This window comes from SAR86 cluster bacterium (assembly GCA_023703575.1).
Classification (GTDB): domain Bacteria; phylum Pseudomonadota; class Gammaproteobacteria; order Magnimaribacterales; family Magnimaribacteraceae; genus Magnimaribacter.
Genome location: CP097969.1, coordinates 692,057 through 749,727 on the forward strand (window position 1 = coordinate 692,057; position 57,671 = coordinate 749,727).

Here is a 57,671-nt window from a genome sequence, read left to right on the forward strand (position 1 = left end):
AATTCAGCTTCATAATCAACATGATCACTTCTCATTTCAATCTCTGCATGTGGCCCAACTAGGCAACTAGTATGCTTTGTAAATATCATGGGCACACTAGGTATTTCCATCCCAGCCTCTTCGGCATGATTTCTATAATTTAAACCTACTGCATAACAATTTTTTGGTGAAGAAATAGGAGCATCTATCTTAGCTTCTTCTAATAAACCAGTAGGCGTTTTTTCATCTAAAGTACCATTCAATTCATGCAGTTCGTCCAAACGATTCAAGGCATTAAGTGTATCTTCATCGAAAGTATTATTTGATATTACTTTCAGATCATAATAATGTTCACCTTTTACAAGGGCTGCTTTGCCAGATATGTTGGCTAATTTAAATGCCATGAGATCTCCTATCTTTTAATAAATTGATTATAGGCATTTCTTAATATTTTATAAGCTTTATATACCGATAAAAATTGATGGAAAGGAAAACTTTTACAAATAAAGAAGGTGAAGACTTCTCTTACTTGGTTCATCAATCTGAGAGCAATAGTAAGAATTTTGTTTTCTTTCACGCAACAGGTTTTAACTCGGAAACTTATAAGATTCTTTTCGACAAACTGTTATCTCATTATGACAACGAAATAAATATTTATGCTTTAGACCAGAGAGGGCATGGATTATCTGCTGCAAAATCGAATCCCGATGAGTTAAAGACCTGGGATGTTTTTGTCCGTGATGGCGAGGAATTTATTGAGAATATAAGCGGATCTGTGATCCTATCGGGACATTCTATGGGATCTATCATTGCCGCAAAGATAGCTTCTTTAAACCCAAGCAAAGTCTCACATTTATTTATGATAGAGCCAGTTTTATATGGGCCAATGGAGTCTTTAAAATTTAGATTAAAGACACTGCTTCGTATCAATCGAGAGTTGGCTATAGCTGGTGGTGCTGCAAAAAGAAGAAGAAACTTTTCTTCGATTGATGAGGCAGTCACTTCTTATACTGGAAGAGGCGCTTTTACCACTTGGTTACAAGAATGGATAGAAAATTATTTAAAGGGCGGAACTCAAAAAACTGATTCAGGTATTGAATTATCATGCTCTCCTAGTTGGGAAGCAGCAACCTTTAGATCATCCTCTATGGATAGTTGGAGATACCTCAAAAAAATAAAAATGAATGTTAAGGTAGTCTATGGAAATATTGGATCGACTTTTTCATCTCAAGCAAGAAACGCATTATTTAAAATCGGTCCAAATTGGGAATCTAATTATTATAAAGAAGCTACCCATTTTCTCCCCATGGAATATACCGACTCAATTATCAAAGATTTGGAATCTTACTTGGAAAATAATTAAAGACTCTCTACGAAATTTCTCAAAGCAGCGCCTATTTCTTCCGAAGAATCTTCCTGTATGAAGTGATTTCCTTTCACAGTAATCTCTGTCTGATTGTTCCAACTTCTAGCGAATTCTCTCTGATCACCAATTAGAATTGATCCCGGATCAGCATTGATAAACAATTTAGGTATATCCGATTCTTTATGAAATTCAGCATTAAGTCTCACTTCTTCAACAACCTCGCTAGGTTCCCCATCCAAAGGAATTTGTCGTGGCCAGGTAAGAGTAGGGCGTCTGTCTTCTCCTGGATTAATAAAAGGCTTTATGTACTCAGATTTTTCTTCTTCTGTGTAGCCAGTCGAAGAATCTGCTAGTAGTATTCTTTCAACAAAAAAGTTCTTTTCAAGCACAAGTTCTTCTCCAGCCTCTGACCTAAATAATCCGAAAATTTTAGTAGCAGGATCGGGCCATTGATCCCAAGTTAGTGGCATAACGATAGCTTCCATATATGTTATGGACTTAATTCTATCTTTGTTTTCTCTAGCAAATTGGAAACCCATTGCCGAACCCCAATCATGAATAATTAGATGGATATTATTTCCTAAATCTAGCTCATCCATGAGAGCTGTTAAATAACTATACTGACCATGATACTTATAGCCAGGATTATCTACTCCTTCAAGTTTATCTGAATCACCCATACCAATTAAATCTGGGATGACTATTCTTCCAATGTCTTCTACATGGGGTGCAATATTTCTCCAAAGAAAAGATGATGTTGGATTGCCGTGTAGAAATAAAAAAGTATCTCCACTGCCTTCATCAATGAAAGCCATTTTACTGTTCTTTATATCTTTATATTTTTTTGTATATTTCATATTTGTTAATCTAAATTAGGAACCACAAAGGTCTTGAATTCTTCTTCGTAGAGTTCCGCAAATTTAATTGTTGTCTTGTCTTCGTAAGCTCCACCAATGACCTGTAGTCCAATTGGCATACCATCACTTGATAGACCTGTTGGAAAGACTGTACTTGGTAAATGAGCATTTACCGCAAGACCCGGCCAGAAGATCTGTTGAAAATATCTTTGTTCTTGATTATCTACCATGACAGTTCTCTCCGAAATCTTTTTGTGATCATGCTCAATAGCAGTTGTGGCAAGCTGGGGACAAATCAAAACATCCCATTCTTCAAAAAACTTTGACCAAGATATTTTAATTTGTTCTCTAGCATAGTTCTGTCTTAACCAATTTCTATGAGATAACACAGTTCCTTTGGCTAAGATTGCGTCTACTGACAGATCATTTTTATCTAAACTAGAAGCCAATTCTTCTATTTTTTGATATTCATCTTCAGGTAAACCACTTTGCATGACGGATTGTAAAAGTAATTGATAATTGATTTCTGCTTTCATGAAGTCATGTTCAGGTTTTGCTGCAAAAGATACTGTTGTTCCAACAGAATTCAATTTATTGCCAACTTCCTCACACCTTTGTGCTATTTCCTTTGAAACTGGAGCCAATTCATCATTACTCCAAATAGCCACTTTAAAATCTTTAAGAGAAGTTTTTTTACTTTCTGCTAGATTGAGCTGCCATCCTTTAGATCTTCTTTCCATAGGACCTGCCATTACATCTAAAGCTATTTCTAAGTCTTTTGCACTTCTAGCTAAAGGACCACAGACCGATAGATCAGGTTCAGGAACATTAGGAATTAATTCATGACCTGATGAAGGTATGATACCGTGACTCGGCTTATGTCCAAAAACTCCGCAATAGTGCGCAGGATTTCTTATAGAACCTCCGATATCGGATCCAGCCTCCAAAGAACAAAACCCAGCTGCAATTGCTGCAGCACTTCCTCCTGATGAACCTCCTGGAGTCCTTTTCAGATCCCAAGGATTCCCTGTAATTCCATAAATATCGTTATAGCTTTGAAAGTCAGCCAAATTCATAGGAACATTTGTTTTTCCTAAGAAATGAGCTCCAGCTTTTTTTAATCTTTTAACGGTCAATCCATCTTCTTTGGCTATATTTCCTTTGTAGTCTGGTATTCCCCAAGTAGTGCATTGACCTTGTATATTGTAAGACTCTTTTATGGTCATCGGTATGCCATGTAGTGGACCCAAAGAATTTTTCTTCGAAATTGTATCATCTGCTTTTTTAGCAGCTTCTAGAGCATCTTCAAAAGTTCTTACTACAACGGCGTTTATCTTGCCATCGTATTTCTCTATTCTGTCTATGAAATGTTGGGTGAGCTCTAGTGAACTTATCTCTTTATTTTTTATTTTGTCAGCCAATTCATAGGCAGGTAAGTGATGAATATCCAAAACTAACTGTCTCCTGGTTTCCAGTCTTCAAATCTTTCTTGAAGTCTTTGCATGCCAGTTATCCAGCGATCTCTATCATTTCCTTTTCTAGATACATATTCCAAAACCTCTGCATGAGGAGTCACAAGAAATCTTTCATTTTCAATGGCATCAAGTACATCGGCAGCTGCCTCATCTGCTTCAATCATCCCATCAACTCCTGCTACGCCAGCACCTTGAGCTGTCATAGCTGTTCTTACAGCTTGAGGACAAAGACATGAGACACCAATTCCTTTACTTCCATAAGTAATTTTTATCCACTCAGCAAAACTTACCGCAGCTGCTTTAGTTACAGAATATCCTGCAGAACCTATCTGAGTGAGTAAACCTGCAGCCGATGAAGTATTCATTAAATAACCTTCGCCTCTCTCTAACATTTGAGGCAGAACATGCTTGGCTGCAAAGATATGAGATTGTACATTTACTTCCCAGATATTTTGCCAATCGCTAGTCTCTACTTCAAAAAATCCATGTACTCCACCAATGCCTGCATTAGAACAAAAAATATCTATTCCACCTGAATATTCATTTGCTTTATCTATTACATTGATAATGTCTGCTTCTTTTCCAACATTAGCTTGGACCGCTAAGCCATTGATATCATTGGCAGTTTCAGTAGCACCCTCCATATTCATATCAACACAAACAATTGATTTTGCGCCAGCTTTATTAAATGCTTCACATAAGGCTTTACCTATTCCACTAGCAGCCCCTGTGACTACAATTCTTTTATCTTGTATTTGCATTAATCTAGCCCCAATTCTTTAATAGCATCTTCTCGCATTTGTTTTTTTGCAATTTTTCCAGCTGCTACTTTTGGTAATTCTTCAGCTTGAAACCACGTGTATTCAGGAATTTTAAATTTAGCTATTTTTGCTGCTAAAAACGAAGAAAGATCTTCCTCTGAAAGTTCAGCTCCAGGATTTAGAGATATTCTCGTGGCAAGTTTTTCACCTAATCTTTCATCTGGAACACCAAAGACTGATGCTTCTCTAACAGAGGGATGTTCATAAATTGCTGCTTCTATCTCTAAACAAGCTATGTTTTCTCCACCTCTGATGACGATGTCTTTGATTCTATCTTTGATGTACAGGAATCCATCTTCATCAATAATACCCACATCACCACTTCTGAACCAACCTTCACTATCTAACACTTCATTAGTTGCATCTTCGTTCTTAAGATAACATCTGAAATTACATGTCGATTTAATTGCAACTTCTCCAAGCTCATTGGGTCCCAACTCATTACCTTCTTCATCCATGATTTTTATGAGATTTAAGAAAGGAGTAGGGTAACCAGCAGTACTTGGTCGTTCATACAAAGTTGTTCCACTTGCATTCGTCGCATGTGCATTAGTCTCTGTAAGGCCATAGCCTACGGTTGCAATTTTATCAGGATGTTCTTTTTCTTGAGCTTTAATTTGCTCAGGAGGTCTTGCTGCACCGCCAGAACCTAATCCTTTTAGACTGGAGATGTCTATCTCTGGATTGTCTTTATGTGCTTGTAGAACCTCAGCGGACATCGTAGGTACGCCAGTCATATCAGTTACTTTATGTTTTTCAATGAGACGTAAAGCTTCTACTGCATCCCATTTATACATAAAAACGATTTTTCTTGCCGTAACTAAAGACAATAAAAAGACAGCGTGAGAACCTGTTACATGGAATAAGGGTACCGCAGCAATTGTGCAAGGATTTTCGCCTGAAATTGGAGAAGGCAAAGGTTCTCCATCAACTTCAATTTGCGTGGCTAGTTGACCCATGAGTGCCCAGGTAATTGGGGCAGAAACTACTGCTCTATGAGTAGAAACAACCCCTTTTGGATATCCTGTACTACCGGACGTATACATAATGCTTGCATCATCCTCAGGATCAATTTCAACCTCTGGAAAAGCTTCCATTGATGTTACAACTTCATCGAAAGCAGCTGTATTGGTAAATTTACTCGCATCACATCGCACGGCTATACGGGGCATTTCTTCTACATAACCTTCTAATCTCTGAAGTCTTTCTTCATCAGCTATGAATATTGATGATTCACTATGAGTTAAACCATAATCAAGTTCCTCACCTTGCCACCATGAGTTTAAGGGAACCGCTATAGCTCCGATTGAAGTAACAGCGATATAGCTGTATATCCATTCCGGATAATTTCTCATTGAAAAAGCAACCTTATCTCCTTTTTGTATACCGTACTTGTCCATAAGGGTGTGAGCGAGTCCGGCAGAAGTATTAAGAACCTCTTGATAACTATATGTTTCATCTTCATATGCCAAAAAATCCCACTCCCCGTGTATAAGAGGAAATTGAAAATAGTCTCTTAATGTTTGAGGTAAATTGGCAAAAACATGGTATTTATTACCTCTTATGGTCTCTTCTTTAAGTTCGAACAATCCTTCCTTTGTAAATTCTTTGGTTAAACTTTCTCGACCTTCTTTTTTTAAAAATTCCTTAATATCCATAATTTTATTTCCCCGTAAATTTTGCCTCTCTTTTTTCTACAAAATGTGAAACGCCTTCTTTGAAATCTTCAGATTTAAAACTATCAAGCATTGCTTGCATTGAACTGTCTAGATTCTCTTTAATTGTTTCTCCTTGAGCGTTATAAATTTGTTGCTTCATAATTCGAAGGGATCGAGGTGAAACATTTTTGGCTAGATCAGCCGCATAATTGAAAACTTCGCTATCGAATTGGTCCTCCGAAAAGGTTTTATTCACTATGCCCATTTGTTCAGCCTCTTCAGCAGTAAACTTTCTTGATGAAAACAAAATATCATTTGCTCTAGCAATACCCACTAATCTAGGAAGAATCCATCCAACACCCCATTCGGCTATAAGTCCTCTCTTAGAGAATGCACTGGAAAAAACGGCACCTTCTTTAGCAAATCTAATGTCTGCATATAGAGCCATAATGAAACCTACTCCCGCAGCAGGTCCATTAATGGCCGCGATAATTGGCTTTGGAACTGTTGGAAAATAACTAAATCCTCCATCAAAGCCCTTTACTTCATTGGCAGCATATTCTCTCTCTTCAGCTTCGACCTGAGAGGCTTGTGTCTCACCTTGACTTGTTGCTGCAAGTCCATCCATATCTGCTCCTGCACAAAAACCTCTTCCTGCACCGGTGACAATAATCACTTTTACATCAGAATCTTTTGCAGCGTCATCTAATTTCTCTCTTAATCCTGCTCTAATCTCATCATTCACAGCATTGAGTCTTTCAGGTCTGTTTAAAGTAACTGTCGCTACACCATCTTTAACTTCATAAAGAACTGCATTATTCATATTATTCTCCTTTTAGGCTGTCGATCCGCCATCTATAACAAGGGTGTGACCATTAACAAATGTTCCAGCATCTGATGCTAGAAAAACAGCTGCTCCTCCTATTTCATCTGGTTCACCAATCCTTCTGAGAGGGCAAGTTGCAGTTGATTGCTTTAGAATTTCTGGATTTTCCCAGAGTGCTCTAGCAAAGTCTGTTTTAAATAATCCTGGAGCTATGGCATTAGTTCTGACATTTTGTGGACCAAATTCAGCAGCAAGATTTTTAACTAACATGATGTCTGCTGCTTTTGAAATATTGTAAGTTCCTATGACTGTACTAGATTTTAGTCCACCGATAGAAGATACAATTATTATGCTTCCATCCTTTCTCTCAGTCATCTCGGGTATGACCATCTGACATAGCAAATGATTACTTTTAATATTGTTGTTCATTACTTTATCAAAAGCATCTTCTGGAATATCCATCATCGAACCAAAAAAAGGATTAGAGGCTGCGTTACAAACTAAGATATCAATCTTCCCAAGTTGCAGTCTCGTTTCATCAACAAGCATCTGTAATGCGGCTTTGTCTGATATGTTACAAGGTATAACTATTGCTCCACCTTCAGAATCTGAACAAGCTTCATTAATTTCGTCAGCAACAGCCTGACAGGCATCTGCTTTTCTACTTGATACGACAACTTTGGCACCGTGCAGTGCCATCTGCATAGCAATTGATTTACCTATTCCTTTAGATGAACCAGTAATAATTGCTGTTTTTCCTGTTAAATCAAACATAACTCTCCCTATTTAAGAAGGGAATACTTTAGAATTAATTGGTAAAAATTACTATAGATAAATTAATCATTTCGTTTGATAGAATACTTCAATGATAAGAAAAGCTATTTACTTCGTTTTATTTCTCTTTCTTATATTTGCATTTTTTGTATACCTAATTTCAGAAGGTCTTCTTGGCACCTATGAAACGAATAGACCAATTAACACTACTCCTCAATCACCAGAATTCCTAATTGAAAAGACTCAAAATCAATTGGAAGCCAAAGGTGATCTAAATATTAGTAATGGAAAGGTTATCTTGTTTGGTGATTTACATGTTCATACAACCTATTCGTCTGATGCTTTTCTTTTAAGTCTTCCCATGCTGTCGGGTGAGGGCTCTATGCCTCCATCTGACGCATGCGATTTTGCAAGGTTTTGCTCTAGCTTAGATTTCTATGCGAATACAGATCATGCTGAAGATTTAACTCATATAGACTGGCAGGAAACTAAAGATGCAGTTCGGCAATGTAATTTAATTTCTGGCGACAATGAATCTCCAGACACCATAGCTTTTTTAGGATGGGAATGGTCACAAAATGAAGGCTTTGGTATACCACATTATGGACATCGAAATGTTATTTTGAAGAGTCTTTTTGATGATGAGATTCCTGCTAGACCAATAGCATCAACCTCTGGTGGTTTTATGGATATGCCCCAGTCGGTAAGATTGGGACTATCAGGCATGCGGTCCTTAGATACCAGAATACATGACCTAATGAGATTTATAAAAGATGGTCAAACGATACCATGTCCCAGTGATGTTCCAGTCAGAGACTTACCTCTGAATTGTAAGGAATATGCAGAAGATCCTGGCATCCTATTTGATAAGCTAAATGATTGGGGACATGAAGTCATCGTCATTCCCCATGGCACATCTTGGGGAACGTATACACCTGATGAATCGGATTGGAAAGATCAATTAAATGACGACTTTCATGACCCAAATTTACAAAATCTTATTGAAATTTATTCTGGTCATGGAAATACAGAAGAGTATAGGTCATGGAGAAGCGTAATTTTTGATAATGATGGAAATGTTTCTTGCCCAGATCCAACAAAGAGTTTTACTCCAGGTTGCTGGCAAGCTGGACAAATAATAAAAGAGAGATGTGAGGCAGAAGGGGAATCCACTCGAATATGTAAAAAACGTTCGGAAGAAGCGAAGTTAAATTATGCTCTGGAGAGCTTTGCAGGTCAGTCTGTCATAGTAGGAGAAGATCCTTCTGAATGGTTGGATTCAAATCAATGCCAAGATTGTTTTCTGCCACCTTTTAGTCATAAACCTAAAGGTTCAGTTCAATACTTGTTGGCATTACAAAATTTTAATAAAGACGACCGAGTAAGTAAGTTTAGGTTTGGTTTGGTTGCCTCTGGAGATAATCATAATGCTAGACCTGGAACTGGATACAAAGAAATAAATCGACGAGAAATGACGGAAGCCGCTGGTCCTGCTGATCCAACTGGTTACCTTTTAGGTTTCAGAGAAGGTGATGGTCCCTATGGAGAGTCAGTTAGAAGAAATTGGACTAGACAAACTCTTCCACCTGGACCAATAGAGATGGAGAGAACTTCATCTTTTTTTTATACCGGTGGCTTAGTTGCAACCCACTCTCAAGACAAATCTAGAGAATCAATATGGAACTCACTTAAAACAAAAGAAGTTTATGCGACGAGCGGAACACGAATTTTACTGTGGTTTGATTTATTGAATTCTAGTGAGGGTATCATTCCTATGGGCTCCGAAACAAAAATGAAAACTAATCCAAGATTTATCGTTAGAGCAGCTGGATCATTCAAACAAAAACCAGGTTGTCCAGAATATGCAATTAGTTCGCTCGGCAAAGAGAGGATCAATGATCTGTGTAGAAACGAATGCTACAACCCTTCAGATCAAAGAAAGAAGATAGATCGAATAGAAGTTGTAAGGATTCTTTCTCAATTAAATGAAAATGAAGAGGTATCAGACCTTATTCAAGATCCATGGAAAGTTCACAAATGTAATGATAGCGAAGCTTGCGAATTTACATTTGTCGATAATGAGTTTGATCGGTCAGAAAGAGATGCTGTTTATTATGTAAAAGCTATTGAAGAAACTTCTAAAATTATCAATGCCGGTAATCTTAGATGCGAATACGATGAGTTTGGCAACTGCAAATCTGTGAATATTTGCAGTGGTAGTTCAATGCTTACCCCATATGAGGATGACTGTCTCTTTGAAGAACAAGAGAGAGCTTGGTCCTCACCGATATTCGTTGATTATAAAAAATATTGATGAGGATTAAACTTACTTACCTTTCCAGTTGGGAGCACGTTTTTCAGCAAATGCTACCGGACCCTCGATAAAATCTTCGCTCGTGAATAAATCGTGTACAGCAGTATATTGTCCTTTCATCGAGTTCTCCAAATTTGCTTCATTTAAGCTTTCATAAGCAACTTGTTTTGTGGCTCTAATAGACATTGGTGAACAGGCTTCTATTTGTTTTGCCCAGTCTCTGGCTCTATCCATCAAATCAGCCTGAGACTCAACAACTTCATTTACGATACCAAGCTCCTTTGCTTCCGCAGCTTCTACATGTCTACCGGTAAGCATCATTCCCATAGCATTTTTCATTCCTATCTGTCTGGGTAATCTTTGCATGCCACCAGCTAGAGCAGCTAATCCAACTTTTGGTTCCGGTAGAGCAAACCTTGCATTAGAAGAAGCAATAATGAGATCACATGCAAGAGCAATTTCCATTCCTCCTCCCATAGCGACACCATTTACTGCTGCAATAATTGGTTTGTTCAAATTAAAACGACTGGTTAGACCGGCAAAACCAGTTTCTGGCATTCCAGACCTATCTCCACCAGAGGCTTGATACTTCAAGTCATTACCTGCAGAAAATGCTCTATCACCGGCACCTGTAATAATACCCACCCAAAGATCTTCATCGTTTGTAAATTCACTCCAAACCTCATCGAACTCTCTATGAGAAGGAGGATGTAATGAATTCATTACATCAGGTCTATTTATAGTGACTTCTAGAATATGTCCGTTTACTTCCGTTGTAAGAAATTCGTAATCAGTTTTCATAATATCTCCCTTAAGTTTTTGATAAAGAATATCAGGCATTGAATGATCAGTCATGTTTTATAAGTTAAGATTCACACTAGTGAGTGAATTAACAATAGGTATACTTTTGACAGATCATGTTTTAGAGGATCTTCAAGTTAAACATGGAGATCAAAATGACTTTTATAACAAAATCTTCACTGAAGCAGACCCAAATATAAGACTTAAGATTTATGACGTAACTGAAGATGTATATCCTCAGGATATGCATGAGTGCGATGGATATTTGATAACGGGCTCTAAGTTGAGCGTTTATGATGATGTTAAATGGATTAGAGACCTAGAAAGTTTTATTTGTCTCCTCAATGATAAGAAGAAACCTTTACTGGGCGTTTGCTTTGGTCATCAACTCATAGCAAAAGCTCTCGGTGGAGAAGTTAAGAAGGCTGAAGTAGGGTGGGTACTAGGACTTCAAGAATATACATTTCATAATCATTTTCCTTGGCTTGAAAATCCCAATAAAGATATAAAGCTTATCCACTCGCATCAAGATCAAGTTATAAATCTTCCTATGGGAACGACTTTAGTAGCCTCTAATGACTCTGTTCCTTATGCGATGTATTTTATAGGCGATCATATAATGTCTATACAAGGACATCCTGAATTCACAAATGAGTATGCTTATGATGTCGTTTGTAAAAGAAGAGAAATTCTAGGAGAAAAAAGTTTTCAATCTGCTGAAAAGAGTTTATTGAATGAACAATCCAATTATCTTGAAGTGACTCATTGGTGGATCGATTTCTTTAGATATCAGTTCAAGACTCAATAGTAATTCTCTCCATTCTTCTGAGTTGAGGCCAATAATCATTAACGGGTTTATGTAGTACAGATCTGTTGTCCCAAAAAGCTATAGAGTTATTTTCCCATGAAAATCTACATTGATACTTCTCTTGATGAATGTGATCAAACAAGAAATTTAAAATTGAACCATCAGCATCATCTCCTTCTATGTGCGAAGTGAAGAGTCTATTAACGTAAATTACCTTTCGTCCAGTAACAGGATGTTGTTTGATTACAGGATGGGAAACGGGTGGATTTTCTTTAAGTGCATCAGCTAATCTTTCACGGCCACCTTCTTCTTCAAGACTTTCTTTAAAACCAAATTCAAAGCTATGAATAGCATTCATCTCTTCAAGCCTTTCCTTCCATTCTTGCGAAAGATCATCATAGGCTTTTGATAAGCTTGAGAACATAGTATCACCTCCAGATTCAGGAATAATTCTTCCAATCAAGATACTTCCCAAAGGAGGATTTTTTTTAAACGTCATATCAGTATGCCATTCCTCAATTTTGGAAGGATTTTCTTCATCATTTTCAAGGATGGTAATTTCTGGAAAACCTTCTACTGTTGGGTATGCTGGATGCGTCTGTAAGTTTCCAAAAAAAGAAGCAAATCTCTTATGATCTCTTGGACTTATGTTTTGATTTCTGAAGAAAAGAACTTCATTTTCAGCTAAACAAGAAAGTAATCCAATTGATGTTTTTTCAGAAATATTAGATAGATTAATATCTTCTATGTAAGCACCCAGTGCCTCGTCTTTTTTAATTACATTTAACATAATTTAGGTTAGGTTATCAGAAACAGGCAATAATTTATAAATATGAACCTTGTTTTAACAAGACACGCTAAATCTAGTTGGGATAATTTGAATCTTACTGATCATGACCGCCCTTTGAGTAGAAGGGGAAGGGAAGATGCAAAGCTTATAGCTAAATATCTGGCTACTTATGAATATACTTATAAAACTATATTGTGTAGCACATCAAAAAGAACCTCTGAGACGCTAGAGATTTTCTTAAACTATATCCATAAAGTAGATCAAATTAATTACCTATCTAACTTATATCATGCTTCAGCAGAGACTATAAGAAAGGAAATTACTACTTTAGACACAGATGGAACATATATGCTTTTAGGGCATAACCCTGGTATAGAAGACTTCTTAAGTAATCTCCATAAAGATATTTCTTTGAAAGTCCCAACGTGCTCAGTAGCTTTATTGTCTAACCAAAATAATTCCCTACAGTTAAATAAATTAATTACTCCAAAGGAATTAAAGTCACAATAAGACCCTTTACATCGTCACACAAATGTCATATAAAAGACACATATGTGACATTTATGTGACATAAAAGGAGTAAACATGAAATTAATCATCAAAATAATTAGTTTAAGTCTAATAATGATTTCTTCTTATACATATTCGGAGTCCAATCACGGATCTCTTTTCGCATTTGCAGAAAATATGCTAGAAATCGAAGGAACTGCTCCTAATATAATATTTTCAAGCAATGATGAGATAGGAGAATTATGCTCAAATGAAATGATTGCTTGCTTTAGGTCTGATAAACCTTCAAACATATATATTCAAGCAGGACTTCAAGTAGACTTAATTAATGCTACATTAGTTGGTCTTATGTCTGATTATTTACAATTTAATGCAAATAAAAATATAGATTATTTAAAGAGTTGTAATGCTCAAGTAAACTATCTTTTAAGCTCATTTAAGGTAAATAAAGCCAAGATCTATAAAGCTACTGCTTGCGGAAGGAAAACTATTTCACATAAAGAGATGGAAATTCTTTTAGCATCAAAATAAATTTCTTGGGGAGAAAAAAGAGGGACTTAGTCCCTCTTTTTTTTCAAATTAGAAACTTAACTTTCACATGTTTGTAAACGTGTAAGTTTAAGATTTACACAATATATTGTTTTAAAAGTTCTTAAAACCACAATATGTTGTAGATTTATGAAAATTTTAGATAAACAAGCTACTCATTATAAAACCATTTGGCTCAGCGATATACACCTAGGAACAAAAGGTTGCCAAGCTGAAAAACTATTAGATTTCCTGTACGAATATTCTTGCGATAAACTTTATTTGGTAGGGGACATAATTGATGGATGGAGATTAAGCCAAAATTTTTACTGGCCTCAATCTCACTCCAATATTGTAAGAAGATTGCTTTCCTTTTCAAAACAAGGAACAGAGATCTTTTTTATTACTGGAAATCATGATGAATTTCTTAGATCCTTCTCTCCTCTAAATTTAGGAAACATAAAAATACTTGATGAAGATGTGCATAGTACTGAAGACGGTCGAGAAATCCTCATTATTCACGGTGATGAATATGATGTCGTAACAAAATATAGCAGATGGCTTGCGGTTTTAGGATCTATTGGTTATGAACTTCTCATGACTTTCAATCGCTTGTGGAATGCACTTAGAAAAATATTAGGCTATAAAAATTATTGGTCCCTCTCTGCCTTTGTTAAACACAAAGTCAAATCAGCGGTTAATTTTATAAGCGATTTTGAAGAGACACTTGCAATAGCTTGCAAGAAGAAAGGATACCAGGGGGTGATCGCAGGTCACATTCACCATGCAGAAATAAGAAAAATTCAAGGAATAGATTATATGAATTGTGGTGATTGGGTCGAGTCCTGCACAGCACTAGTTGAAAACGAGAATGGTATCATTGAAATAATTCAATATGGAGAATCAACAAATAAAAATATTCTTGATATAGCTAATAAGGTTGCATGAAGATTGTAATTGTTACAGATGCATGGTTTCCACAAGTAAATGGCGTTGTAACAACACTAGATTGTCTTAAAAAGGAATTGGAAAAGAAAAGTTACCGAGTAGATATTATCCATCCAAGTCTATTTAAAACTTCTTCATTTTCTGTTTATCCTGAAATTTCATTAGCAATGAACCCTTGGAAAGTAAAAAACTACCTATCCGAAGATATGGACTATTTACATATTGCAACGGAAGGTCCTTTAGGTTTATTTGCAAGAAATTTTGCAATTCAAAATAATATTCAATTTACTACGGCTATACATACCAAATTTCCTGAATACCTAAAGAAAATTCTTTTAATTCCATTGTCCTTAACTTATGGATATTTGAGATGGTTTCACGGAGAAGCACACAAAACACTAGTAAACACTAATTCTCAGATTGAAGAACTTTCTTCAATAGGATTTAAAAATTTAGCTAAGTGGAGTAGGGCGATTGATAGAAATATTTTTTATCCTAGAAAAAAGTCGTCTAACAATGGTTATTTACTATATGTTGGTAGAATCTCGAAAGAAAAAAATCTTGAAGATTTTTTAAATCTAGACACAAGTAATCAAAAAATCGTGGTTGGATCTGGCCCTATGCTAAATGAATATAAAAAGAAATATAGAACTGTAGAATTTGTTGGCCCTAAATTTGGAAACGAACTTGCGCAATATTATTCTGACGCCTCTGTTTTTGTTTTTCCATCCAAAACAGATACATATGGAATAGTTATGATTGAGGCATTGGCTTGTGGAACACCTGTAGCTGCCTATCCTGTAACAGGACCCAAGGATATCGTCATTAATGAGATTAATGGATACCTTCATCACGATCTGCTTACGGCTGTTTCATTTGCTGAGAATATAAATTCTAAATTTTGCGAAGAGTCAATCGAATCCTTGTCCTGGGGCAAAGTAGCAAACACTTTTTTAAGCACTTTGATTCCGATAAGGCGTAAGTTTATAACTACTTAAATTTTTTCATTTCATGCAAAGGGAAAGATTCGTTAAAATAGACATTAATTATGAATTCAAAGAAGGGGATAACTTTTGGTGCATTTGATTTATTTCATGCAGGTCACATTCTCATGCTTCAAGAAGCTAGAACCGTATGTGACTATTTGATTGTTTGTATACAAACCGATCCAAGCATTGACAGAAAATCTAAAAATGCTCCAGTTCAGTCAATAGTAGAAAGACAAATTCAGGTTACAGCTTGTAAATATGTTGATGAAGTTCTTATTTATGACACTGAATCAGATTTGCTAGAAATTCTAGACACTGTTGAATGGGATGTCAGAATCTTAGGTGATGAATACCAGGATAAAGACTTTACAGGTCGAGAAAAGTACCTTGAAAAATGCTATTTCAATAAGCGACCTCATACCTTTTCCAGTTCTGAATTGAGAAAAAGGGTAGCTGACAAGCAATCTAGTTCAGACTAAGTCACAAAGCTTTCATTTATAATTAACAGACCTGACACTTTGTGACATTATAATAGGTCTATGGCAAAACACATTTTAGTTGTAGAAGACGAACCTGATCTAAGAACAACCCTTGAATTTAATTTAAAATCTGAAGGATATAAAGTTAAATCTGCTGCGGATGGCGAAGCCGCAATTAAAGAAATTGGAAAAAAAGTACCTGATCTTGTGCTTCTTGATTTAATGCTACCTGATATGTCGGGACTTGAAATTTGTAAAAAAATTAGAAATGAGTCTTTTAGTGACCAAGTATCTATCATCATGTTGACTGCAAAGGGAGAAGAAGTAGATAGAGTTGTGGGATTTGAACTAGGTGCTGATGACTACGTAGTTAAACCTTTCAGTGTTAGAGAGCTTATGTTGCGAATTTCATCTATCCTAAAAAGAGGATCAGAGACAAATACTAATAAAGAACAAATTTCTATTGGTGATGTTGAAATTAATTTAGCGTCACATAGGGTTTTTATAAGTGGTCTCGAAATTGAACTTACTGCAAAAGAATTTGAATTACTTAAATATCTGGCGGAACGCAATGGAAGAATTCAAACAAGAGAAGTATTACTGGAACAAGTGTGGGATTATAACAATTCAGTAACTACCAGAACTGTGGATACTCATATCAAAAGACTTAGATCTAAAATCGGTGATGTGGGATCAAAAATAGAAACCGTCAGAGGTGTAGGTTACCGCTTTAATTACGTCGTATAATCTATGAATGGATATTAGATGGAGGATCTTCTGGTCTACTTTTTTGCTTACATCGATGACTGTTCTCAGTCTAGGATATTTACTCTTAGAAAGAACAGGTGATTATTTATTAGAACAATTAGACTCGGAGCTAACTTCTGAAGCAAAAGGTGCGATTTTTATACTCTCTAATCCAGATTATAAAATTTCCAGTTACCAAACACTTTCACGACAACTCTCAGATTCATATGGTTTTAGAGTTTCTCTCATTAAATCAAATGGAGAAGTGGTAGGCGATTCAGATGTCGAAGATGAAGACCTTAGGAAACTGGACAATCATTACAATAGACCTGAAATTCAGGCAGCTATTATTAATAATATTGGTAAAGCGACTCGTTACAGTAATACCTTAAAAACAGATATGAGGTATCTTGCTTTAGCATCAAATAAAGCAGGAGACATAAACTTTGTTAGATTCGCCGTTCCTTTATCAGAAATAGATGCCACATTACTTGTCCTGCAAAATTCTATATACGGTTTTTTATTTGTATCCCTATTAATTGCTGTGCTTTTAAGTTATTTATTGTCTAGATTTCTAACGCTTGAGTATATTGAATTGATATCAAGTGCTAGAAAATTAGCAAAAACAAGTGGCATGAAGGGGTCGAAAAGAGCTGCAGTAGAGCAAATAAGTTCTAATTTGATTGAAATCCAGGGAGCACTTAAGAACGAGTTTACTGCTATTGCCAATGAAAGAAACCAGTTTGGAAATGCACTTGAAGAAATGGGACAGGGTGTAATTTCGATTAATAAAAATGGAATAATAGAATTAACCAACCCAGCTGCCAGTAAACTGTTAGGTCTAGATAAGCTATCTATAGGAGATTCCTTTATGGAAAAGGTCTCAATATCTGGGTTACAAGACCTAATAAAGGAAACTACTTCTTCAGAACCCGGATTAGATGAGATAGAAATACACCATCCCTTTTATAGAGCTTTTATTGCAAGTGCCAGTTTCAATCCAGAAACGGAAGAGTCTTTACTCGTATTTTCAGATATTACTAGAATAAAAAAACTTGAATCTGCCAGAAGTGACTTTATAGGTAATGTCTCTCATGAACTTAGAACACCCATTTCGGTACTTTTAGCTTCTTCAGAGACTATTCTTAATACCGACATAAAAAAAGAAAAAGATCTAAAACAGTTTATTAAAGCTATACACCGAAATTCCGAAAGACTTAAAAATTTAGTTGATGATCTTCTGCACTTATCGCGTATAGAGGGTGGCAGTCTTAATATGACTATCGAGAAGATAAATCTTGATCACATAGTTGAATCAACTATATTAAATTTAGAACAAGAAGCACTAAAGAAAAGTATAAAAATTGAATCTCTGGTCGATAAAAGGATTGAAGTACTATCGGACTTTATTTCCTTGGATATTATCATCTCTAACTATTTAAATAATGCACTTGCTTATTCTCCAAATAATTCAAAAATCTTAATTACTGCAGAAGAGGTAGATAAAAAGATAAAGTTATCTGTTAAGGATGAGGGAGAGGGAATACCTGAAAATTATAAAGATAGAGTTTTTGAAAGATTTTTTAGAGTTGATAAAGGGAGGTCTCTGAACCAGGGTGGTACTGGGCTTGGGTTATCCATAGTCAAAAATTTAGCTTCAACTCTTTCTTGTACAGTTGGGGTAGAAAATCTTGAGCCAAAAGGAGCAAGTTTTTGGATAGAGTTAAATAAATCAACTTAAGTTTTCGTTAAGATATTCAAAGGCCAAGGCATCACAAATTCCCCAATCTATAGCGAAAAGCTTATTTATATTTGAGTGCTCTAAAATATAAGAAAAAATATCTGAAGCGGGTACAATTACATCTGCTCTATCTTCCGCAAGACTATATTTATTTATTCGATCAACAATTGGCATTTTAGATAAATTTTTTCTGATTTCTTCAAATTCCTTAAGTTCTAAAGGACTATATTTTTGTATTTCAAGAATCTTAAAAATTCTCCTTATATTGCCACCGATACCCACTAAAGCGTCTGCATTATTTTCTTTAACTACATTCAAAAAGGATTTTAACTTTTCCCATTCTTTTATGCTGTCTTTACCCTTCATAATTCTCACAGCACCAAGATCAAATGATTCATAAAACTCTTCGGAGCTATTGCGCATATAAATTTCTGTACTGCCTCCTCCAACATCAACATAGATAGGGTGATTCAGGTTTTCAATTTTTCTTGTATTGGCACCTTTAAGGTAATAGGCCTCTTGTTTACCGCTTAATATATTAACAGGTGTCTGACAGGCTTCTTCAATCTTGCTACATACTTCATTTCCATTTACCGCATTCCTAGTAGCCGATGTTGCGCATATTCCAGCCCACTCTATTTTCCTTTTTCGAACTTTATTAGTAAGATTTTTAAGTTCTTGAATAAGTCTTTCTTCTGATTCTTCTGAGATCCTATTTGTTTCAAATACATCTTGTCCAAGCCTAAGATCAATTCTTTTAAAGGTATCTAACTCTAATGGGAAGAGATTCTTCGAGGTCCTAATCCTAAATTGCTTGAACTTAATTGCATTTGATCCAATATCAACGGCAGCAATTCGTTGGAAAATTTTCTTTGATTTCAACTGGATTGATTTTGTATAAGTTTTTGTAACATTTTAAACTGCTGATATGTGAGCCCAGAAAACTCAACACCTTTATATTCTAGTTTGTGGTTATTTATGCCTGCATCCCATGTTTTGGGTTTGCTAAGTTTTTTTCCTTCGTAGTCAATCTCATTTAAGAGATACCTTAAGGCTGTTAAGCGAGCGACCATTTTATTATTTGCATTAATCACTATCCAAGGACTTTGCTCATAAGATGTGTTTGAGAACATTTGTTCTTTAAAAAAAGAAAAAATCTCCCATTTATCTGCCATTCTTAAATCATTAGTACTTAGTTTCCAGAGTTTCAAAGGGTCAGTTTGTCTTTCGTTGAACCGTTTGCTTTGTTGTCTTTTTTCAATGGACAAATAGAACTTGATCAAAATAAGGTTGTCTTCAATATATGATTTTTCCCATCTTATGACTTTGTTCATAAAATGAGTGTATTGCCTTTTAGAGCAATAACCCATAGTTATCTCGACCGTGGCTCTTGTGTACCAAGATCTATCAAAAAAAACTATTTCGCCTTTTTTAGGCATATGTTTTTCATAACGTTTAAACCATTTTTTTGATTCATTTTCAGTTGGTATTCCTAAATGCACATACCTAAAATGATCAGGAATCAGATGTTTGGCTAATAGATTGATTGTGTCAGTTTTCCCAGCGGCGTCCCTACCTTCAAAAACAACGGCTATTTTTTTCCCTTCTTTAATTGCCCAATTTTGAAGCTTAAGAAACTCAATTTGTAGACTTCTTTTTTCTTTTCTATAAAGGTCGGGATTGAGTCTGTTGTATTCGGAAACGTCGTAGTTGATCATAATAAAATTGTGTGAATATTAAAGTAGGGTATGTAATAAATAAAGGTGATAAGTTATATTTCACATAATATAATTTGACACTAATAAATTTCTGGAGTGTGATGCCATAAAATGATCATTGAATTCGCTCTTCCAATTTTAATTCTTACAGCGCTAGCCGGCTTGATAATGGCCTGGGGAATTGGTGCAAATGATGTTGCCAACGCCATGGGAACATCGGTAGGATCCGGCGCTATTACCCTTTCGACCGCTATCTTAATAGCGTGTATATTTGAATTCTCGGGAGCCTTTTTAGCTGGTGGAGAAGTAACCTCTACAGTTAGAAAAGGTATTCTAGATCCCTTACTATTTCAAGATAATCCTGACCTGTTTGTATTTGGAATGATATCAGCACTGCTAGCTGCTGGAACATGGCTTGTGGTTGCTACCTATTTTGGATGGCCTGTTTCAACTACCCACACCATAGTAGGAGGTATAGTTGGTTTTGGAATATTGGGATTATCATTTTCAGCAATAGATTGGGACACGATGTCAGATATAGCTTTAAGCTGGCTGCTCTCTCCCCTCATATCAGGGACTATATCTTTCTTCATATATCTATCTATAGACAAATTAATTTTAGGAAATAACAACCCAATTCAAATGGCACAAAGATATGGCCCAATATATCTTTTCTTTGTTGCCTTTATTGTCAGTATGGTGACTTTTACCAAAGGTCTTAAGCATATTGGTCTAGGTTTAGATTACGTAGATAGCATAATCTATTCATTTATCTTTGGTTTATTTATAACTTTCTTAGGTTTTGTATTTTTATCAAGACTAAGAAATAGTTCTATAGATCAAATTTTCGGAATACTAATGGTATTCACAGCTTGCGTTATGGCGTTCGCCCACGGTTCTAATGATACAGCTAATGCGGTTGGGCCCGTAGCGGCAGTATTTTCAACTGTTATGAATGAAGGCGTATCTAAAGAAGCGGCAGTATCAGTTTGGCTTCTGCTTGGAGGCGGAATAGGGATAGTTCTTGGTTTGGCAATGTGGGGCTATAGAGTTATTCAAACTATAGGAAAAGAAATTACTAAACTAACCCCAACGAGCGGTTTTGCTGCAGAACTGGCAGCTGCTACTACGGTTGTTATCGCATCTGGTAATGCCATGCCCATTTCAACGACGCATACTTTAGTCGGAGCGGTGTTTGGTGTCGGCTTAGCGATGTCTGTTAAAGACCTAGATTTCAAAGTAGTTGGCAAGATAGTAGCCTCTTGGTTGACTACCGTTCCAGCAGGAGCAATTCTCTCAATGATTTTTCTAACACTATTTAGGTACTTATTCCAGATCTAATCGTAACCAAATTGTCACAAAGTGACAGCATAATTGTCACCAAGATTTCAGAAAATATATATTAATATTATGGAGTAGTTTATGAGAAGTCTGAGTTTTTTGTCGATTTTTTCTTTATCTCTTTCCCTTTTTGTACCCAACTTTGCATTTGCAGACGAAGATTCATCGCAAGCCGATGAAGAAGTTGTAGTTGTAGGCTCCCTTGCTAGCTTAAGAAGTGCTCTCAATAAAAAAAGAGATTCTGATAAAAATGTTGGTGTCATTGATTCTGATGCCTTAGGTAATTTTGCTGATATAAATGTAGCAGAATCCTTGAGGAGAATTTCTGGTATTTCGGTTGAAAATGATCAAGGTGAAGGAAGATACGTAACTGTAAGAGGTATGAACACTGATTTAAACGCAATGACTATCAATGGAGTCAGTACAGCTTCTCCTGAAGATAGAAGAGGTGTGATATTAGACGGTGTCCCTACAGATCTTTTAGACTCTATGACAGTTTATAAGACTCTTACTCCAAACTTAGATGCAGATACAATTGGAGGAGCTATAGATTTAGAAACAATTTCAGCATTTTCTTACGGATCTAATTTTGTAAAATTTAAAGCAGAAACTTCTAGAAATGATCTTACCAAAGACAGCAGTAATCCTAAATTATCTGGTACATACACCACAGTTATTCCACAAGAGAGCGGTGATCTTGGAATCGCATTTGTCATCAGCTCCCAAGAAAGACGCATCAAGGCAGAAAATAATGAAACTGGTGGTTGGGGATCTACTTATGTAGATGATGACTATGAAATGCGTTACTACGATCTCACAAGAGAAAGAGACGGAATAGTCCTTAATCTAGATTATGTATCAAATTCGGGAAGTAAAACTTATTTACATCTTTTCCATAACGAATATGAAGATGTTGAATATAGGGCAAAGTGGGAAGTTAGAGATGTAATGGAAGAGTACACACCAACTATATCTGGAACTGTAGCGACATATGGAGCTTCTAGAATGGATACTGAAGGGAAAAATAGAACTGAAATTCGATCTATCGATAATTTAGCTATTGGTCATGAGACACAACTTTCAAATGGAAGCTTTTTAGAAGTTCAAGTGTTTAGATCTGAAGCAGAACAGGATGATACGGATAGATATAATTTAATATTTAGAAGTAAAGAGAAAGACGGTGTTACTACTTTGGATACTGCCAATCCTCAGAAACCAGTTTTGGGACTTCCTTCTGAATTCTATGATGCCTCTACTTTCCCAGGAAAGGCTGCAGAACAAGAATATGCTCTTACTGAGGATGAAGAACAGGGCTTCAAAATTGATTACACGTATATGATCGGTGAAACAGTTGTGCAGACTGGACTAAAGTATAGACAAAGAGAAAAGATAAATAATTATCAATTCTGTGAGTACGATATGCCAAAAGGTACTACATTGGCAGATTATGATTATCAGACAATAGGAAAGTATTTGGCAAATACACACGGACCTGCTCCAACTTTTGAACAAGTCAAATCAATAGTAACCAATAATACTTCTGGAACAGTTACATTCTCAGACGGTACTACCTGTCCTGGACCGGGTACTTTCTTTAGAGGTATGGGTGGTGATGAAGAAGAAGAATCTATCCCAGCAGACTGGACAACAGAAGAAGACATCCTAGCCTTATATTTTATGGGTACGACTTTGTATGAAAACTCCACTTGGGTTTATGGCATAAGATTTGAAGATACTGAAACTACCTACAAAGGTAAAAACTGGAATGATACTTATCTTGGAGATAATGAATTTGAAAATAACTACACCTTTGCAGCACCCTCTTTAAATATTAAATATGATATCTCAGATGATATGGTTCTTAGATTTGGTGCATTTAGATCACTTGTAAGACCTGGGTTTAAAGAATCAAGAGCTGGTGCAATTATCAATGTTGACGATAATGAAATAGAGGGTGGAAATCCTAATTTAGATCCTACCAAAGCCACTAATATCGATATTTCTTTTGAATACTATATTGATGAGAATACTTTCTTAGGAATGGGTGCTTTCTATAAAAATATAGAGGATGCGATTGTAGAGGTTGAATCTCGTAGTTTTGCAATGCGAGGATCAATATGGGATAAAGCGGAAACTTATATCAATGCCGATGATAGCAGCATCAATGGCTTAGAGTTTTCATATCAAACAGCTTTTGATAATGGCTTCATTTTAGTTGCAAATTATACATATGCAGACGGTGAAACTGACTTACCTGCTGATGCTGCCGCAGGACAAAGGACTATTCCATATTTTAAACAAGTAGAAAATACATGGAATCTTTCTCTAGGCTACGACGATGGTCCATGGGATATTAGATTGGCCGCAACATACAGAGACAATTACCTTGATGAAGTAGGATCTAAGCCTCTTAATGATCGTTATACAGATGATCATATGCAAGTTGATTTAACTGCAAAATATAAAGTTAATGATTCTTTAAGAATAACGTTTGAAGCTATTAATTTAAATGATGAACCTGAGTATTATTACTTTGGTAATCCTTCAAGACTCTCGCAATATGACGAGTATGGAGCTACTTATGGAGTTGGATTTAGGTATATCTTGAATCAATAGGCAACTTTCTTTAACATGAAACTCCTCTCTTTGAGGAGTTTCTTTTTTAAAGCTCAAAAAAAACCTTAATATGAAAAATATAATTTTTTTCCTTTTCTTCGTATCATTTACTATGAGTGCTGCCATAGAAGATCATAAAATTTATCCTATTTATGAAACTGAAGCAGTAAAAACATCGGGTGATGCTGCCGATGACCCGGCATTTTGGTTTAACAAAACAAATCCTGAAAAAAGTATTGTTTTTGGAACAGATAAGAAATCAGGTATTTACACTTACGACTTGTCCGGTAAAACATTAAATTATTTTCCCATGGGAAGGATAAATAATATTGATTTAAGATCTGATTATATAATTCAAGACAGAACAGTCTCGTTATTGGCCGGTACAAATCGAGATCTTAATAGAGTTGATTTTCTGTTGATTGGATCAAATGGCAGTGTTGTTGAGTATTATGATAACTCTTATCAGACTGAACTAACCTCTGTTTATGGTCTCTGTATGTTTAAAGATACAGATAACTCTAAAACTTTCATATTTGTTACTGATGAGAAAAGTCTTGCAATATACCAGTATGAGATTCAATCCTATGCTCCTATGTCTGCAAAATTAGTCAGAACAATACCTACTCAATCTGTATCTGAGGGTTGTGTAGTAGATGATGAGTTAAAAATTCTTTATTTTTCCCAAGAAGACGAAAAATCTGGAATCTTCAAGACAACAGCAATGTCAGAAGGTGGAAATATTGAAACAGTAGATTTAATTAAACCATCTGGGAATATAACCGGTGATTCCGAAGGGTTAGCTTTAGTTAAATTACCTGATCAAACATTATTAATTTCATCATCTCAAGATTCTAATGAGTATCTAATTTATACAACCGGCATGGAAAATCAGTACCTTGGTAAATTTACTATTGCAACTTCAACTATAGATGGAACAAGCGAAACAGATGGTATAGAGGCCTTTTACGGGCCATTAAGTCCTCAATTTCCTTTAGGAATTTTTATTGCTCAAGATGATGTAAACCTTGATCAATACGGTGAACCAATAAATCAAAATTTCAAATTTTCTTCTCTGAAAGATGCTATAGATCCTTTTATTAAATAGATAATAAAAGTCATGATATTAACTCAAAGATAAGGCTAAAAATAGTGTAAAATTTGAACAGGAAAAATGTGCGGAAGATTCACACTTAGAAACTTAGATGATCTCAAGACCAGGTATGGAGAAACGGATTTTAGACCTAGTTATAATGTTGCTCCTGGTCAAAAAATATTAGCTCTTACCGATAAATTCCAAACAATGGAATGGGGCTTCTCGCCTTATTGGGCTGAAAAGCCATTCAATTTGATAAATGCAAGAATAGAAACTCTATTTGAGAAACCATCTTTTACTAATTCCAATAGATGTCTTATCCCCTCAGATGGTTGGTATGAGTGGAAGCTAGAAGACGAAGTCAAAACACCATATTTTCATCATCTAAATGGAGATATCTTTTTCTTTGGTGGAGTCTTTGGAGGATACAGAGGGAAGGTGGGATGCGCTATAGTCACTAAAGATGCAGTTGAGTCTTTAAAAAATATTCATCAGAGAATGCCTTTGATTATTTCAAGACAACACTTTCAAGATTGGTTAAACGGAGACAATATTGACTGTTCAGATATTTTTTCTTCAAAAGCAATCAAAACTCATCCTGTTTCGACACATGTAAATAATCCATTCAGTGATGATCCCAAGTGTGTATTTCCCGTAAGCTAGTTATATTTAATATTTTGCCTTATTGAATTTTCATAAATTTTAAATAAAAGTTTCTTAATATTTATATTTTAGAAACCTGTTTGTAACTTAATACACAGAACCGACAATAAAAATATTTAACATCGTTTTCTTTTAAAGGAGACGTAATGAAAAGGAATTCACTATTAGTTTTTTTAACATCCTTCCAACTTATTTTTTTTAATTACCTCAATGCAGAGGATTCAGAAGAGATACTAGAAGAAATTGTAATTGTTGGAAAGCCAATAAAAACCAGTCAGATGGAGTCAATACAAGCTAAAAAAATCTCAGATAATATAGTGGAAGTAATCTCCTCAGATGATATCGGTCGTTTTCCAGATCAAAACATCGCAGATGCTCTTGGGCGAGTACCTGGAGTCTCTATTGAGCGAGATCAAGGCAGATCAAGATTTCTTAATTTTAGAGGAGCACCTCCTCGTTATACAGCCATAGCTTTTGATGGTATTGACATTCCAGGTACAGAAAATGGAAGAATTCCTAGATTTGATGCTTATCCTGCAGTTGTAACATCGCAAATTTTTGCTAACAAAGCAATTACTCCGGATATGACTGGAGAAGCTGTCTCTGGTTATATTGATATTAAAACTTTTTCACCTTCTGACATAGAAGGTTTTTCAGCTGCATTCGATTATGGTCGGGGAGAACAAGATTTAGGAGATGGAGATACTGAAAGAGAAAATTTACGTATTTCTTTCTCCAATGAAAAGTTTGGAATATTGCTATACAACTCTAGTGCCTATAACGAGCAAATCACAACGAACCTTGACGATATGGATTTTACGCTTACTGATTCTGGATACATTCCTACATCAAGCGGTAGTCTTGGAATTAGATTTAATAACTATTTGGTAGATTATGAAAATAAGGCAAATGGCGGCTCACTTGAGTATTATTTCGATGATGGAAACAAACTATTCCTTAGATCAATCAGAACAGAATTCGAGGAAAGCCAACAGAGAAATTCTTGGTATTTAAATTTCGGAAGAGGCGCTGATGCAGCTGGTACAGAGCTTACGCCAGGTACAGGCACTAGTTTAGCTTTAGTGTTTCGATTAGTAGAGGATGGTACTTATGATAATTCTACTGAGATTGACACTTTAGGATTGGACTGGTCTATAGGGGATTGGATGTTGGACGCAAGATATAGCCAAATTTCAATGCAATCAAAATACTGGCTACCAATCCCTTACGGAGCTGGATCAACAGTTGCATCTTACGATGTTACTAATCCTTTTGACCCTAGATTTACCTTGACTGAACCATTGAGTTCACTTGAGATTGATGCAATTTTCATTTTCAACATCTATGGTGAAAGAGAGACTGACAATGATCAATTTAAATTTGATTTAGAGAGAGTCAATAATGCGGGGGTATTTAAAACAGGTTATAAATATGATGTTAGAGATGCTTTGGGAGGGAATGCAAATGATTTAGATTTCGCATCTGCAGCAGCAGTAGATACATCTTCATATGACCAACCTACAAATCTCTGGATGCATGGTGATCAAAGAAATGATATCGGAGGTTTTTATACAGACAATAAAGGGCTAAAAAAAGCTCTGATTGATGCAGGCCTCAAACGACCTGGCATAGCTGATTTACCTTCCAATCTTCTAGAAACCATAGAGGAAACCATGCACAGTGTTTATGCAATGCAAACCATAGATACAGATTATGGAAATATTATTTTTGGCGCTAGATATGAAGATACTGAGTTTGAAACTTCTGGATCAAGATTAGATGCTGAAGGGAATATGGTCCCTCAAATTCTTACTAAATCTTATTCAAATTTTTTACCTAGTTTTCATTTAAACTACAACTTAGATGACGACAGAAAATTACGCCTTTCGGCTACTACTGGTGTCAGCAGACCAACTTATACGGAAGCAAGGGCTTCAGCTACTATTGATCCAACAACTAGATCTATAAGTGGAGGTAATCCTGGTTTAGATCCTGAAGAGTCTTGGGGGCTTGATACTGCTTATGAGTGGTATTTCTCAGAAGCAAGTATTTTTGCAGTAAACGTTTTTTATAGAGAAATAGATAATGTCATCGTAGATTCTAATTCAACCGTTGATGGCTCATTGTATTCCGATGTGGCTCCACAAGGAGAATCATGGACTTTGAGCGGAAGCGATAACGGAAGCGATGGAGAATTGAAGGGATTTGAAATAAATCTCATTGATCGTTTTGATAGATTCTTAGAAGGTTTTTTCTCAGGTTTTGGTTATGAATTGAATTTAGCCTCTGTCGATTCAAGTTTTACTGCTCCAAATGGTGTGAGTTACGATTTACCGGGTACATCAGATTTTACTTACAACGCATCTTTTTTCTATGAAGATTATGGTTTATCTGCAAGATTAGCTTTCAGATATCGAGATGGGTGGTTAGATTCCACAGAGTCTGATGTTATTGGTAGTGCTTATTATTGGGAAGAGCAAGAAAGACTGGAATTATCATTGAGGTATGACCTTGAAGAAATTTTAGGTTACAAGGCAATTGTCTATGCTGACTTTAATAATTTAACTGACTTTGTTGATATTAGAAATTTAGGCGATCTGCCAAATCAAGTTGAAAGTTATGGCTCAAGATATGTCCTAGGCTTTAAGGTAAACCTCTAATCAAATAACCTTTACTAATGTTATAAATCAAGTAACTATATAGCCTGCGTAAAGTGCGGGAATGAATAAAACATTAATCAAGAAACTTTTGGCCGAATTTGTAGGAACATGCTTCCTAGTAATGATTGTCGTTGGTTCTGGGATAATGGCTCAGGGCTTATCAACTGATCAGTTAAGTATTCTTCTGGCAAATACCATAGCAACTGGAGCAGGATTGACTGCATTAATTTGGATATTCATCTCAATTTCAGGAGCTCACTTCAATCCTGCGGTTAGTTTAATAATGCTTTTAAACAAAGAGTTAACATTAAAGGAGTTTTCTTGTTTCAGTTGCGCCCAGTTTGTCGGAGGATTTTTAGGTGTAATTTTAAGCAATATTATGTTCGGAATGGATCCATTGCAGATTTCAGAAAACTCAAGAAGTGGATTAAATATATATTTTAGTGAATTGGTAGCTACATTTGGCCTCATCATTACTATTCTCGGTGTAAGAAAATTAAGTACTCTTGCTATTGCACCAGCAGTAGGATTATATATCTCAGCAGGTTATTGGTTTACATCTTCAACTTCTTTTGCAAATCCTGCAGTAACCTTTGCCAGAGGATTCAGCGATACCTTTACTGGTATCCATCCAGAGTTTATTTTATTTTTCATAATCTTTCAGATTATTGGTGCTTGTTTAGCAATGCTTTTTATGAGTTTTGTACATCATGACGAAGTTAAATAAACCTAGTAAAGCACTTTAAAACACTGAATAGAATTGAATTTGGGAATCTAAATTTAGATACCTTAAAGAAAAGGATCTAGCTTCATGATACGTTGTCCTGTAATTAAAAAATTTTTTTTCATAAGACACATTTATTTCACACTCTAGAAAAGTGATTGTCAAATCGCTCAGGCCTAATATCCGGACTTATTTAGGAGGAGTTCATAATGCTATTACGCTTTTTATCTATATTTGGTTTGTTTTTAATTGTTTCTTGTGGAGGAGGTGGTGATACCTCAATAGATTCTCCAGGAGAACTTGGTCAGGTTTCAGCACCAACAGCTGCTGACCAACAAGTTGTAGTTGGTGGTTCTGTACTGACAGGAACTTGTCCTAGCTCATCAAACATAGATGTTGACGACAGTATTGGTGGTAACACAGTCTGTGCAATATCAGGGACCATAACAGGTGATCTTACGTTAACTGATGATGTAATTTATAGATTAAGCGGCACAGTTAATGTAGGTGCTGATATGGGAGGAGATGGAACAAAAGCTGGGGGTTCAGCTGGTGTTTTAAACATTCCTGCAGGAGTAACCATTGTTTCAAAAACTTCTGCTGATTATCTTGTTGTTCAGAGAGGTTCAAAGATTGAAGCTAAAGGAACAGCATCAAAACCAATTGTCTTCACTCACTCTTCTGTTTTAGATGGTTCACTTTCAAATCCAGATACAGCTAGTGGTCTCTGGGGTGGATTGGTTATCTTAGGTAAAGCACCTATTAATAAATGTTCTAATGATGTTCGAGGTACAGCAAGCTGTGAAAAACTCGTCGAAGGAGCAACAGATGCTCTCATGGGTGGAGCAACTCCAAATGATAATTCAGGAACATTAAGATTTGTTAGAGTCGAATATGCAGGTTATGAAATATTTCCAGGTAACGAATTAAATGGAATCACTTTTGGTGGTGTAGGTTCAGGGACTACTGTTGATTATGTTCAAGTTCATAATAATCAGGATGATTGTGTAGAGTTTTTTGGCGGCACTGTAAACGTTACTCATTTGGTTTGTACAGGAGCTGGAGATGATAACCTTGATATTGATTGGGGTTATACAGGCAAGATGCAGTACGTTGTAGTTAAACAATCTAGAGGAGCTGGAGACCACATTGTTGAATCAGATAATACGAATGCTGATGCATCAGTCGGATATTTAACTACTCCAAGATCTCAACCAAAAATTGCAAACTTTACTTTCCTTTCAACTGGTAGAGACGAAGCTCTTAAATATAAAGAAGGTGTATCCGGTATGTATATGAATGGTGTGGTTGTCAGTTCTGGAGATAAAGGTTGTATTGAACATACCAAGGCAGAAACACTCCAAGACGCACCTGGTTATGACAAAATTGCTCATCATTCTGTCTTCATGGATTGTGGAACTGGTGGTGTTTATAATGCTGGAGACGATTCTGCTACAGTTGCAGAATTACAAGCTTCCATTGAATCTAGAGCTACTAACCTAGTTACTGATCAAACTAATACATTAGTTGGTCAAATGTTCCTAGGCACTAATGAATCTGGTGTTGTTTCGGCATTTACCAATCAAACAGCTGTTTGTGCAGTTGGATCTCATGCAAGTGGAACTTCTACCTTGTGTCCAAGTGATGCAACTCAAATTGATGGTTTCTTCGCTAAAACAAACTATATTGGTGCTTTCGCTCCAGGATCTGATGAAGACAACAACTGGGCAGCAGGATGGACTAAAGGTCTTTTTACTGCACCAGAATGTCCAGCCGGAACTTTTGAATCCGAGCAGCTAGAAGGTAAAAAAGTCTGCAGTGTTCAGGGAACCATAACAAGTGATGTCACCTTAACAAGAGGCAACTTTTACAAGCTTGTAGGAAAAGTACAAGTTGGTGAAGACATGGGTGGTGATGGAACAAAAGATGGTGGAGTCAGTGCTACTTTAACTATAGAGCCGGGAGTTACTGTTTTTGGTGAATCAGGATCTGATTACTTAATCGTAATGAGAGGTTCTCAATTAATGGCTAACGGTACAAAATCTGCACCAATTATCATGACTGGTAGAGATGATGTTACAGGCCAAGCTACTCAGTTTTCAAGAGGTTTATGGGGTGGGTTAGTTTTACTTGGCCAAGCTCCAATAAACAAATGCTCTAATGATGTCCGAGGAACCGCTGCTTGTGAAAAAGTAGTTGAAGGTTCATCCGATGCACTTATGGGCGGAAATACTTCTGACGACTCAAGTGGATCACTAAAATACTTAAGAGTTCAGTATGCTGGATATGAAATATTTCCAGGTAACGAATTAAATGGAATCACTTTTGGTGGTGTAGGTTCAGGAACTACTGTTGAATACGTCCAGGTTCATAATAATCAAGATGATTGTGTAGAATTCTTCGGAGGTACGGTTAATGTCAAATACTTGATTTGCACAGGTGCTGGAGACGATAACCTTGATATTGATTGGGGTTACCAAGGGAAGCTACAATTTGTAATTGTTAAACAATCATCTGATGCGGGTGATCACATTGTAGAATCTGATAACACCAATGCCGATGCATCTGTTGGTTATTTAACAGAGCCTAGATCTCAACCAATTATTTCAAACTTTACTTTTATCAGTAATGGTAAAGATGATGTTATCAAGCTCAAAGAAGGTGTTTCAGGGATTTATACAAATGGTATTGTAATAGATGCATCTAATAGTAAGGCTTGTATAGAAACCACTAAAGCTGAAACTTTCCAAGATGCCGCAACAACGCCAAAGGTTACATTTAACTCTGTAGCGTTTGATTGTAAGGCGCTTGCAGCACTGGGTGATGACGCAGGAACACTTGCTCAGGCTGAAGCTTTAATAACCGTAGGAAGCAATAACCTTTACTCTGCAGATTCTGGTGGGGGCTCATATGTCCCAACAGTTTCAGGGGTAATTAATGGTACAGCTGAAAATGCAATGACGGTTGCTGATAAATCAGCCGATTCATTCTTTACAACTACTGATTACGTAGGGGCTGTTAAAGACTCTACTGATACTTGGTATAAAGATTGGACTGTTGCTGGAAGCTTAAATTAATCAAGGGTAAAAATAGGAGTTACTAATGAAAATATTTTCAAGTAAAAAGTTTGGCTTAACGACTCTATTGCCCTTGTTACTACTAACCTCTTCAATTTCTTCAGATGAAGTTGATGAGGTGGTAGTCAGCGGATACTTCATTCCAGACGAAAAAAGAGATACTTCAGAAATAAATGTAGTTTTAGATAGTACTGCAATAGAAAGGACTGGCGATGACAATATAGCTGTTGCATTAACTAGACTCACTGGTTTGAGCTTAGTAAGAGGTAAATATGTCTACGTTAGAGGTCTAGGGGAAAGATATTCTGCTGCTACACTCAATGGCGGTATTCTACCAAGTCCTGAACCCCTTAAAAGGGTTGTTCCATTAGATCTTTTTCCAACTGAGGCAATTGAATCCGCTATTGTTCAAAAAACATACTCTGCAGAATTGAATGGTGAATTTGGTGGCGGTATGATTGCAATTAAAACAAAAGCAGTTCCTAACGAAAGAATTGCATCTCTATCTTTATCCACAGGTTACAACACAAATCATAGAGAAGATGGTCTTCTTTATGATGGAGGTGGAGATGATGACTGGGGCTATGATGATGGTATCAGAGATTATCCAGCTTCAGTTGCAAGTGCAATTGCTGCTGGTACCAAAATTGACCGATCTAACTTTGAACCATACCAACTAGCTAATATAGCTAGAGAATTTGAAAACTCTAAACTATGGGTGATTCAAAAGGGCAATGTTCCTGCCAATGGTTCATTCAATGTTACCTATGGCAATGAACTTGATTGGGATCTCGGTAATGATCTATCATCTGGATTTCTATTAACAGCTGGAGTTAAATCTTCTTGGCAAACTCAAGAAGGTCTGAGGCAAACTGGAGACTTGCAAGCTAATTCAGACGGAACCGTATCTGTAATCAAGGCCGAAGATAAGACATTTATGTCTACGTCTAATGATGCTACTACTTATGGAATGGGTGTTTTTGGAGTTGAATCGGATTCTACAGAGGTAAAATTGACCTCCTTATACATTCATAAAGGTACTAAAGAAGCAAGATCCATAACTGGATATGATCCAAGTGATGCTGCTGATGTACGAGAAGATTACACTGAATTTTTTGAAAGAACTTTACGTAATAATCAACTAAGTTTTGATAAGATTTTTCAAAATGAAATTACTTTGAACGGAAGAGTATCTTTCGGAACGGCAACTCGTAATGCACCTTATGAAAGATCAGTTTTTTATGAAGATAGTGATAATGACGGTATATTTTTATACGATGTTAATACAGGAAGAAACCAAACTCAGTTCAGTACCGTAGATGATGATGTTTTTAATATAGGATTAGATCTTACGTTTCCCATCGAAACTGATACCGCTGATTTAATCTTTAAAATTGGATTAGATCAGAAAGTCAATGATAGGGAAGCCGAAGTTAGAAGCTACAGATTTTTAGCTGCTGGTGGACCTCTCCCCGATGATTTACTTGGAAAAAGAGTTGATTATATATTTGCTGACCAGAACCTTGATCCAAACAGACTTTATGTGATTGAAAATACTGGTTCTTCATCACCTGCTGGATACGAGGGTGAGCTTGAAATTGATGCCTATTATGCATCCGTGGAAGCGTTGATCTCTGATCAATTTAGGATTTCTGCTGGTGCTAGATACGAAGACGGAACACAGGAAATTAATACCTATGATCTTTTTACTGGTAAAGATAACTCAATTGATAAAACAATTGATGAGGATTATATTCTTCCTAGCCTTACACTTACATATCTACCAGAGAGTTACGAAAATCTTCAAATCAGATTTGGTTACTCTGAAACTATTGCTAGGCCAACATTCAGGGAATTGTCACCTACATTATTTGTCGATGTAGATACTGATAGGGTGATAGCTGGATCTTTATATCTTGAAAATTCAGAGATAGAAAATTTTGACCTCAGATTTGAATATTATTTTGATCAAAATCAATTTTTAACGCTTGGTGCTTTTTATAAAGAGATTGACAAACCAATTGAAGAATCAGTTACAGAGATTGGAGACCTGGTAATTACTTCATACCAAAACGTACCGTTAGCTGAAATAAGCGGTTTCGAATTTGAATTTGAGAGAATTTTTGACGGTTTTGAATCATCCTGGCTTGCAAGTAAAGAACTCTTAATGAAAGTAAACTACACTTTCACTGACTCTGAAATTGTTATCGGAGAAGGTGATACGTTTGTTAATTTGGTAGGTGTGACCGAATTAGCTTCAAGCTTGTTAGCCAACGGCAGGGACTCTAGATTACAGGGTCAATCTGATAATATTCTTAACTTTCAAATTGGTTTCAATGATTTCATTGCAAATTCTCAAGGTACCCTAATTTTTAATTATGTTGATGATAGGGTTAGGGCAAGAGGAATTGATGTTTTACCAGATATCATAGAGGAAGTACCAACAACTCTTGATTTTGTTTACTCACGAAATTTTGACCGTGATGACTTAGAGAACCCTTTAAAACTATCATTGGAGATTCGAAATATTTTAGATGAGTCCTATGAGGCTACTGTTGCTGATAATATTTTCTATGATCAGTATGATTTAGGTAGATCCTTCTCATTGGGATTAAAATATCAGTTCTAATTCTATTTTTACTTTAGAATGGGCTCTACGGAGCTCATTTTATTATTATGGAAAATTTAAACATAGCTAAGAAAATAATTTTTTATGGTTTAATTTGCTCTGTTTTAGTTGCATTGATTTATCAACTTTTTTTAATATTTAATGCACCAAACTTTAAAGAAACATCTCCCATAAATATTTCAGCTACAGTTAATACTAATTTAACCTCAAATTATAGTAATCAAACTGCAACTCAGCTAACCAATGATGAATTTTCCTATAAAGTAGTTGGTTATAGGGCGGGAGAGAAAAATAGTTCAGTTGTACTTAGAAAAGCTGATGTCGATTATGTTGTTCAACAAGGTGACTTGATTGATAACACCTACAGACTAATTTCTGTTAGTAAAGAAGAGATAGTATTTGATAGAGCAGGAAAACAGTTGTATATCAAAATAGATTAAGAATACCCTTTTTTATTTTCCAGCTATTTACTCCTGATATAGTAAAAACACAAATTTGTAACATAAATTTCACAAAGTGACAGCACGATTGTCACTAGTTCATCTCAGAATGTCGTTTATTCAAAAATGACTAAAAAATTAATAATCTTTATTTTACTGATCCCATTTTTTATTGGTGCAGAAGACACTTATATTCTTAATTATGATGACGTTGATATAAAAAAAGTTACACAAGATGTAGCAAGTTTTTCAAATAAGACATTAATTCTTGATCCAAAAGTGAAGGGGAGAGTTTCTATCTTTTCAGATACTATTCTTACATCTCAACAAGTTTGGGAGGTGTATTTAAGAACTATTCAGGTTAGTGGTTTTTCTGCAGTCTCCGACGGTAATATTGTCCGAATTGTGTCTGAAAATGACGCTACTCGTGATGAAACTGATATATCTAACGATGGCGACTTTTCTACAAAAATTATTCCATTAGTTAATCGATCTGCAGGGGGTATTTTGCCAATGCTCAAACCAATTACTGGTAGGCAATCATATTTATCCAGTATTCCCTCTGTCAATTCCATATTGATTGTTGATAAATTATCGAATGTGCAGAGAATTGAAACCTTGGTAAATCAATTAGATAAAGATAATTCTGCTCAAATCTCTATTATTAAACTTGATAATTTATCTTCAATTGAAGCAGTAAGAATTTTAGAGCGCCTAAAATTACAAGAAAATCCAACCATTAATAATTTTATCGCTGTGCCATTTCCGACTTCCAATTCAGTGATTCTTTCAGCAAATAACTTTGTAACAACTAATATAACTAAAACTTTACAGGCACTAGATAAAGATGCTTTGAACGATAGTTCTGTTGCAGTTATCTATTTAAAATTTGCTAAAGCTGACGAAGTTTCTGCAATACTAAATACTGTTTCATCACGTTTTACTAACTCAGAATCTTCTGAAAAACCTGTAGTTACTTTCCACGAGAAAACTAATTCCATTATTGTATCAACCGAGCAAGCTAATTTAGATGTAATACGTAATCTCATATCTAAACTTGATATTAGAAGAGCACAGGTATTGGTTGAGGCGATTATTGTAGAATTATCTGAGACCGCTGCAAAATCATTAGGAGTAGAAACTGTTTTTGCAGGAGGTGAGGACGGTGATGTACCCTTGGGCATCACTCGGTTTCAAGATTCAAATTCACCTGACTTATTAGCTTTAGCTGGTTCAGCTGCTGAGTCGGGAGATGATGTAACTCTTAGAAATATTGGTGCTTCATCGTTACTTAATACCCAAGGACTCATTGCAGGCTTAGGAAGCATTGAATCAAATGGTGATAGCTTTGCAGCAATTATCAGTGCAATTGTAAGCGATCAAGATTCGAACATATTATCTACACCATCGGTCATTGCAATGGACAATGAGGAAGCCAATCTTGTAATAGGTCAAGAAATACCCATCACCACAGGCGAAAGTCTCGGAGCAAATAATGCTAATCCATTCAGAACAACCTCAAGGCAAGAAGTAGGCATCAAGCTCTCTATCGTTCCCCAGATCAATGAAGGAAACAGTGTAATTCTAAATATCAATCAAGAAGTTTCTGGAGTTGTAGGCCCATTAACGGGAACCGCCGATCTTATTACAAATAAAAGAAGTATTGAAACAACAGTGTTAGTTGATAATAACCAAGTAATAGTACTTGGTGGATTAATTGATGATGATGTTCAAAGTTCTGAATCAAGAGTTCCTATCTTAGGAGCCATACCTGTTGTTGGTAATCTCTTTAAGTCATCATCTCAATCAAGAGTTAAGCGAAATTTATTAGTTTTCATTAGGCCAACAATTCTTTTTGATCCCAATGACGTAATGGAGCTTTCAAATGAGAAATATAATTATATAGAGGCGCTAAGAATGCTGGATGGTGAAAAGTCTGACATTATTGATTTAACTAGAAAACCATAATGGAACAGATAATAACAAAAGAGCATAAACCATTATTTCCTTACGAATATTCTAAATCTCAAAGAATTTTAGGAGTTGAAATTAATGGTGAAATATTTATTTTTTCTGAAAATGCACTGAGCTCATTGTCCATACAGGAATTATACTCAACATATCCAACAAAGAAATTTATCACCACATTATGCAGTCCTAATGAATTTGAAAAGGGATTAACTAAACTTTATTCTCAAGATAAGTTTCAAGAAACAATAGGAGATGAGCTATCGGAATCATTTGATCTTGAATCCTATGCAAAGACCATAACTCCTTCGGAGGATCTATTGCAGGGCAACAATGATGCTCCTATTATCAAGCTGATTAATGGCATTCTAAGTCAAGCTATTAAAGCTAAAGCATCAGATATTCACTTTGAACCTTTTGAGGATACTTTTATTGTAAGACTACGAATAGATGGAGTAATGCGAGAACTCATTTCACAAGATTCAAGACTATCACCTCCAATTGTTTCAAGATTAAAGATAATGTCCAAGTTAGACATCGCAGAAAGAAGAAAACCTCAAGATGGAAGGGTGTCGCTCTCACTTGGACCTCAATCCATTGATGTAAGAGTATCAACTTTACCGTCCTCATATGGTGAAAGAGTAGTTCTTAGGTTACTTGATAAAGATTCTGCAGAGATAGATCTAAATTATCTTGGATTTTCTGACTACGTTAACTCTAAATATCAAAAGGCACTGAAATCTAATGAAGGAATTATTCTTGTTACTGGTCCTACTGGATCTGGAAAAACTACAACTCTATATGCAGGCTTACGAGAGATTAATGATAATTCGCAAAACATTTTAACTGTAGAAGATCCCATTGAATATACACTCCCGGGAATTGGGCAGACCCAAGTGAATTCAAAGGCAGGCTACACTTTTGCAAGTGGACTAAGATCAATTCTTCGACAAGATCCCGACATTGTAATGGTTGGTGAAATACGAGATTCTGAAACTGCCAGTATTGCCATTCAAGCTAGCTTAACCGGGCATTTAGTTTTATCTACAATTCATACTAACAGCGCAATAGGAGCAATAGCCAGACTAAGAGATATGGGGGTTGAGTCCTACTTATTAGCTTCTAGTATTAAGATAGTGTTAGCACAAAGACTTGTAAGAAGGCTCTGTAATCACTGTAAAAAACCTTCTAGTGAAAATGTAAATTTATTAAAGAAATTTAATTTATGTTCTGAAAGCATATATTACGAACCAAGCGGATGTCAGCACTGTTCATTTACAGGCTACTCTGGAAGACTTGCGATTGCTGAGTTAGTCGAGATAGATGAAAATCTCAAGCAAATGATCCATGACGAAGCATCAGAAAAAGTGATGAATGATTATGCTTTCCAAAATAATCAATCCATACAAGAATCAATTAAATTAAATCTAGAAAACGGAATAACTAGCATTAGTGAAATAGTGAGATTGCAAAACATATCAGATGCCTAACTTTCAATATATTGCTCAAAATGAAGAAGGTAAATCCTTAAAGGGAATTTTGCTCTCTGATAGCGAGAGATCTGCTAGGCAAGAAATAAAATCAAAAAACTTACTTCTTCTTAGTATCAAAGAAACATCAAAACAAACTAAAGGTAAAAAAATAGCACGTAGAGACATAGCTGTTGCGACCAGACAAATATCTTCATTAATAAGCTCAGGTATACCGCTTGACAGGGCCTTGCAGTCAATTGGAAAAAACTCTAACTCAAAAGTTGGCGATTTATTTAATGACATAGGTAACGAGCTACAACAAGGTAGGCAGCTACATTTAATTTTGTCTGATTACCCTGGCAGCTTCGATCAGACTTATATTTCGCTTGTATCTGCTGGAGAAATTTCAGGTAACTTGATTGAAGCCTATAAAAATCTATCTGAATATTTAGAAGATGAAATTTCAATAAAACAAAAAATTTTTTCGGCTCTTGCTTACCCGGTACTTGTCATTAGTTTTTCTATATTAGTAGTAATTGCTCTTCTAATCTTTGTTTTACCCCAAGTAACAGAACAGTTTGTTAAGTCAAACATTGAACTCCCTTTTTTAACTTCTTTGATGATTTTTATCTCAAATAATATTTTGGTATTCATTGGGATAAATCTTCTAACAATCACAGCGTTTTACGTTCATTACAAGAAAAATATTTTGGGAACTTCTAGTGAATCAAATATCCATAGACTATTATTAAAAATCCCTTTTGTTGGAAGGTTTCTGTTAACTAGGGACTTAGAAAAGTTCAGTCGAATTATGTTTTTAATGCTTAAATCAGGTATCAACCTTGATCAATCTTTAAATCATGCAAATAAATTAATTGGTAATAGATATATAAGAAAAATCGTTGAAGATGCTACAGAAGATATTATCGAAGGCAAAGATTTTCTATATGAAATTAAGCAATCAAAAATTTTTCCGGAAATATTTATACAATTACTTTCAAGTGGTTTCCAATCTGGATCATTATCAGAAATGTTTGAAAAGTTAGCATTTTATTTTAAAGACGAAATAGATAACTCTAGATCATCATTACTATCCATTATTGAGCCATTAATATTAATAGTCATGGGCGGTATAATTACATTGATAATTCTGGCTATCCTCTTACCAATCATGCAAATGAATAACTCTATTTTATCCTAATGAAAAAAGGCTTTACTTTAATTGAACTCTTAGCAGTAATTGTCATCCTGGGTATTCTTGCAACCGTTGTAGCTATAAATGTATCTCCGATTCTTCAAAGAGCAAACTTTGAAAAAATTAGAGCTGATATTTCTCAAATAGAGAAAGGTCTCGAGTTGTACAAATTTAATGAACTTAGATACCCGTCTACTGATCAGGGTCTCGTTTCTTTAAAACAACCTCCTAAAGACCTTAATCGACCTTTTTTATACCCTGCAGAAGGATATATAAGTGATATTCCCAAAGACCCTTGGGGGAATGATTATTTATATATGTCTCCCGGCATCAATAAAATTTATTATGATATTTACACTCTAGGTGCTGATGGACTTGAAGGTGGCGTGGGTGAAGATGCTGACATTGGCAACTGGAATGTCAACTCGAAATAACGGTTTTACATTGATGGAGCTTCTGTTAGTTCTGCTAATAATAGGAATTATTTCTCTGATCCCTATTATCAATTCATCTTTCTTGAGCTCATACCAAGAAGGAGAAGTAACTCAAATCAACCAGCTCTTAAATTCTTTAAAGAAAGAAAGTCAGCTTATAAGAAAGCCTATAGCAATTAAAAAAAATAATGAGAATTACTATTTAGTGTCCTATGAAGACAACTCATGGAAAAATTATGATATTTTAGATTTTGATTTAAATCTGATCTTAAAAAATTATATTTTCAATGATCTAAACAATGAGTTTTTAGAAAATAGAGATAGGTCATTTTTAATCATTTTTTATCCCAACGGAAGAAACTCTGGTCTTGAGTTTAGAGTTTTAGATCAAAATCAAAAAATTTATTACGATATATTTGGTGAATTAAATGCGACTTGATAAAGGCTTTAGTCTTTTAGAAGTAGGTGTATCAATTTTAATCTTAAGTATTGCGCTGCTTACCATCTTTCAATCAATTTCATTTAATAACTCCAATCTTGACTCAATTAAAAAAAAGGCTTTTGCAAGACAAATAATTATCAATCGAATTTCTTCGTATGAATTTATAGATCCAATACGAATTAATTCATCTCGATCTTTTGATTATGTATTTGGTCCTTACAATTTTTTAGTTTTTGAAGAAATGAGTGTCACTGGAATAAATAAAAAGCAATTCTCTATTCGTGTCAGTCTTGATGATGAGGTAATCTCCGAATATATAACTCTTGCTGGAAATGAATAAACTTCAAAAAGGATTTACTTTAATTGAACTGGTAATTTCAATAACGCTGTTATCTTTTATAACCATCATAACAACTTCTATTTTACAAAATTCAATTATCCAGAGAAATCTCTACATAGAAAATTCAAACAATTTGGAAAACTATAATAGTTTTTTTGGAATTTTTAGGGATGATTTTAGATTTATCCAAAACGTCGACATGTTAAATGCTGATGGTGCAAGTTCATTCAAAACACTTCTTCTGAATGATGATGAGAAACAACTTAGCTTCATTACTAAAAGTTTTTCAAACACTGATCTTGAGTTAAAAAATATAAGAGTCTTGTATTTTATTGAAAATGGGCAACTCTATCGTAGGCAATATAAAAGCATAAATCCTGCAGATTTTAGTGATTATCTTGATACGTTAATCCTTGAGGAGGTTACTGATATTCAACTTAAAGCACATAATAAGCAGCGCTGGCTAAATATATGGCCTTACGACGAAGTTTCTAAAAGAAGATTGCCACACGCAGTTTCTTTAAGCATTTCTCAGCGTCAAAAGGATGTCTTTGAAATAATCTTAGCAACTGATAATGATAATGTTTTTTAGAAAAAGAAAAGGATTTGTTCTCATATCTACAATGCTTATTGTTTTGATGCTTTCTATAATTGCATCTGAAATGAGTAAAGCTTTCTTTTTAGATTTACGAAAGGAAGGATATCTCTCATTTGATGCAATTGCTTTTAGCAAAAGAATAGAATCTGAAAAGTTTTTATTAAATTTTATTAAGCGCGAATTAAATAAAAATCCAAACGTTAATAAACAAAATCCAATTTTCAATGAGAGTCTAGTTTTCCAATTTGATGATTTCTCACTTGAGGGCTCACTATCTGACCATTCAAATTGCTTCAATATTAATCATCTAATTACATTCAAGGGAGGGCAATCAAAAGATAACTTAAAAGCTATAAAATATTTTGAAGATTTGCTTTCACAATATGAAGTCAGTTATGTAGATGCTGACCAAATTATAGACCAAATTCTTGATTGGATGGATGATGATGATATTCCTAGGAACAACGGGGCAGAAAACTATTATTATTCAAGCCCATTGCACTATCCCAGAGAATATACCTCTAAAAGGTTATTTATTAATAAGTCTGAATTGCTGGCTATACCAAGTATCAATAAGATAAAAAATACAGCTATATGGCGAGACCTTTGCATCATCCCCATGAGTTCTATTTTCTATATCAATATCAATAGCCTACAAGACGAGGATAAACATTTACTTTCTAGCGCAATTAGTCAACCTAATTTGAATGAAATAGCTTTGATAATTAAAGAAACACCTTCTGAAGGCTTTTCTACCATTGAAGAATTCTTACAGAAATTTAATTTACAAGAAACAGATTTGATAATTCCTCTTGATACTTCTTCAGATATGTTTCTCTTTAATGGCACATTAAAATACCAAGGTTTTTCGTATAATTTTAAAACTCTTATTAAACAAGAAAACGAATTTAATTATAGAATTCTTGATAGGTTATAAATGAAAACAAGATATATATTTACTGATTCCAATCTTGAGACAATTTATGACTCTTTTGTAGTGGAAGGTGATCAAGTACATCAAACAATGATTTCTGATCTTCAAGAGATAAACACAGACAAATCCATAAGAAAGAATATTATTTTTTTTAATTCAGAGTTTTTAAATTCATGTTCACTGAATGAATTTGATAAATCTGATGACGACAAATTATTAAAAGCAAAGTTTTTTTCGTCTAATGTTGATCAATTACTTCTAAATCCATCTGAACTAACTTTTTTTCCTTCATCCATTGATAACATTGGAATTTGGGGAGAATCTTGCTACCTAGATAAGCTTAAAAGTAAAACTTTTAACTTAAGAAAAAGTTTTTTTATACCCGATTACTTACTATTCTTTGAACAAAAAAATGTTGTAGCAAACCTAGGATCTCATTATCTCTTAAGGCTAGAAGATGGTAGGGGATACAGCGGCCACCAACAAAAGATTAATGCACTCTTAGAATCAAATATTCAAATTTTAAATGATTTAGATGTTTTGGATGTATCGCCTAAGGAATTGGAGTGCCTGCAAAATTTAGAGCATTCGTTAAATAAGTTTGATTTAAGTTCCCAAGTTTATAACTTTCATACAAATCATTCATCACAGTTAAATATTCTTAAAACCCCTTTAAATATCAACAGATTATTATATTTAGATGTAATTGGTGTGGGTGAATTCAGAAATTTTGCCATCCCTCTTTTAATTGCCCTTTTTTTATCCATTTCTATAAACGTCACAATTGAATCTCAAAATGAATTAGTTTCCAAAGAAACTAAACAGCTCTTTTCAAACCTAGGAAATCAATCGGTAAGATTAATTAATCCAAAAGCACAAATAGATAAACTAGTTAGCGAATTACAAATAACAGACAACAAAAGTCAATTTGATATTAAATTTTTAGATTTTCTATATAACTATCCAGTAGATGAACTAGAAAGTATTGAAGTAAATCTTGATGAGCAATTTACTACTCTATACCTAGATGGACTTAGCTCAGAAAAATTGTTAATCCTCGTAAATCTACTCAATTCTTCTGGCCTGTCAACTGAAGAAAATTTTGTGGAGGCTCAAAATAAGTTAAAAGGTTCAATTAAGGTTTTTTTATATGAATAGTTACATTAATGGTATTCTGAAGTTTATTAGGAATAATGATAAATATCATCAGATAGCTATGATTTTATCTTTACTAATTTTACTTATTCTCTTGCTATTTCAACTTTCTAAAATTCAAGACAATAGAAAGCTTCTAATAAATGCAAAAAGCGACTTTGCTTATGTAGAAGAAAGATTCAACCTTATTGCAAATAAGATTAGTCTTAATCAGCTTATCAATAATTCAGAAAATACAAATTCTTTGTTGACTAATATCGCAAAGAAGTACGATTTATTAAATTTTCAAATCTATGAAGAGAATATGCAAAATGTAATACAGTTTGATATTGATGATCTGCAAAAGCTTGAAATCCTAATTAATATTTTTTCCAATGAAAGTTTTATTCAAGTCAAAAATATTTATATCAATCCCGATAGTAAGGATTATCAAATTAAAATTAATTATGTGTACGGTGATGCACAGAGACTTGATTTAAAAGAATAATTGATTATTACTGAGTTAATTGTTTGTATTTCCATTGGAATGTGCCTTGGAAGCTTCGCTTCAGTTCTGATCTACAGAATTCCTAGAAATATAAATTTGCTACTACCTAGATCCCATTGTCCCTATTGCAATAACACGCTCAAAACTATGCATCTAGTACCAATTTTTAGCTATGTCCTCTTAAGAGGAAAATGTGCTTTTTGCAGTTCAAAAATTAGTAGACTCTATCCTGTAAATGAAATTTTTATTACCGCAATGGTCGTAATAACTACATATCATGCTGGACCATATTCTATAGATGGATGGTTAACAATTACATTAATTTTGTGTCTATACGTTCAAGCAGTAATTGACTTTAAAATATTATCTTTATCAACTTATCTTAGCGTAATTATTGGTTTATTAGGATTTGCCTTTAATTATTTACACTTCTTCACATCAATTATTGATAGTTTGGCTGGATTGATTTTAGGTTATTGTAGCTTGTGGTTAATAAATTATATTTATAAAAAAATAAAAGGTACTGATGGAATCGGTTCGGGTGATTATTTATTACTTGGAGCAGTAGGAGGTGTTTTCGGTTCAAGTTCTTTAGGAATTATCTTATTATCAAGTTCAATCATTTCTATAGGATTACATTTCTTTACCAGAACAATTCACGGTGAGAGGATACCTCTTGGTACAGGTATTGCTTTATCAAGCATTATTTTCTTAGTTCTAATAATTTTGAACAAATAAAGACAAAATCTATATGTTTATATAAAAAGTAAACATGATACTTTCTTGGGGAAGCGGCATCATAAGACTAAGTTTTATTTCTATTTAGATTTAAATCAATATCATTTAACACAATAGATACGTCATAGAAGTACAAAAGTCACAATATTTTTTTAATATTCTGACCCGTTAGTTCTCCCCAAATTAACAATAAGATATTTTTCCCAAATATCCTTGAGTCTAGAAACCTAGTTTTTAATTAGGTTTCTTACTCATCTTTAATTAACCAAATAATGCAGACAAGCTTTTTTTGTTTCTGCAATTTGTTGTGGAGAAAGATTTCCGCCTTCCATGAAAGCGTCCTCCAAACAAGATATTAATATACTTAAACTATATGTGATCTTGAGTTCATTGTAGTTTGACACAGAATTCAACTGTTCAAAGAGCTCATCTTTTATAAGCTTTTTTGAATGATCAGTAAAAATTAAATTTGATAAAGGGGAGTTATTGGTGAGATATATGGCTATAACATCTATTAATATTTTTATGAGCTCAGAGGTATTTTTATAGTTTACTGATTTGAAGTTTTTTTTAATTAAAAGCAATAATTTATTTGTGTGCTTCACTGAAATAGCTTCCAGAAGGGATTCATTGCTAGGAAAGAATTTATAGATCGAAGGTCTCTTTAATCCAGATATTTTAGCTACAGCTTGAACTGTTAGATCGTAATCATCGCTCATATAGATAAATTCAGCAGTTTTGATAACCTCATCGAACCTCTTCTGACTGCGCTCTTGTTTTGGCTTAATGAAACTTGGATTTTTGGTAATTGGCACAATTAGTTTTCTTTATGTATACACTGAGCTTATATATTAAGCTTTATATAAAAAAGATAAATGCAATACAGAACTTATTTTCACCTATTGGCCGGCATGGCTATGTTGGAACTGGGAAATCTTGCTTCTTCTTTGGCACCATTTAACGTTAGTGCTGTCTCTGTAGGTCTGAATGCTAATTCACAAGAAGCTGGATTGGTTGTTACGCTTGAACTTTTCTTTGCTGCCATTAGCTCCTTATATTTTGGTAACGTAGCTTATAAGGGAAGGGTGCTTGGCTTAACTGGCAGTCTTATCGTTATGGTTTGTTATTACTTATGCTCTGTATCCAGTGATGTTAATCAAATTACTTTAATAAAAGCTTTTTCGGGAATTGGTTGCGGCATGCTTATTGCCTCAGGTCATTCAATATTGGCCTCATCACAAGATCCCAATAGATCCTATGCACTGTTTACTCTTTTCGCATCACTAACTGCTGCTTTTCTTATATACATCTCTAGTACATGGATAGAGGACGGAGGACATAGTTATTATTTCTTTAATTTTATTTATGTCTACATAGCGTTAACCTTGCTCTTTTTCTTTGCTAAAACATCCAACACAAATGATACTAATTTAGTTAGAGAACCCATTGCCCAGAAGTGGCTTTATTTCTTACTTATTACAGCTGTGCTGTTTTATGAAATTCCTTCCAGCGGTATGTGGGCGTTTATGGAAAGATTTGGAGTGGAATATATAGATATGGGAGTCTCTGAAGTTGGGAGTGTTATATCTCTAGCCATTATTCTGAGTCTTCTTGGACCGGTATTTATAGGTATATTTGGAAATAAAATAAGAAGAAAAGAAACAATTTTATTGTGTCTATTGGTTTCCTCAATTTGCGTTTATGCAATCTTTGGAATCCCTTCTTATGACACTTTTTATTATGGCAACATCACTTGGAATATAGTCTTTGTCATTATGGTCATTCTCATCTTGGCGGCTGCAGCTGATATTGATCCTACAGGTAGACTTGGAGCTTGGTTAAATGCTTGCATTCTACTTAGCGCATCTTTAGCACCCGCAGTTTTTGGTTGGATCATGCTGGAGAATGAAATGACTGTTATATATCCTTACTTAATCTTATTCCTTATTGTTGCAATGACCTGTATATTCAGTACAAAAGAAGACCTCGAACCCATTGATAAAGTATAATTATAGACATGAGATCACAAGAGAATCTAAATTTAGATAATTATTGGCTTCCTTTTACGCCCAATAAAAAGTTTAAGGCTAATCCTCGACTTTTAACCTCTGCTAAAGGGATGTTTTATAAGAGTGATGATGGTAGGGAAGTTTTAGATGGCATAGCAGGCTTGTGGTGCACAAATGCTGGCCATTGCCATCCAAAGATAGTCGCAGCTGTACAAAATCAAGCAGCTGAACTGGATTATGCGACAGCTTTTAATATGTCTCATCCAAAAGCATTTGAATTAGCTGAGAAAGTTTCTTCTCTAACTCCTAAAGGTCTCGATAGAATTTTTTATGGAAATTCTGGATCTGAAGCGGTTGAAACAGCTATGAAAGTTGCTCTTGCTTATCATGCATCAAAAGGCGATGGTCAAAAAACTAAGTTCGTTGGAAGAGAAAAAGGTTACCACGGTGTAAATTTTGGAGGAGTTTCAGTTGGTGGACTCACTCCAAACAGAAAATCTTTCGGACCTTTATTGCCTGGTATTGATCATATGCCTCATACGTGGGATACAGAACATATGGCCTTCTCTAAAGGCCAGCCGGAATGGGGACTTCATTTAGCTGATGAACTTGAAAAAATTCTTATTCTTCAAGATCCCTCTACAGTAGCCGCGGTAATTATTGAGCCAGTCACAGGATCAGGTGGCGTTATAGTCCCACCAGTTGGTTACTTGGAACGAATTAGAGAAATATGCACAAAACATAACGTGCTTTTAATTTTCGATGAAGTGATAACTGGTTTTGGAAGATTAGGCTGTTGTTTTGCTGCTAATAGATTCGACGTCAGGCCTGACATGATTACTATGGCAAAAGGTTTAACTAGCGCAATGATACCTATGAGTGCTGTTGCTTTCGATAATTCCATCTATGACCAACTTATGGAAGGTCCAGAAGCAATGATTGAACTATTTCACGGCTATACATATTCAGGTCATCCAGTAGCATGTGCAGCAGGTATAGCTGCCTTGGATGTATACGAAGAAGAAGGTTTGTTTAATAGAGCAAAAGAAATGGAACCTCACTTTCAAGAAGCCATTCACTCTCTTAAGGGTTTGAATCAAGTCATTGATATTAGAAATATTGGTTTAATGGGTGCAATTCATTTTGGTTCTGATGGACTTCCAGCAACAGAATTTGCAGCAAAAGTTTTTCAACATTGCTATGACAACAATGTTTTAGTTAGGTATTCAGGTGAATTCTTGGTGTTATCCCCATCACTCATAGTTGAGAAGGAACACTTAGATACGATTGCTGATGCTCTTAAAGCTGCTATAACCTCAGTCAGCTAGATCCATGTCTAATTTAGACTGGTTCAATGAATCACTTCTAGTTGAACCTGTTTCTAAATACGTTCAAGTTGAAGATAAGAATATTCATTACTTGGTATGGGGTGATGAAAATAAGCCAGGGATATTTTTCATCCATGGTTATAGCGCTCATGCCCACTGGTGGGATTTCGTAGCTCCTGCATTTTTAGATAATTTTTGTGCAGTTGCAATTGATCTATCAGGATCCGGAGATAGCGATCATCGAGAATTGTATAGCCAAGAAATTTTTGCAGATGAAATAAAAGCTGTATGCGATGATATGAACTGGAGTGAGGCAGACTTCATAGCACATAGCATGGGTGGCTCCATTTCTCTTAATGCAACATCTATCTATCCTGAAATATTCAAATCATTAACGCTATTAGATTCAATAGTTGTACTTCCACCAGATAAAGCTAGAGGATTTTCTTCCAGCAAATCCATGATTAGGGCTGATTTTATTTATGATGATAAAGAAGCTGCAATGGATAGTTTTAGATTAATCCCACCTCAGCCATGCAGAAATGATTATCTGCTCAATCACATCGCTTCCAATTCCTTCAAGGAAAGAGATGATGGATGGGTCTTAAAATCTGACGGAAAGATCATGAAAACCTATAAATCAAAAGATCTAACCGATATTCTTATGGCCATAAAATGCCCAATTAATATTGTTTATGGTTTAATGAGCCAAATTTTTACACAAGATATATTGGATTACACCCTTTATGTAGGGAATATTCCAAATGAGAGAGTAATAGGAGTTCCAGGGACTATGCACCACCTATTCGTCGATGATCCACTGAGTGTTATCGATGCTCTAAAAAAAGTGATAGGAGAAGATCGATGACAGATGGACCTAAAAAAATCATAAAAGATATTACCAAGGGATTTGCGAAGCATGGATATATTTGTAGCGAGCAAATTGCTACTGCTGTATATCTAGCATCTGAATTAGAAAAACCTATTCTCATCGAAGGGCCTCCAGGAGTTGGAAAGACTGAACTAGCTAACACTGCCGCTTTGTATTTTAAGAAAGAAATGATCAGATTGCAGTGCTATGAAGGTTTGGATGAATCAAAAGCGCTTTATGAGTGGAGATATGGAAAACAGCTTCTATATACCCAAATTTTAAAAGAACAGATGCAAGAAGTTTTAGAAGGTGCTAAAGGCTTAAAAGAATCGCTTGATAGGTTAATGAAGTTTGAGGATATTTTCTTCTCAGAGGATTTTTTGGAAACACGTCCTCTATTAGAAGCTCTAACTTCTGAAAAGGGCTCTGTATTACTTATTGATGAGGTAGATAAATCCGATGAGGAATTCGAAGCTTTACTCTTAGAGATCCTATCGGAGTTTCAAATTTCTATACCAGAATTGGGTGTCAGGAAAGCAGATGTTAAACCACTTGTAGTTTTAACAAGTAATAATAGTAGAGAAATAGGTGATGCCCTTAAAAGAAGATGCCTTCATTTATACATTCCTTTTCCTGATGCCAAACTGGAAAGACAAATTGTTCAAGCAAGAGTTCCTGAAATATCAGAGTCTATGCAAATACAGTTAGTAAACTTTGTGCAGGGAATACGAGAATTAGACTTAAAGAAATTACCAGCAATTAGCGAAACAATAGACTGGGCGAAGACAGTCATTCTTCTTAACTCTGAAGAATTAGATGCCAAATTAGCAGAAGACACACTCAATGTGCTTCTCAAACATCAACAAGATATAGAAGTGGTGAAAAAAGAGATTCCTGCTTTGGTGTCATCAGCTACTGAAACATCAGATGGAAAAAGTCTTAACTGATTTTGTAAAAGCACTTAGAAACTCTAATGTTAGAGTATCTCCAGCTGAGACCATAGATGCTGTATCAGTAATTGATTCTGTAGGTTACGAAGATAAAGAGTTGCTTAAAAGAACCTTATCAATAGTTCTATCTAAAACACCGGACGAAAAAGATAAGTTCAATGCTTGTTTCGATGATTTCTTTTCCGATGAAATAAAACAACAAGCTTCTGTTGATATGGATCAATTATCCGATATAAAAGATATAGATTCAGATTTGGCAAAAAAACTCTTAGAGGGATCTCAAGGAGAATTGATGTTGTCCATTGCTGATGCTGCTGAGGAAGCAGAAATTAGAGAGATAAGATATTTCACTCAAAGGTCTGTCTTTACCAGACGTATCTTAGAGAAAATGGGGGTAGGGAAGCTAGAAGATGAATTGATGCAATTAGGTTCGTCTAGAGAAGATGAATTACCTTCAGATCTTGAGCAAGAACTCAGAAATCAACTTACGAATTTACGAGAAAGAGTATCTGATTATGTTCAACAGCAATTTCTTCTACATGGAGATGTATCGGGGGAACAGTTGAGAGAGCAAATATTTAAATCCATGAATATGGCTCAAATAGATAGATCTTATTTAAATGAAGTTCATTCGTTGGTCAGAAAGATGGCAAAAAAATTAGCTAACCTTCATTCTCGAAGAAAGAAAAACTTTAAAAAAGGTAAGTTGGATATCAGAAAGACAATTAGAGATAACTGGGTCAATCAAGGAATACTATTCAATCTAATCTGGGCTTATAAAAAAGTTGATAGACCTAAGATCTATGTAATTTGCGATGTAAGCGGATCTGTAGGTGCTTACGCAAGATTTATGTTGATGTTCCTTTTTAGTCTTACAGAAGTTGTATCAAAGCTAAGAGCATTCGTTTTCTCATCTAATCTTGGAGAAGTTACTAACGACTTTAAAGACGCAAAACTAGATGAGGCTATCGAAAAAGCATTGCAAAAGCATGGTGGGGGCTCAACTGATTATGGGCAAGCTTTGACTGATTTTGTGAGTTTATGTGTGGACGAAATTGATAATAAAACAACGGTCGTAATACTAGGTGATGCAAGAAATAATTTTGGTCCAGAAAAAGCCCATCTATTGAAAACTATTAAAGAGAGATCAAAACAAGTTTTCTGGTTAAATCCCGAAGGTAAATATAGATGGGATACAGGAGACTCAGTGATGACAAAATATTCAGCATATTGCACAAAAGTCTTTCAATGCGGGAACATAGATCAACTTGAAAGAGTAGTATCAACACTTCTCAAAACCGCCATTTAGATATATTATTTTTTTATGAAATACATTAATAAAATCTCCTTAATTCTAGTTCTAACCCTATCTCTTATTCCTTTATCTGCTCATGATTTGAAGGGAGCAGTTGCGAGTGATGATCGTACCCCAAAAAATATGCTTCGAGATAAGTTTAGAAATCCTGTTGAGACTCTATCTTTTTTTGGTATTGAATCCGATATGACTGTTGTCGAATTGTCACCCGGAGGAGGCTGGTATACAGAAATATTAGCAAATTATATTCATTACCCTGGTACTTTGATTGCAGCACATTGGAGCAAAGATTCAGAAGTTGCGTATTTCAGAAGAGGGAGAGCAAATTTTGAAAAGAAAATCTCTGAGAACCCGATGTATGGCAGAGTAGAGATAGTAGATTTATATTCTCCTTTAGCTGATGAAAATTCTGTAGATGCTGTGCTCACATTCAGGAATTTACATAATTGGTTAGGACCAAACATGGATAGAATTTTCGAAAACACTTTCAAAGCTTTAAAACCAGGTGGAATTTTTGGCATTGTTGAACATAGAGCTAAGCCCGGCACACCAATGGACATGATGAAAAAGAGCGGTTATGTAACTGAAGAACATGCCTTAGAAGTAGCAAAAAAACATGGTTTTGAGTTGGTTGCGACATCAGAAGTCAATGCAAACCCAAAAGATACTGCCAATCATCCAAAGGGCGTCTGGACTCTTCCTCCTAATTACAGATTAAAAGATCAAGATAGAGACAAATATACTGAAATAGGGGAGAGTGACCGTATGACACTCTTACTTAAAAAGCCTACTCAATCTTAAAAAAATTGACTATGTTGTTCTTATGTTCGCTGGTGCCGAGTATTTTAAATTTGTGATCAAGACCAAATAATTCTACATCCTGAAAAGACATTTCTTTGGAGGTGAGAATTTCTGGGATGGTTAATAGAACTATATAGTCATTTTTTAAGATACTTTTATCTTTAAGAAATAAGAGATCCTTTTCAAGGATATCGCAAATTTCCAATGAATCCTCTTTAAGCAGTTGTTTATGTACTTCAAAACCATTAAGGCTTTGAATAACAAAGTGTACTCTTTTATGAACAGATAATTTTTTTAATTGATCAACGATGGAGTTTAGGCTCATGATGGATAAGTATAATGTTTTTATAAATGACTTATTAAAAATTACCGCACAAAAAAAAGGAGGGTTAAACCCTCCTTTTCTCTATTAACCTAAAAGTTTACTTTTGGAAGTAAAATCAATTTTTCTTGGTTTCTTTTCATCAGGTATGACTCTTTCAATTCCTATGTAGAGCATACCATTACTCAAAGCTGCTCCTTTGATGATCATATCATCAGAGAGTACAAAGGTTTTTGTAAAATCCCTGGCTGCTAGCCCTTGATGAACTAGTCCTTCAGAAGCATCTTTCGCTTTAGATCCTTTGATTGTTAGATTTTCACCTGCTGCCTCTATATCGATTTCTTTTTCTTCGAAACCGGCAAGAGCAAGTTCAATGGTGTATTTATCTTCGCTCACCTTCCTTATGTTGTAGGGTGGATAGTTTGAAGATTGTTGTTTGGAATTTGCTAGAAGCGATAAAGTATCGAAAGTTCTATCAAATCCTATTGTGAATGGAGATATATCTCTCCATAGTAGGTCAAATGTATTATTTATCATTTTTTTCTCCTTTATTAAGCAAGTTATTAAATAATTTACGTAAGCCCCTAAGGCACTTACACTACTTATATGGGGTTTATTTTTAATTAATCAAGGAGAAGTATGAAAAATTTATTTTCTATAGAAGGCAAAGTAGCTCTTGTAACTGGTGGCTCAAGAGGAATAGGTGAAATGATAGCAGCTGGTTTTTTGGCTAATGGAGCTAAAGTCTATATCAGCTCTAGAAAAGCGGAAGTGTGTGACGCTACAGCTAAAAGGCTTCAAGATGAATATGGCGGAGAATGTATTTCTCTCCCGGGAGATTTATCAAATTTAGAAGGGATCAGTGCACTTAGAGATATGCTACCAACAGATGAGGCACTAGATATTTTAGTTAATAATGCTGGTGCATCATGGGGAGAACCGATTGATGAATATTCTGAAAAGGGATGGGATAAAGTGATGGATACTAATGTGAAAGGTGTTTTCTTCTTAACTCAACAATTATTGCCTAAGCTAAGAGAATCAGGCAACGCAGAAGATCCTGCCAGAGTTATAAATATTGGAAGTATAGATGGAATCAAAACAGGTACTTTTGATGCATTCTCTTATGGACCCTCCAAAGCAGCATTGCACCATTTAACACGAGTTTTAGCAGCATCTCTTATTAAAGAAAATATTATTGTAAATGCTATTGCACCAGGACCTTTCCCGACATGGATGTTGAGTACTGGAGTTGGTGGAGGTGGTGACCTTGATATTAATTGGTCTGAAGTTGGAAATGCCAATCCTAGAGGTAGAGTTGGAACCCCAGAAGACATTGCAGGTTTAGCTATATTTCTATGTTCAAGAGCAGGTGCATATACAGTAGGCGAAACAATTACTTGTGATGGAGGTGCTGTAGCTAGTTCTTAAAGTTCTACCACACAATTTAAACTAGTGTTGATTTATGACCCTGTATTTTATGCAGTTTCAATACCTGCGGTTCTTTTATATGGAATTGCCAAAGGTGGCTTCGCAGGTCCATTGGCTATTTTGGGCGTACCCTTAATGTCATTAGTTATTTCGCCTTTACAAGCAGCTGCAATATTACTACCAATACTATGTGTTCAAGATATGATCAGCATTTATAGTTATCGTAAAAGTTTTCATTTAAAGAACTTATTTATTTTATTACCAGCAGCTATTGTAGGGATAGTGTTTGGTTATTTATGGTTCAGCTTACTATCAGAAGACAATATCAGAATATTTTTAGGTCTTCTCGCAATTATTTTTTCGCTTAATTATTTCTTTTTTTCTAAAGATTCAAAAATGACTAACGTGTCAGTCACAAAAGGATCTTTTTGGGGAACAATTTCTGGATTTACGAGCTTTGGTATTCATGCTGGAGGATTGCCATTTAACATTTATATGCTTCCGCAGAAACTAGATCATAGAGTTTATGTAGGTACTGCGGCTATTTTTTTCGGCTTAGTCAATTTGATAAAACTTTATCCATACTATTTGTTAGACCAATTAAGGATTGAAAATATAACGACTGCATTATTTTTATTACCTTTTGCTCCCATAGGGTTCTATATAGGCTTCAAATTAACTCATAAATTGGATGGAGATAAATTTTATGGAATTACTTATTTTTGTTTATTGATAATAGGCTTAAAATTATTGAGTGACGGAATATAAATGTACGCAATAACTTTACGAGAATATGGAGATGAAACTAAGTTAAAGTTAGAAGATGACTTAACAGTGTCTGAACCAAAACCAAACCAGATCTTAGTTAAAGTTTCTGCGTCTTCTGTTAATCCCCTAGATCTAATGAAGAGAGAAGGTTATGGAAGATCTATATTTGAGAAGCAAAGAAAACATATTTTTCCTTGGATAATAGGATCAGATTTCTCAGGCATAGTTGCTGAAATTGGATCAAATATTTCTCAATTTAAAATAGGAGATGAGGTTTGGGGTTGCAGCTCTAATGCAAACTCTGGCACTCATGCTGAATTTGTGTGTATTGATGTAGATGAAATAACTCATAAACCAAGCAGTTTAGACCACTTGCAAGCAGCATCTTTACCTTATGTAGCACAAACTACTTGGTCGGCAATTATTAGATGGGCAGGACTTCGACCTCAGGATTTAGCAGGAAAGAAAGTCTTCATACAAGGTGGTGCAGGGGGTGTGGGGTGTTTCTCCATACAGTTATTTAAAAGTATGGGTTGCGAGATAGCTACAACCTGTAGTGAAAAAAATGTGGAACTGGTGAAATCTTTAGGTGCAGATCATGTGGTTGATTACAACACATCAGATTTTGAAGAGATGTTGAATGATTATGATATTGCCTATGATCTTCTGGGAGATCATGTATCAGATCATGCAGTAGAAAAATGCTGTTCTATCCTAAAGAAAACTTCAGACTCACATTACATAACACTAACCCATCCATTGGTAAGTACTATGGATGCTAAAGGCATTCTTCTCGGTGCTCCTCATGCTTTGTATTTAAGACAAATGCAGAAAAGAAAATTTCGCCCAATTAATATTCATTGGTCTATATATAGACCAAGTTTATCTGGTTTAGAGCAACTGACAGAATTAGTTCAGGATGGAACAATAAAGCCCATTATAGATTCAGTTTTTAGAATAGAGGATATAGGACAAGCCCATAGAAAAGCAGCAACTGGACACGTTAGCGGCAAAATAATTATTGAACATAAAAGATGACAAATTTAAGTGTTAATGTAAATAAAATTGCATGGTTAAGAAATGCTAGAGGCGAAGGCAGACCTGATATCATTGAATTATCAAAAATCTTAATTAATTGCGGAATTCAAGGGTTAACTGTTCATCCAAGACCTGATTTGAGGCATATAACTCCAGATGATGTTTATGATATTTCTTCACTTTGTAAAGAATCAAATGTTGAATTTAACATTGAGGGAAATCCATATTCAGAGCCTACAGAAATTTATCCTGGTTTTGTTAATTTAGTCAAAGAAATTGAACCTGATCAATGTACATTAGTGCCAGATTCTCCTGAACAGATTACTTCTGATCATGGATGGCAAATTAAAGATAATGATCTTGAAAATATTAAAGAAATAGTCAATACACTTAAAACTACTAAAACTAGAATAAGTTTCTTTGTTGACCCAGATACATTTCACATAGATCAGATAAAATTAACTGGCGCTGATAGGATTGAGCTTTATACCGGTCCATATGCTGTTAACCCAACTCTCGAGGTAGTCTCTCAATATGAAGAGGCCTTTAATCATGCTAAGGATATTGGGTTAGGCGTAAATGCAGGTCATGATCTAGACCTAAATAACTTACAATTATTTTTATCAAAAGTACCTGCTGACGAAGTATCGATAGGCCATGCATTGATTTCAGATGCTCTTATCAATGGGCTAGAAGTTGTAACTAAGCAATACCTTGATTTATGTAAATAATGTAAAATAGGTTAATGACTATAATTGAAGAATTAGAAAACCAAGTTAAGGAGAACCCGATACTCTTATACATGAAAGGTTCACCAGAAGCTCCTCAATGTGGGTTTTCATCAAAAGCTTCGCAGATTTTAATATCATGTGGAAAACCTTTTTCATTTGTGGATATTCTTTCAAATCCAGAAATACGAGCAAATTTACCGCAATTTTCAAACTGGCCGACATTTCCTCAACTCTTTGTGAATGGAGAGTTAATTGGAGGCTGTGATATTATTTCTGAGTTGCATGAAGCAGGTGAGCTCCAAGCAATAATTGATTCTGTTGAACAACAGGATTAATTTTTTACTTCTGTTTTAACCTTTCTGTCATCTCCTCTATATGAGATGGTCTGGTGCGACAGCACCCGGCAAGTATTGTGGCACCTTCATCTATCCATTTGGAAACTTCGTCAGTATAAGTTTTCTCATCAATAACCGATGCTGAGGACCAATGATCATTTTCAGCACTTATGTTTGACGAATCATTTTGAATTGCCTCTATCATCTCTGAATTAGCAAATCCTCCAATAGGTTTGTCAGTGAGTTTCTTCAGTTCTTTTAATGATTCAGTGACGAGATTAGCACCACAACAATTAATCAAATAAGCATCGCAAGCTAAATCTGGAACTGCTTCAAAGGCTTCAACTATTGTTTCGCCACTAGGCAACATATTTAGTCTGTTACCATGTAAAGTCCAACTTAACCATTTTTTAGCTTTAGAATTTTGAATTGACGAGAGCGCAACTCTACCTTCATCACTATTAGCCATTGTTTCGCATAGCATTATATCTACTTGTCCTTCTAAGATCTCAGCCAGCTCTCCATATTGATCAGCCATTTTCGACGTCTCTTGAATAAGGTCAGCTCTATAACTAGTCTCCAGAGGAGGCAATGAAGCGGCAACCATTATATTCTTACCCGACTCTTTGATGGC

The 57,671-nt window shown here is 35.1% G+C and carries 56 protein-coding genes (2 of these 56 running past the window's edge); 41 read left to right on the forward strand and 15 right to left on the reverse strand.

The annotated features are described in order from the left end of the window. Positions 1 to 383 carry the beginning of a fumarylacetoacetate hydrolase family protein gene (locus M9C83_03550; protein ID URQ67281.1) on the reverse strand. Its footprint begins 481 nt before the window's first position, so only the first 383 of its 864 coding nucleotides appear in the window; it begins with the start codon at positions 381 to 383; its stop codon lies off the left edge, out of view. A 77-nt stretch (positions 384 to 460) separates the two neighbouring features. On the opposite strand from M9C83_03550, the gene M9C83_03555 reads away from it, so the two are divergent. Beyond that, a complete protein-coding gene (locus M9C83_03555; protein URQ67282.1) occupies positions 461 to 1,342 on the forward strand; it encodes an alpha/beta hydrolase in 882 nt (293 codons plus the stop codon). Here M9C83_03555 and M9C83_03560 read toward each other — a convergent pair. The 6 genes from M9C83_03560 to M9C83_03585 are packed head-to-tail and all read right to left on the reverse strand — an operon-like array spanning position 1,339 to position 7,756. Further along, a complete protein-coding gene (locus tag M9C83_03560; GenBank protein ID URQ67283.1) occupies positions 1,339 to 2,202 on the reverse strand; it encodes a haloalkane dehalogenase in 864 nt (287 codons plus the stop codon). The two genes, M9C83_03555 and M9C83_03560, sit on opposite strands and share 4 nt — an antisense overlap. A gap of 5 nt (positions 2,203 to 2,207) precedes the next feature. Beyond that, the gene (locus M9C83_03565; protein ID URQ67284.1) at positions 2,208 to 3,653 is read right to left on the reverse strand and encodes an amidase; all 1,446 of its coding nucleotides are present in this window, start codon (positions 3,651 to 3,653) and stop codon (positions 2,208 to 2,210) included. A 2-nt stretch (positions 3,654 to 3,655) separates the two neighbouring features. Further along, a complete protein-coding gene (locus tag M9C83_03570; GenBank protein ID URQ67285.1) occupies positions 3,656 to 4,438 on the reverse strand; it encodes an SDR family oxidoreductase in 783 nt (260 codons plus the stop codon). Then, positions 4,438 to 6,156 (reverse strand): acyl--CoA ligase, encoded by a 1,719-nt coding sequence (locus M9C83_03575; GenBank protein ID URQ67286.1) that lies wholly within the window; start codon positions 6,154 to 6,156, stop codon positions 4,438 to 4,440. Before M9C83_03575 ends, M9C83_03570 begins: the two co-directional genes overlap by 1 nt. Before the next feature lie 4 nt (positions 6,157 to 6,160). Next, positions 6,161 to 6,979, reverse strand: coding sequence for an enoyl-CoA hydratase (locus tag M9C83_03580; protein URQ67287.1), 819 nt, complete (start codon positions 6,977 to 6,979; stop codon positions 6,161 to 6,163). A gap of 12 nt (positions 6,980 to 6,991) precedes the next feature. Continuing rightward, positions 6,992 to 7,756 carry an SDR family oxidoreductase gene (locus M9C83_03585; GenBank protein URQ67288.1) on the reverse strand — a complete coding sequence of 255 codons (765 nt, stop codon included), beginning with the start codon at positions 7,754 to 7,756 and terminating at the stop codon, positions 6,992 to 6,994. A 91-nt stretch (positions 7,757 to 7,847) separates the two neighbouring features. Between M9C83_03585 and M9C83_03590 the strand changes: the two genes are divergently transcribed. Continuing rightward, positions 7,848 to 10,070, forward strand: coding sequence for a DUF3604 domain-containing protein (locus M9C83_03590; protein ID URQ67289.1), 2,223 nt, complete (start codon positions 7,848 to 7,850; stop codon positions 10,068 to 10,070). 12 nt (positions 10,071 to 10,082) lie between these two features. Here the strand turns inward: M9C83_03590 and M9C83_03595 are convergent, their stop codons facing one another. Next, positions 10,083 to 10,871, reverse strand: a complete 789-nt coding sequence (locus M9C83_03595) for an enoyl-CoA hydratase-related protein (protein URQ67290.1) — start codon at positions 10,869 to 10,871, stop codon at positions 10,083 to 10,085. Between the two features lie 79 nt (positions 10,872 to 10,950). Here M9C83_03595 and M9C83_03600 point away from each other — a divergent pair, with 79 nt between their 5' ends. After that, positions 10,951 to 11,679 (forward strand): gamma-glutamyl-gamma-aminobutyrate hydrolase family protein, encoded by a 729-nt coding sequence (locus M9C83_03600; GenBank protein ID URQ67291.1) that lies wholly within the window; start codon positions 10,951 to 10,953, stop codon positions 11,677 to 11,679. Here the strand turns inward: M9C83_03600 and M9C83_03605 are convergent. Continuing rightward, positions 11,666 to 12,469 carry a TauD/TfdA family dioxygenase gene (locus M9C83_03605; protein ID URQ67292.1) on the reverse strand — a complete coding sequence of 268 codons (804 nt, stop codon included), beginning with the start codon at positions 12,467 to 12,469 and terminating at the stop codon, positions 11,666 to 11,668. The two genes, M9C83_03600 and M9C83_03605, sit on opposite strands and share 14 nt — an antisense overlap. 42 nt (positions 12,470 to 12,511) lie before the next feature. On the opposite strand from M9C83_03605, the gene M9C83_03610 reads away from it, so the two are divergent. The 7 genes from M9C83_03610 (at position 12,512) to M9C83_03640 (ending at position 18,411) form a co-directional block, all read left to right on the forward strand. Continuing rightward, the gene (locus M9C83_03610) at positions 12,512 to 12,979 is read left to right on the forward strand and encodes a histidine phosphatase family protein (protein ID URQ67293.1); all 468 of its coding nucleotides are present in this window, start codon (positions 12,512 to 12,514) and stop codon (positions 12,977 to 12,979) included. A gap of 75 nt (positions 12,980 to 13,054) precedes the next feature. Then, positions 13,055 to 13,510 carry a hypothetical protein gene (locus M9C83_03615; GenBank protein URQ67294.1) on the forward strand — a complete coding sequence of 152 codons (456 nt, stop codon included), beginning with the start codon at positions 13,055 to 13,057 and terminating at the stop codon, positions 13,508 to 13,510. 147 nt (positions 13,511 to 13,657) lie between these two features. Further along, complete coding sequence (locus M9C83_03620; protein ID URQ67295.1) at positions 13,658 to 14,455, forward strand: UDP-2,3-diacylglucosamine diphosphatase; 798 nt, start codon at positions 13,658 to 13,660, stop codon at positions 14,453 to 14,455. Next, entirely contained in the window at positions 14,452 to 15,453 is a 1,002-nt protein-coding gene (locus tag M9C83_03625; protein URQ67296.1) for a glycosyltransferase family 1 protein, read from the forward strand. The genes M9C83_03620 and M9C83_03625 overlap by 4 nt, the downstream gene beginning before the upstream one ends. A 50-nt stretch (positions 15,454 to 15,503) precedes the next feature. Next, positions 15,504 to 15,923 (forward strand): adenylyltransferase/cytidyltransferase family protein, encoded by a 420-nt coding sequence (locus M9C83_03630; GenBank protein ID URQ67297.1) that lies wholly within the window; start codon positions 15,504 to 15,506, stop codon positions 15,921 to 15,923. A 60-nt stretch (positions 15,924 to 15,983) separates the two neighbouring features. Beyond that, complete coding sequence (locus M9C83_03635) at positions 15,984 to 16,670, forward strand: response regulator transcription factor (GenBank protein URQ67298.1); 687 nt, start codon at positions 15,984 to 15,986, stop codon at positions 16,668 to 16,670. Between the two features lie 7 nt (positions 16,671 to 16,677). Next, positions 16,678 to 18,411: an ATP-binding protein gene (locus M9C83_03640; protein URQ67299.1), complete on the forward strand. Its 1,734-nt coding sequence runs from the start codon at positions 16,678 to 16,680 to the stop codon at positions 18,409 to 18,411. Here the strand turns inward: M9C83_03640 and M9C83_03645 are convergent. Then, positions 18,403 to 19,293, reverse strand: a complete 891-nt coding sequence (locus M9C83_03645; GenBank protein ID URQ67300.1) for a hypothetical protein — start codon at positions 19,291 to 19,293, stop codon at positions 18,403 to 18,405. The two genes, M9C83_03640 and M9C83_03645, sit on opposite strands and share 9 nt — an antisense overlap. Continuing rightward, on the reverse strand, positions 19,290 to 20,129 hold the full coding sequence (locus M9C83_03650; GenBank protein URQ67301.1) for a polyphosphate kinase: 840 nt from the start codon (positions 20,127 to 20,129) through the stop codon (positions 19,290 to 19,292). The genes M9C83_03645 and M9C83_03650 overlap by 4 nt, the downstream gene beginning before the upstream one ends. A gap of 111 nt (positions 20,130 to 20,240) precedes the next feature. Between M9C83_03650 and M9C83_03655 the strand changes: the two genes are divergently transcribed. The 20 genes from M9C83_03655 to M9C83_03750 all read left to right on the forward strand — a co-directional run bounded on the left by M9C83_03655 (position 20,241) and on the right by M9C83_03750 (position 45,138). Further along, the gene (locus M9C83_03655) at positions 20,241 to 21,470 is read left to right on the forward strand and encodes an inorganic phosphate transporter (GenBank protein ID URQ67302.1); all 1,230 of its coding nucleotides are present in this window, start codon (positions 20,241 to 20,243) and stop codon (positions 21,468 to 21,470) included. A gap of 81 nt (positions 21,471 to 21,551) precedes the next feature. Then, the gene (locus M9C83_03660; protein URQ67303.1) at positions 21,552 to 24,086 is read left to right on the forward strand and encodes a TonB-dependent receptor; all 2,535 of its coding nucleotides are present in this window, start codon (positions 21,552 to 21,554) and stop codon (positions 24,084 to 24,086) included. A 70-nt stretch (positions 24,087 to 24,156) separates the two neighbouring features. Next, complete coding sequence (locus M9C83_03665; GenBank protein URQ67304.1) at positions 24,157 to 25,194, forward strand: phytase; 1,038 nt, start codon at positions 24,157 to 24,159, stop codon at positions 25,192 to 25,194. A 66-nt stretch (positions 25,195 to 25,260) separates the two neighbouring features. After that, positions 25,261 to 25,845 carry an SOS response-associated peptidase gene (locus M9C83_03670; GenBank protein ID URQ67305.1) on the forward strand — a complete coding sequence of 195 codons (585 nt, stop codon included), beginning with the start codon at positions 25,261 to 25,263 and terminating at the stop codon, positions 25,843 to 25,845. Between the two features lie 146 nt (positions 25,846 to 25,991). Continuing rightward, positions 25,992 to 28,505 (forward strand): TonB-dependent receptor, encoded by a 2,514-nt coding sequence (locus M9C83_03675; GenBank protein ID URQ67306.1) that lies wholly within the window; start codon positions 25,992 to 25,994, stop codon positions 28,503 to 28,505. Positions 28,506 to 28,566: 61 nt separating this feature from the next. Further along, positions 28,567 to 29,232, forward strand: a complete 666-nt coding sequence (locus tag M9C83_03680) for an aquaporin family protein (GenBank protein ID URQ67307.1) — start codon at positions 28,567 to 28,569, stop codon at positions 29,230 to 29,232. 206 nt (positions 29,233 to 29,438) lie between these two features. Then, positions 29,439 to 32,306 (forward strand): hypothetical protein, encoded by a 2,868-nt coding sequence (locus M9C83_03685; protein ID URQ67308.1) that lies wholly within the window; start codon positions 29,439 to 29,441, stop codon positions 32,304 to 32,306. Between the two features lie 25 nt (positions 32,307 to 32,331). Continuing rightward, positions 32,332 to 34,935: a TonB-dependent receptor gene (locus M9C83_03690; GenBank protein ID URQ67309.1), complete on the forward strand. Its 2,604-nt coding sequence runs from the start codon at positions 32,332 to 32,334 to the stop codon at positions 34,933 to 34,935. Between the two features lie 47 nt (positions 34,936 to 34,982). Then, positions 34,983 to 35,375 (forward strand): hypothetical protein, encoded by a 393-nt coding sequence (locus tag M9C83_03695; protein ID URQ67310.1) that lies wholly within the window; start codon positions 34,983 to 34,985, stop codon positions 35,373 to 35,375. Positions 35,376 to 35,501: 126 nt separating this feature from the next. Then, the gene (gene gspD / locus M9C83_03700) at positions 35,502 to 37,343 is read left to right on the forward strand and encodes a type II secretion system secretin GspD (GenBank protein ID URQ67311.1); all 1,842 of its coding nucleotides are present in this window, start codon (positions 35,502 to 35,504) and stop codon (positions 37,341 to 37,343) included. Then, a complete protein-coding gene (tadA, locus tag M9C83_03705) occupies positions 37,343 to 38,833 on the forward strand; it encodes a Flp pilus assembly complex ATPase component TadA (GenBank protein ID URQ67312.1) in 1,491 nt (496 codons plus the stop codon). Before gspD ends, tadA begins: the two co-directional genes overlap by 1 nt. Beyond that, complete coding sequence (locus M9C83_03710) at positions 38,826 to 40,016, forward strand: type II secretion system F family protein (protein ID URQ67313.1); 1,191 nt, start codon at positions 38,826 to 38,828, stop codon at positions 40,014 to 40,016. The genes tadA and M9C83_03710 overlap by 8 nt, the downstream gene beginning before the upstream one ends. Then, positions 40,016 to 40,444, forward strand: a complete 429-nt coding sequence (gene gspG, locus M9C83_03715; GenBank protein ID URQ67314.1) for a type II secretion system major pseudopilin GspG — start codon at positions 40,016 to 40,018, stop codon at positions 40,442 to 40,444. Before M9C83_03710 ends, gspG begins: the two co-directional genes overlap by 1 nt. Beyond that, a complete protein-coding gene (locus tag M9C83_03720) occupies positions 40,407 to 40,883 on the forward strand; it encodes a prepilin-type N-terminal cleavage/methylation domain-containing protein (protein ID URQ67393.1) in 477 nt (158 codons plus the stop codon). The genes gspG and M9C83_03720 overlap by 38 nt, the downstream gene beginning before the upstream one ends. Then, the gene (locus M9C83_03725; protein URQ67315.1) at positions 40,873 to 41,226 is read left to right on the forward strand and encodes a type II secretion system GspH family protein; all 354 of its coding nucleotides are present in this window, start codon (positions 40,873 to 40,875) and stop codon (positions 41,224 to 41,226) included. Before M9C83_03720 ends, M9C83_03725 begins: the two co-directional genes overlap by 11 nt. Then, complete coding sequence (locus M9C83_03730; protein URQ67316.1) at positions 41,219 to 41,818, forward strand: GspJ family type II secretion system protein; 600 nt, start codon at positions 41,219 to 41,221, stop codon at positions 41,816 to 41,818. Before M9C83_03725 ends, M9C83_03730 begins: the two co-directional genes overlap by 8 nt. Next, complete coding sequence (gspK, locus tag M9C83_03735) at positions 41,808 to 42,761, forward strand: type II secretion system minor pseudopilin GspK (GenBank protein URQ67317.1); 954 nt, start codon at positions 41,808 to 41,810, stop codon at positions 42,759 to 42,761. The genes M9C83_03730 and gspK overlap by 11 nt, the downstream gene beginning before the upstream one ends. Continuing rightward, complete coding sequence (locus M9C83_03740) at positions 42,762 to 43,916, forward strand: hypothetical protein (GenBank protein ID URQ67318.1); 1,155 nt, start codon at positions 42,762 to 42,764, stop codon at positions 43,914 to 43,916. Beyond that, the gene (locus M9C83_03745; protein URQ67319.1) at positions 43,909 to 44,400 is read left to right on the forward strand and encodes a hypothetical protein; all 492 of its coding nucleotides are present in this window, start codon (positions 43,909 to 43,911) and stop codon (positions 44,398 to 44,400) included. The genes M9C83_03740 and M9C83_03745 overlap by 8 nt, the downstream gene beginning before the upstream one ends. Positions 44,401 to 44,439: 39 nt before the next feature. Then, positions 44,440 to 45,138, forward strand: coding sequence for a prepilin peptidase (locus M9C83_03750; protein ID URQ67394.1), 699 nt, complete (start codon positions 44,440 to 44,442; stop codon positions 45,136 to 45,138). Positions 45,139 to 45,395: 257 nt separating this feature from the next. On the opposite strand, the gene M9C83_03755 is transcribed toward M9C83_03750, so the two are convergent. After that, on the reverse strand, positions 45,396 to 45,953 hold the full coding sequence (locus M9C83_03755) for a TetR/AcrR family transcriptional regulator (GenBank protein URQ67320.1): 558 nt from the start codon (positions 45,951 to 45,953) through the stop codon (positions 45,396 to 45,398). A 60-nt stretch (positions 45,954 to 46,013) separates the two neighbouring features. Here M9C83_03755 and M9C83_03760 point away from each other — a divergent pair, with 60 nt between their 5' ends. Genes M9C83_03760 through M9C83_03785 form a run of 6 tightly spaced genes read left to right on the forward strand, consistent with a single transcriptional unit; the run spans position 46,014 to position 52,412 of the window. Then, a complete protein-coding gene (locus M9C83_03760; GenBank protein URQ67321.1) occupies positions 46,014 to 47,147 on the forward strand; it encodes an MFS transporter in 1,134 nt (377 codons plus the stop codon). Positions 47,148 to 47,155: 8 nt separating this feature from the next. Continuing rightward, a complete protein-coding gene (locus M9C83_03765) occupies positions 47,156 to 48,475 on the forward strand; it encodes an aspartate aminotransferase family protein (protein ID URQ67322.1) in 1,320 nt (439 codons plus the stop codon). Between the two features lie 4 nt (positions 48,476 to 48,479). Further along, positions 48,480 to 49,343 (forward strand): alpha/beta hydrolase, encoded by an 864-nt coding sequence (locus M9C83_03770; GenBank protein ID URQ67323.1) that lies wholly within the window; start codon positions 48,480 to 48,482, stop codon positions 49,341 to 49,343. Beyond that, positions 49,340 to 50,293: a MoxR family ATPase gene (locus M9C83_03775; protein URQ67324.1), complete on the forward strand. Its 954-nt coding sequence runs from the start codon at positions 49,340 to 49,342 to the stop codon at positions 50,291 to 50,293. The genes M9C83_03770 and M9C83_03775 overlap by 4 nt, the downstream gene beginning before the upstream one ends. Beyond that, a complete protein-coding gene (locus tag M9C83_03780; protein ID URQ67325.1) occupies positions 50,274 to 51,605 on the forward strand; it encodes a VWA domain-containing protein in 1,332 nt (443 codons plus the stop codon). The genes M9C83_03775 and M9C83_03780 overlap by 20 nt, the downstream gene beginning before the upstream one ends. A gap of 15 nt (positions 51,606 to 51,620) precedes the next feature. After that, the gene (locus M9C83_03785) at positions 51,621 to 52,412 is read left to right on the forward strand and encodes a methyltransferase domain-containing protein (protein URQ67326.1); all 792 of its coding nucleotides are present in this window, start codon (positions 51,621 to 51,623) and stop codon (positions 52,410 to 52,412) included. Here M9C83_03785 and M9C83_03790 read toward each other — a convergent pair. Together M9C83_03790 and M9C83_03795 are read right to left on the reverse strand one after the other, a co-directional pair. Beyond that, positions 52,399 to 52,737 (reverse strand): hypothetical protein, encoded by a 339-nt coding sequence (locus M9C83_03790; GenBank protein ID URQ67327.1) that lies wholly within the window; start codon positions 52,735 to 52,737, stop codon positions 52,399 to 52,401. The two genes, M9C83_03785 and M9C83_03790, sit on opposite strands and share 14 nt — an antisense overlap. An 84-nt stretch (positions 52,738 to 52,821) precedes the next feature. After that, on the reverse strand, positions 52,822 to 53,271 hold the full coding sequence (locus M9C83_03795) for an Hsp20 family protein (protein ID URQ67328.1): 450 nt from the start codon (positions 53,269 to 53,271) through the stop codon (positions 52,822 to 52,824). A 102-nt stretch (positions 53,272 to 53,373) separates the two neighbouring features. On the opposite strand from M9C83_03795, the gene M9C83_03800 reads away from it, so the two are divergent. From M9C83_03800 to grxD, 5 genes are read left to right on the forward strand one after another with little or no spacing between them, the layout of a single operon-like run. Beyond that, complete coding sequence (locus M9C83_03800) at positions 53,374 to 54,165, forward strand: SDR family oxidoreductase (protein URQ67329.1); 792 nt, start codon at positions 53,374 to 53,376, stop codon at positions 54,163 to 54,165. Between the two features lie 24 nt (positions 54,166 to 54,189). After that, the gene (locus M9C83_03805; GenBank protein URQ67330.1) at positions 54,190 to 54,933 is read left to right on the forward strand and encodes a sulfite exporter TauE/SafE family protein; all 744 of its coding nucleotides are present in this window, start codon (positions 54,190 to 54,192) and stop codon (positions 54,931 to 54,933) included. Then, positions 54,934 to 55,971 (forward strand): zinc-binding dehydrogenase, encoded by a 1,038-nt coding sequence (locus M9C83_03810; GenBank protein URQ67331.1) that lies wholly within the window; start codon positions 54,934 to 54,936, stop codon positions 55,969 to 55,971. After that, positions 55,968 to 56,702 carry a pyridoxine 5'-phosphate synthase gene (locus tag M9C83_03815; GenBank protein ID URQ67332.1) on the forward strand — a complete coding sequence of 245 codons (735 nt, stop codon included), beginning with the start codon at positions 55,968 to 55,970 and terminating at the stop codon, positions 56,700 to 56,702. The genes M9C83_03810 and M9C83_03815 overlap by 4 nt, the downstream gene beginning before the upstream one ends. A gap of 14 nt (positions 56,703 to 56,716) precedes the next feature. Further along, the gene (gene grxD / locus M9C83_03820; protein ID URQ67333.1) at positions 56,717 to 57,037 is read left to right on the forward strand and encodes a Grx4 family monothiol glutaredoxin; all 321 of its coding nucleotides are present in this window, start codon (positions 56,717 to 56,719) and stop codon (positions 57,035 to 57,037) included. 4 nt (positions 57,038 to 57,041) lie between these two features. Here grxD and M9C83_03825 read toward each other — a convergent pair whose 3' ends face one another. Then, positions 57,042 to 57,671: the 3' portion of a homocysteine S-methyltransferase family protein gene (locus M9C83_03825; GenBank protein URQ67334.1), read on the reverse strand. 273 nt of this gene lie beyond the right edge of the window; 630 of the gene's 903 nt are visible here — the last part of the coding sequence; its start codon lies beyond the right edge, outside the window — the gene reads right to left on this strand; its stop codon occupies positions 57,042 to 57,044.

What these genes read in the sequence shown, in the direction of transcription:
- M9C83_03775 (URQ67324.1), top strand. Translation starts at nt 49,340, where the DNA reads ATGACAGATGGACCTAAAAAAATCATAAAAGATATTACCAAGGGATTT.
- M9C83_03680 (URQ67307.1), top strand. Translation starts at nt 28,567, where the DNA reads ATGAATAAAACATTAATCAAGAAACTTTTGGCCGAATTTGTAGGAACA.
- M9C83_03575 (URQ67286.1), bottom strand. Translation starts at nt 6,156, where the DNA reads ATGGATATTAAGGAATTTTTAAAAAAAGAAGGTCGAGAAAGTTTAACC.
- M9C83_03685 (URQ67308.1), top strand. Translation starts at nt 29,439, where the DNA reads ATGCTATTACGCTTTTTATCTATATTTGGTTTGTTTTTAATTGTTTCT.
- M9C83_03730 (URQ67316.1), top strand. Translation starts at nt 41,219, where the DNA reads ATGAATAAACTTCAAAAAGGATTTACTTTAATTGAACTGGTAATTTCA.
- M9C83_03595 (URQ67290.1), bottom strand. Translation starts at nt 10,871, where the DNA reads ATGAAAACTGATTACGAATTTCTTACAACGGAAGTAAACGGACATATT.
- M9C83_03615 (URQ67294.1), top strand. Translation starts at nt 13,055, where the DNA reads ATGAAATTAATCATCAAAATAATTAGTTTAAGTCTAATAATGATTTCT.
- M9C83_03765 (URQ67322.1), top strand. Translation starts at nt 47,156, where the DNA reads ATGAGATCACAAGAGAATCTAAATTTAGATAATTATTGGCTTCCTTTT.
- M9C83_03560 (URQ67283.1), bottom strand. Translation starts at nt 2,202, where the DNA reads ATGAAATATACAAAAAAATATAAAGATATAAAGAACAGTAAAATGGCT.
- M9C83_03620 (URQ67295.1), top strand. Translation starts at nt 13,658, where the DNA reads ATGAAAATTTTAGATAAACAAGCTACTCATTATAAAACCATTTGGCTC.
- M9C83_03650 (URQ67301.1), bottom strand. Translation starts at nt 20,129, where the DNA reads ATGATCAACTACGACGTTTCCGAATACAACAGACTCAATCCCGACCTT.
- M9C83_03635 (URQ67298.1), top strand. Translation starts at nt 15,984, where the DNA reads ATGGCAAAACACATTTTAGTTGTAGAAGACGAACCTGATCTAAGAACA.
- M9C83_03745 (URQ67319.1), top strand. Translation starts at nt 43,909, where the DNA reads ATGAATAGTTACATTAATGGTATTCTGAAGTTTATTAGGAATAATGAT.
- tadA (URQ67312.1), top strand. Translation starts at nt 37,343, where the DNA reads ATGGAACAGATAATAACAAAAGAGCATAAACCATTATTTCCTTACGAA.
- M9C83_03665 (URQ67304.1), top strand. Translation starts at nt 24,157, where the DNA reads ATGAAAAATATAATTTTTTTCCTTTTCTTCGTATCATTTACTATGAGT.
- gspD (URQ67311.1), top strand. Translation starts at nt 35,502, where the DNA reads ATGACTAAAAAATTAATAATCTTTATTTTACTGATCCCATTTTTTATT.
- M9C83_03785 (URQ67326.1), top strand. Translation starts at nt 51,621, where the DNA reads ATGAAATACATTAATAAAATCTCCTTAATTCTAGTTCTAACCCTATCT.
- M9C83_03725 (URQ67315.1), top strand. Translation starts at nt 40,873, where the DNA reads ATGCGACTTGATAAAGGCTTTAGTCTTTTAGAAGTAGGTGTATCAATT.
- M9C83_03570 (URQ67285.1), bottom strand. Translation starts at nt 4,438, where the DNA reads ATGCAAATACAAGATAAAAGAATTGTAGTCACAGGGGCTGCTAGTGGA.
- M9C83_03790 (URQ67327.1), bottom strand. Translation starts at nt 52,737, where the DNA reads ATGAGCCTAAACTCCATCGTTGATCAATTAAAAAAATTATCTGTTCAT.
- M9C83_03800 (URQ67329.1), top strand. Translation starts at nt 53,374, where the DNA reads ATGAAAAATTTATTTTCTATAGAAGGCAAAGTAGCTCTTGTAACTGGT.
- M9C83_03605 (URQ67292.1), bottom strand. Translation starts at nt 12,469, where the DNA reads ATGTTAAATGTAATTAAAAAAGACGAGGCACTGGGTGCTTACATAGAA.
- M9C83_03770 (URQ67323.1), top strand. Translation starts at nt 48,480, where the DNA reads ATGTCTAATTTAGACTGGTTCAATGAATCACTTCTAGTTGAACCTGTT.
- M9C83_03750 (URQ67394.1), top strand. Translation starts at nt 44,440, where the DNA reads ATGTGCCTTGGAAGCTTCGCTTCAGTTCTGATCTACAGAATTCCTAGA.
- M9C83_03720 (URQ67393.1), top strand. Translation starts at nt 40,407, where the DNA reads ATGCTGACATTGGCAACTGGAATGTCAACTCGAAATAACGGTTTTACA.
- grxD (URQ67333.1), top strand. Translation starts at nt 56,717, where the DNA reads ATGACTATAATTGAAGAATTAGAAAACCAAGTTAAGGAGAACCCGATA.
- M9C83_03695 (URQ67310.1), top strand. Translation starts at nt 34,983, where the DNA reads ATGGAAAATTTAAACATAGCTAAGAAAATAATTTTTTATGGTTTAATT.
- M9C83_03810 (URQ67331.1), top strand. Translation starts at nt 54,934, where the DNA reads ATGTACGCAATAACTTTACGAGAATATGGAGATGAAACTAAGTTAAAG.
- M9C83_03590 (URQ67289.1), top strand. Translation starts at nt 7,848, where the DNA reads ATGATAAGAAAAGCTATTTACTTCGTTTTATTTCTCTTTCTTATATTT.
- M9C83_03580 (URQ67287.1), bottom strand. Translation starts at nt 6,979, where the DNA reads ATGAATAATGCAGTTCTTTATGAAGTTAAAGATGGTGTAGCGACAGTT.
- M9C83_03710 (URQ67313.1), top strand. Translation starts at nt 38,826, where the DNA reads ATGCCTAACTTTCAATATATTGCTCAAAATGAAGAAGGTAAATCCTTA.
- M9C83_03640 (URQ67299.1), top strand. Translation starts at nt 16,678, where the DNA reads ATGGATATTAGATGGAGGATCTTCTGGTCTACTTTTTTGCTTACATCG.
- M9C83_03740 (URQ67318.1), top strand. Translation starts at nt 42,762, where the DNA reads ATGAAAACAAGATATATATTTACTGATTCCAATCTTGAGACAATTTAT.
- M9C83_03760 (URQ67321.1), top strand. Translation starts at nt 46,014, where the DNA reads ATGCAATACAGAACTTATTTTCACCTATTGGCCGGCATGGCTATGTTG.
- M9C83_03815 (URQ67332.1), top strand. Translation starts at nt 55,968, where the DNA reads ATGACAAATTTAAGTGTTAATGTAAATAAAATTGCATGGTTAAGAAAT.
- M9C83_03610 (URQ67293.1), top strand. Translation starts at nt 12,512, where the DNA reads ATGAACCTTGTTTTAACAAGACACGCTAAATCTAGTTGGGATAATTTG.
- gspG (URQ67314.1), top strand. Translation starts at nt 40,016, where the DNA reads ATGAAAAAAGGCTTTACTTTAATTGAACTCTTAGCAGTAATTGTCATC.
- M9C83_03780 (URQ67325.1), top strand. Translation starts at nt 50,274, where the DNA reads ATGGAAAAAGTCTTAACTGATTTTGTAAAAGCACTTAGAAACTCTAAT.
- M9C83_03675 (URQ67306.1), top strand. Translation starts at nt 25,992, where the DNA reads ATGAAAAGGAATTCACTATTAGTTTTTTTAACATCCTTCCAACTTATT.
- M9C83_03555 (URQ67282.1), top strand. Translation starts at nt 461, where the DNA reads ATGGAAAGGAAAACTTTTACAAATAAAGAAGGTGAAGACTTCTCTTAC.
- M9C83_03630 (URQ67297.1), top strand. Translation starts at nt 15,504, where the DNA reads ATGAATTCAAAGAAGGGGATAACTTTTGGTGCATTTGATTTATTTCAT.
- gspK (URQ67317.1), top strand. Translation starts at nt 41,808, where the DNA reads ATGTTTTTTAGAAAAAGAAAAGGATTTGTTCTCATATCTACAATGCTT.
- M9C83_03655 (URQ67302.1), top strand. Translation starts at nt 20,241, where the DNA reads ATGATCATTGAATTCGCTCTTCCAATTTTAATTCTTACAGCGCTAGCC.
- M9C83_03660 (URQ67303.1), top strand. Translation starts at nt 21,552, where the DNA reads ATGAGAAGTCTGAGTTTTTTGTCGATTTTTTCTTTATCTCTTTCCCTT.
- M9C83_03670 (URQ67305.1), top strand. Translation starts at nt 25,261, where the DNA reads ATGTGCGGAAGATTCACACTTAGAAACTTAGATGATCTCAAGACCAGG.
- M9C83_03795 (URQ67328.1), bottom strand. Translation starts at nt 53,271, where the DNA reads ATGATAAATAATACATTTGACCTACTATGGAGAGATATATCTCCATTC.
- M9C83_03690 (URQ67309.1), top strand. Translation starts at nt 32,332, where the DNA reads ATGAAAATATTTTCAAGTAAAAAGTTTGGCTTAACGACTCTATTGCCC.
- M9C83_03625 (URQ67296.1), top strand. Translation starts at nt 14,452, where the DNA reads ATGAAGATTGTAATTGTTACAGATGCATGGTTTCCACAAGTAAATGGC.
- M9C83_03585 (URQ67288.1), bottom strand. Translation starts at nt 7,756, where the DNA reads ATGTTTGATTTAACAGGAAAAACAGCAATTATTACTGGTTCATCTAAA.